Raw genomic sequence first — 57,671 nt, 5'->3', positions numbered from 1 at the left:
ATTCCGCTTAGAAATTAGCAATAAGCTGATTTAATTCTGATAAATGTGTTATTTCATGGTCTGGCGCATACGTTTCATTGTTGGTCTTATGCTCACGGTTAATCCATACGGATTGGATGCCAGATGATAAAGCACCACGAATATCAGTCGTTAACTTGTCTCCAACCATCATGCTCTCTTCGGGTTTAACACCCAGTTTACTCAAAGCATGTTCAAATATCGACGGATCTGGTTTTCCTTTTCCGAAGTTACCCGAGATAATAATCTCATCAAAGAAAGGAGTCAATTCAGGTACACCATCCAACTTTTCTTGTTGCAAAGCAGGACAACCGTTTGTTAACAACAACAGTTTGTACTTTCCTTGTAACTGACGCAAGGTATCCATCGTTTCTTCGTACACATGAGGTCTGGATCTCCGTTCTACTCCAAACTGCGCAGCAAGTTGTTCAGCAAGATCTTCCCGATCTATACCCAACTTCAACAAGCCACGACGCCAGGATTCTTTACGGTAAACTGGAGCAAGCTGTTCCAACTGACGGAACTCAGGTTGATCCCCACCAGTAAAGTTTGCCCATAGGCCTTCAAACGGATTGATTCCAATCATTTTGGTAAAAGGAAAGGTTTCATATGATTCATACAGCCCACGTGCCTCATTACGAACAGCTTCTTCAAGTTCTTCTGGTTTTACCCCAGTCTCTTTCGCTGCGATTAGACAAGTCTCATGAAAAGCTTCTCGAACACTACGCTCATCCCATAATAAAGTATCATCCAGGTCGAACAAAATCGCTTTTAACGCCATTCCGATCATCTACCCCTTTATGCAATAATTACTTTTCGACGGTTTCCACGGTGATCTGGTGTGCTTTTGCAAACTTCAGCAAACGTTCTGCAATCGCATCTGTATCGTAACGGTTCAATAACTTGGTGAACACCCATCTTTTCCCGCGACTGTTATGTTCGATAACAACTGTACCTGGTTCAATTCTGAATTTGACGATATCGTCAACCCCAATTGAACGTTCACGATTACCCTTCGTCGTTATAATCCGATTACTGCTAATCTTGATGTATGGACGACGAAGCATGAAGATGACTGCCAAAAATACGTAAAGCAGCATGGTCACCCAGTCCCAAGTTGTCATTGGAGCTTGCACAAGGAATGTGCTCATGAACAGATACAAAAAGGCGAGACCAATCAAAAATATAGGGAACAAAAGACTGCGTCCCTTAAAGACTTCTTCACCTGGTGTACCTGTGATTGGTTGACCACTTTTTTTGCGTTGCTGATTTAACTGCTTGGAATTTTTCTTAACCGTTCTCTCGAACGAACGCGACATGAGAATCCCCCTTATGTGTCTTTGTATCGGCTTACATAATTGCAAACCAACATTTCCCCCTATAAATTGCACACTCAAAATAACAGGAAGAAACCTAAATATCATAATGATATCATTAGGTTTCGTTAGTGTTTGAGTTTGCCTTGGTGGCCTTTGTCATTCTCATCATCAACAATCTCAATGGTATCCAGTTGTTGTCTGAAATTGCTGCGAATATTACTCAAATAAATCTCTCTTAGCTCGGCACGTTCAGCAAGCTCTTCCTCCGACAATCCAGTGGACTTTTGCTTACGAGCCAATTCGTTAATGCGTGCTACCAGACTATCTATATCCAAGCTTGTCCCCTCCAAAAATACAAAGTCATATTAACTTTGCCATTATAAAGGCTGCTTGTCAAGCTGACACGCGCTAACACTCATTGATGTGCATTTTATTCTGCAAATTGCGGTAGAGCTAGTACTTGTCCCACTTGGATGGAAGTTGTATGAAGTTGATTCACTTTCTTAATTGCTTCTATATATATACGTGTATCCATATTCGTCGGCTTATGTTCCAAAGAAATACTCCATAATGTTTCCCCTTGTGAAACAGCTATCTTTCCTCCTGGCAGAACATCATTCTCATTGCCAGCAAAAACAGTTAAAACGGTGCTGCATCCAATAAATATAATCATAGAGGTAATGGCTACCTTTAACATCCATGAAGAAATCTTGAAACGCGCTAAAACCTTCTTGTAGTTCCCTATGTTAGACTTCACCAGTTCCGAATTGATTGGTTCATAAATGCTTTGATAAGTAGAATATCTCATTAAATACCCGCCTCCAAACGTTTGTTCCTATCTGTTGGAATCAATATAACACGAACACTTGTTTTGTTCAATAGATTTTTAGAACAATTGTTCGCTTCTTTTTTGAAGGAGAAATATCTTATTTCAAGTCCTTTTACAAAACATTTGAAGTATTATGCTCTGACTTTTGGACAATTTCTGTTCTATAAGTTAAAAAACACTGATTTAATGCTATTTTATTTAGAACTTATGTTTGTACGAACGGAGGTTCTATGTTATAATTTTCCCAAACGTTACTAAAATGGGGTTGATACGGTATGTCGAAGATATCCAGCAGGCAGCAGGCTATTCTGGAGTTTATACGAAATGAAGTCCGGTTGAAGGGGTATCCTCCTTCCGTACGGGAAATTGGTGAAGCGGTTGGACTGGCTTCCAGCTCAACAGTACATGGACATTTGGATCGTTTGGAGAAAAAAGGTTTGATCCGACGCGACCCTACCAAGCCAAGAGCCATTGAGCTTTTGAGCCAGGAAGAATCTGAGCATTCTCATCAATTTGCTCATAGCGTTGCACGTATTCCTGTCGTTGGTAAGGTTACAGCCGGGGTTCCAATCACTGCAACCGAGAACATTGAAGACTACTTCCCTCTTCCTACACATTATGTAGGCGAACAGAAAGTGTTTATGCTTTCAGTAGTCGGAGATAGTATGGTGGAAGCTGGAATCGTTAATGGAGATTATGTTATTGTTCGTCAACAGCAAACTGCTGATAACGGTGATATCGTCGTTGCAATGACTGAAGACGATGAAGCTACAGTGAAAACGTTCTATAAAGAGAAAGATCATATTCGCCTTCAACCGGAGAATGCGACCTTCGAACCTTTACGTTTGAAACATGTTAGTATTCTGGGTAAAGTCATTGGCCTTTTCCGAGATATTCATTAATATTTAACTTGAGTAACAAAACTAGATGTAATGAAATACGAAAGAGGTTATCCTGATCAACAGGACAACCTCTTTTTTTCATGTTTATGTTATTTTAGCGGCTAATTATTCACTGCGTTTCAGAACACTCTTGTGATGCGAGAACACATCAAAGCTCTGTTGTCCGTGATATGAGCCCATGCCGCTCTCTCCTACACCACCAAACGGAAGGTAGTGTGATGTCATATGAGAAAGTGTGTCATTAATACATCCCCCACCGAAGGATACTTGATTCAGAACCTGATTCTGCAGTTGCTCATCCTGTGTGAAGAGATATAGCGCCAATGGTTTTGGCCGGCGAACAATCTCATCCAGCATAGGATTCAGGTCACTGTACGTAAATACAGGAAGAATCGGACCGAAGATCTCTTCTTGCATGACAGCTGATTCCCAGTTCACGTCTCCAATTACCGTCGGCTCAATAAGCAACTGCTCACGTACAGAACGCCCACCAATCAGCGTTTTGCCATCTGTGAGGAATTTCGACAACCGATCAAAGTTACGCGAGTTAACAATATGCGGGAAATCAGCGTTCTGTAACACATCATCCCCAAATTTATCTTTGATCTCTGCGCCAATCAGATTGATCAATTCGTCATGAACTTGTTCATGTACAAGCAAATAATCCGGAGCAACGCAAGTTTGGCCTGCATTAAGGAACTTACCACGAACAATACGCTGTGCCACCAGCTTCAGATCTGCATCGTTATGGACAATAGCAGGACTCTTGCCCCCTAGCTCAAGGGTTACAGGAGTCAGATGCTCCGCAGCTGCCTTCATAACAATGCGACCAACACCCGTGCTTCCTGTGAAGAAAATATAATCAAACTTCTCTTTCAACAATGCTGTGCTAGCCTCGACTTCTCCTTCCATAACCGCAATATACTCCTGAGGGAAGATCTCTTGAATCAGATCATACGTCAGACGAGATACGGCTGGTGTTAATTCAGAAGGCTTGATAACTGCACAGTTACCGGCTGCGATTGCTCCAATCAGTGGACCAAAGGCCAGTTGGAAAGGATAGTTCCAAGGTGCAATAATAAGAGCCACTCCGTATGGTTCAGGGTAAATGGTGCTCACACCATCCGGCATAGCCGAATTGGTTGGGACTTGTTTTGGTGCAGCCCATTCCTGCAGGTGTTCTAATGCAAAATCCAGTTCACCCAAAACAATGCGAATCTCGGAACCGTAAGCTTCCGCCTCAGATTTGTTCAGATCTGCCCGAAGTGCATCTTGAATCCGTTGCTGATACTTTTCAATTCCCTTTCTAAGCTGTTGAAGTGCATTAATCCGATACTCGATATTTTTAGTTTGTCCTGTATAAAAAAATGTACGTTGTTCTGTCACAAGTTGTTTAGCCTGATTCATATTAACATCTCCAATTAATTATTTAAAATTAAATTGTTCAAAATTTAATTAAAGTATACCTCTTCTATATGAAACTTTCAACATACAAATGAAACATCCATTTGTATGTATTTGAACGATGGTTGGAATTTTTATAGAGTGAAAGCTAGTATTCCCTCCTATTCGTGGCTATCAGAATTTCTAAGGAAGTTTGATTAAAATCTTTTGATTCAGACAGTTTAATGCACTGTAGAAAGAATTCTAATCTCAGTTTCTCTTTAATAAGTTAGTAAATAAATGACAATCGTTTTGCGCTAAAACAAACATGAAGTGATTCAATTCATCAGATGGAGAGGTTTAGTTACCATATATAAAAAACTCCCCTTTCATTATGAAAAGTGAGTTTTGCGATTATCTAAATCGACGAACAAACGTGTTTTGTTATATAAATGTAATCCTTGGTTACAAATAAACACAGAAATGTGGGCTGGTGAAGAAGAATTCAGGGGACATTTTTGGGCATTTTGTGGGCGCCTTTTTTTCTTATTATAATGAAGAAACTCATTTCAAATACTCATTTTGATTGCATTATTACTCTGACATTAAAAGCAATAAATTATAGCGCTGGTTAAATTAAAAATCTCCTAAACAAAATATTAAACTTATACAAATATTGTAAATTATAAGCTCACAATTCATAAGCGATACAATCCCTTTAATTAACCGAGATAATTTCGGCTAAAGAAATCGAGCGGAACTCACCCTCTAACATCAACTTTATTTCACACCGTACAAAGTCTAATCCCACAACTACTCCTGAAATCGGCTCTTCAAAGAAAGAGTTAAATAATTTCAAATAAACCGTCTACTACTATTATAAGAGCCAACTAGTACCTAACTGGTCCGCTGTGTTTCCTGATCGTCCAAATCAGGGTTGCCGCGGCTCTCTGTGTTCAGCCATAATCAACCTGGATGTCTCACAATCCGTTATCTATCAGTCTGCTACGCATGAAAGCCCCATAATATTAGCCCAAAAATCGATGTTCCCAGAAGTTCGTGTGCGGCCTACCTTAGGACGTTCTCCCCACCCAGCCTTCTAAGATCACTTTGTAGGACATTTCAGACCATCCTCCAAATGTATAGTTTTCCGCTCCCACAAGAGCGTCAAGAGCAGCCATGACGTTCGTCTTATGTTTACCCGTTTCGGCTATAATCTCATGTATAGTAGGAAACCTACGCCGTCCACCTTTGTACTTATCTAAGATCCGGAGGACCTTTCTTTAACAATCCTTTAACATATCAATCACCTCACCAATACTATGTGAGAAAATAAGTTCGTTTTTAACATTAAATTCAGAGATATCTGCAATTATATACAGAAACATTTACCTAGGTCTGATAGACTATGTAATAAGAATATTAATAGGAGGATTATTAGTAATATGAAAATAGTACCAGGAATTTTGCTTATTTCCGCATTTTTAACACTTGCAGCTTGCTCACCTCAACCTAATGCCGATTTAAAAAGTGATGGGGTCGTCGCAAATGAAGTGGAGTCCACTGTGTCGCAAACAGAACCAACAGAAGAGTCAAAAGATGAAATAACAACAGATTCTGTCAATGAGGAACAAGAAATTACTGCAACTACAATTAAAAAAAATGATACAGTAACGATAGACGGGTATGCGGAGCTTTCAGTCTCTAAACAAAAGTTTTCTAAAAAGATTGAACCTTCAAAACCAGGTAATTTCTACACGTACTACGAATCAAAGGAAGAAGATTCTACATATTTTGCACTCACTGTAAAAGCTAAAAATTTATATTCTACTGGCATTGATGCAGATGAAATAGCAAATGTCACCTTGATATATGATAATCAGTATGACTACCCTACATTCAGCACTGTTGAGGAAAAAGGAGGAGAAGACTTTACTTATAGCAACATCACTAGTGTCAATCCTCTAAAAACTACAACGTTATATTATCTAGCCGAGATACCGAACGAAGTCGCTGATAGTGATAAACCGTTAAAAGCTCTGATTAAGGTAAAAGACAATACTTTTGAATATACCATTAGATAATTAAAGGCCCTCCCACATATTTGATGGCAGGGCCATTTTTTCGCATAAATTAGAACGTTCGTTCTTTAATATACAACAAAATTTCCTAGTCATTTGGACCAGGTACATTTATAGTAGCATTCATGGTAGAGAGTAGTAACATCATCCCCAGTTTACTATGAAAATATTCTTAATCAGTTGGAGGAATTTTTGGAAGTTACGTTAGTAGATCTGTAGGGTGTGAAATACAAATCACAACGTGATATATGTCATAATTTTACATTGAATTATATGGTATTTTTAGAAAGTAAAGTTTTATAATTCATTCACAAAAATTTAGGAGGTATTTACATGAAAAAGAAACTAGCCACAATTGGAGCGCTCACTGCTATTGTAGCAAGTATTGCTGTTCCAGCATCACTTGCTTCTGCCTCATCTTCTGTTCAAGGTTCTGTAACTGCACAAAGTGTTACGATTCAGGCGACGCAAAAATATGTGAGATATTCAGATGCTAACAATAAGTATGGAGATGCGAAGTATGTTCCAAAGACATATACTTATGCTGATGGAGTTTGGTATGGAGTACTCAATCTAGCATCTACTACCAACTCAAACGGATTATATTACGGAAACTATGAAGGTTACGTAACGAAAATGGAGTAATTTTGTCATCATAATAAAATTCACGTATATAAATATAACAATAATAAAAGAAGGCTTCTGAATTCAATCAGAAGCCTTCTTTTATTACAGGGACATCTAAATGACCCATCAGAATAACCGTTGGAGAATAACTACCTTTATTATTCACTTACCTCAAACGTCAGAACCCGATCATATAAGATCTGGTCCTTATTGCTCTTGAAAGGCCCTTTCTTATTTTCATGCTTGTCAATTGCATAAGATGTTTTTCCGCTTCCAGCTTGTTTTGCTTCGTACCAATCGATAAAGCTGTTAACTTCTTGCATAATCAGATCGAACTCTTTTTCTAAGCCGGTAGTCATGGTCCCACAAGGATAGCACGGTTCCCTGAAGGTTGTTCAGGTTCAACTGCAGGCCCTTGAGGAGTGGCAGATGCCTCATTGGAAATTCAGATTCAACACTATTAACAATAGCACTCACTCCAAAATAGTATGTAGTTCCATTAGTTAGTCCCGGAATAACGAAATTCCCAAATTGATCTTTTGTAGCTTTTACTTTTTCTGTAACTTGCCCGATTCGATTCAATAATAAATTATGTATTTTTCAACGTTCTGAGGAGCCATGTATGGCCTCCGTTTTTGTGTCCTGAATTCGTACTATTTCGGAAGTATCTACCGCCCATAATCTTAATGGATAACAGGTTATATCCTTTTAATGGAGCGCCATAATCAATGAGTTGCTCAGGATCCACTTGGATTCCTGCAGATGGATACGCGTACCTGAGTCAAGGCTGCTGTGAGGAAGTCTTGAAACTCGTTTCAAATACTCACTTTGATTATATTACTACTCTGACATTGACCGCAAGATATCTAGTCTATATGACGCTGGTTAACTCGAAAATCTCCTAATTAAAATAACATGCTTATACAGATATTATAAAGGTATAAGATCGTAATTCTAAAGCGATACAATCTCATTAATTAACAGAGACAATTTCGGCTAAAGAACCCAGCGGAACTCATCCTCTAACATCAGCTTTATTTCACACCGTGCAGAGTTTAATCCCACAACTATTCCTGAGATCGGCTCTTAGAAGAATGGGTTAAATAATATCAAATCAACCGTACTACTTCTATTATAAGAGTCAACAAGTACTTCACTGATCCGTTGCATTTCCCAATCGTCAAGTTCCGGCTTACCACATCTCTTCTGTTGCTCACACTGAGCCAACCATGCCTCTCTGTGTTCAGGCATAATCATTCTAGATGTCTCATACAATCCGTTATCCTTCCGCCTGCTACGCATGACAAGCCCCCTTAATATTGAGTCCAATAGTCAATGTTCCCAGAGGATGGTGTGTGGTCTACCTTAGGACGTTCACCCTCACGTTCCCAACCCTCAAGGATAACAATATTGGCCGTATCCGACCTGTTATCCCAGTGTATGTATCCCGCAACCACTAGAGCGTCCATAGCAACCATGACGTCTGGTTTATGCTTGCCCGTTTTGACTGTAAGTTCATGGATAGTAGGAAATCTACACCGTCCACCTTTGTAGTTATATAAGATCCTAAGGACCTTTCTTTGATAATCCGTTAACAAGTAAATCAACTCGTGAACACTATATGCGAAGATAAGTTCTTAACGAAACAAGAAAAAAGCCCCATCAGCATAAGTGGACGGAGCATTCCTCATTAGTATTCACTTACCTCACACGTAAGTACAAGATCGAATATGATGTTAGTCCTTGCCGCTCTTGAACGGGCCTTTGTTATTATCTTGCTTGTCAATCGCGTATGATGCATTTCTGCTTACTGCTTATTTTGTTTCATTCCAATCGATGAAACTATTTACTTCTTGCATGCTCAAGTCAAATTCTTTTTCCAGGCCGGTAGTCATAGTTACAACGAGGATCGCACGATTTCCTGTAGGTTGTCCAGGTTCTGGATCAGGAATCGTTGCTGGATTTGTGGGTTCATTTTTATAAATGTAAATTTTTAGGGCTGTCTTCAAAGTACTACTTCCATTAGTACCACCAATAATAAAATATCTCCATTGACAGTTACTGCTACGCTTTGATTTCTTGGGGTAGTTAAATCTTTGAATGATCTAACTTCGTTGGTTTCAGGATTATATACTTCTACTCTTGATTGTGAGTTAGTATTGTTAAGCCCACCTAATACATAAATTTCCCCATTATAAACAGTTGAAGGTGCAGAAGTAGTAGCTGTTTTAAAGCTAATTATTTTTGTCCATGTGTCATTAGCCACAATATACTCGTATATTGCCCTCGACATCCCACTAATGAAACTGGTTCCTTCGCCATAAGCATACATTTTTCAAGTGTATAGAAAAATTTTACATTTATAATGTAAATATATACTATTAAATAGAAACATATTCCAATTATAAGGGTGATACAAATGAAGAAAAAGCTTATGATTGGTCTTTTAACCGTCGTTACATGCTTAACTCTTGGCTCTACATCTTTTGCAGCTAGTGATATGACCAAAACTTCAAACAATACCACAACGGAAAATGTGAAAGTAGCCCCTTATGCTTCGATGGATATTTATAGAGGAATAATCTACAAAAAATCAGATTACCCTGATGGTAACGACATACCAAATAAAAATTATTATTCTGAAGGAGCCTTATCTGGTTGGATAACGCTAGTTGAGATCAAAAGCCTTACAGGTGTAACTTGGATTGCCTACTATCAAGGAACCATTAGCTAACCATAATAAATTTCAGAACTCCCTCCTATATTTGTGAAATTTAGGAGGGAGTTCTGATTCTAGTAATTGTGCTTTATCGACTAATGTACGTCGATTATATTATCAACTCTGCCAATGCATTTGAAGGAGAATACATATGAACGCCAATGGAACCTAATCCCGATCCATTACCGTCAGGTGACCGTGCTATACTTGTAATTACAATGACAACAGGCTTGGAGAAAGAATACGATCTTCCAATGATTGATGTAAATGCATTCCTCAATTGGTATGATGCTCATGATGTAGGAGTTGGTCCGGCCAAAGGATATGTCCATTTACAAATAAATGCGCCATAGGTTTAATATGAACAATCTGGTTTATCGCTTCAAGATTATCTGGATTTTTGGATCAACGATTATAAATAAGGAAGTGTTCGGAAGAATACATTGGGGAAAGATACCACCATGACCTTGATCTGGTTCTATGTAGGGAAGATGGAAACTTCATGCCTAAATCATCATTGTTCAATGCCTTCTCCCGCATCTTACAACGTTGTGATCTCCCATCCCTCCCCATTCACTCTCTCCGACATACCTGCGCTGTTCTTTTACTTGAGTCCGGGGCAGATATGAAATTCGTTCAAGAACAATTAGGTCACGGAAGTATTCAGATCACATCAGATGTATATGCCACATCTCAGGCAAGATCCAGAAAAGCAATATAGATAGATTTGAGAAATTCACTGAAAAAATTTTCGAATAGAAAAATATTTTGTGGGCACTTTGATTTTTCTTTAAATATATATGTACTTGCCCACAAAAAGAAAAAACCCTCAGCGCTAGAGCGCCAAGGGATTGAGCTATTAGTACAAAGTAATATATTGATCGCGTTCCCATTGGTGGACTTGTGTGCGGTTTATGTACGTTAACTTCATATGATTGTATATCTCAATGAAAACGGGCTTTATAGGAATAAATACAGAAACACACGGTCAAAATTGATCATAAGTTTTCATAAGTTGGGGGACGTCCCCCTAATCCTATATGAATCAAGCATACGGCTTTATTCAAAATAGAAATTGCTTATTTGGAACATATATGTAGAAGAAAAAACTGAGTCCCTGGGATAATTGCTTGGGCTCGATCAATTATAAACTTGCCTAAGCGATCTCTTCAAGCTTGATCCAACTATAATCCTCTTCACCTCTGACAAGCTTAATCCTTCTATTTAGCCTATCAATAGGAACTATGCGAATAGGTACTCACATAGTCTAGGCTAGAATAAAAGGCTGGGCAAGATCCAGCTCCTCCTCAACAAACCGTATGTTAGATTTTCCCTTTACGGGTTTCCGATGTTCGTTATTCATGCGCATGCAGATTACAGTAACGTTTTTAATCCATATTGCCTGGCAATATACTTCACCTCGACCTGTGATCGCATCCAGCTTCTGGGTTGTCTATTCTTTATATATACAAACCGATTTAATCGTTGCAGAATTTACCAGTACAGTCTAGCTAACTTCTACTGACTGAAGTTTATATATTAATAGTTTCTCCTTCCCTGAATCTTTGGATCGAGCCACGCTACATGTTCCTAAAATGTTCTTACCCGCATATCCGCCGGTTTGGAAATAGTGCCACCGTACAGGCTGCGGATGGTGGTTACATTTCTTTCAACGCTCGCTCGAAGTCCTTGAGGAAGTTCCGTTCTCCTTGTTCCCCAATCTCTGTCAGCGGTCACTGTATCCACGACTTCTGCCACCCTATACGCTTTCACTCGTTTACACGCCTCGTACAGCACACCCCCGCGGAAGAATTTTTCATACATGACATGCCATTTGTGCTTGTGGTTCTCCTTTGCCGCATGAACTAGCTTTTCAAGTTGTTTAATCATTTTCTTGGTTGTTATGAGCACCTCGGACTCCCTACCTCAGACGTTTCAATTCGTCTTTTTGGAATTATAGATTGTCTCTTTACGGATTCCTAAAAAAACTGTGTGAAGGAGGGTCTGCCATGATCACTGCAGGATTTTTCATTCCATTCTGTTCCCCATTACGCCGAATTGTTATCCACTGCTGCTCCAAGTTCTGCATAGCTTTCTTAGCCTTCGTCCAGTTTCACAATACTCGTCAGCCTCTTTCCTCCCTTGCGAGGCCTTTTGGATAACGTGGCAGGATTTCTTCATGTTGCGGCCTGAATTGTTGCTCGTCCTGTCTCTGACGGGTACTATTGTCGATGTGCTCTTACACACAGACTTCGCCATATGCAAGCATCCTGGCTACCATTGCTCCTTGGTCGGACTTTCACCAACAAGATCATACGTGTATCTGGGCACACTAAAACAAAAAAAGCCGCTATAATAGTAACTTTAATGGGATATTTTCTATCCGACATAAATAGATTTAATATTCGTTCACTGGACCACAACCAAAAGGTTGGCAAGTCTGGATTGTCGATGCTGTTTCAATGAAACCTGTATAATCATGATATTTATAATAGTGATGGTCTGTCATATTGAATTAATGTAGAACCGTCTTTAAAAGTGATGGAATTATCGGTTGTACTTTCGACTAGTTCTAAAAGGCTATTTTCCACTTGAAGTGCTGGTAAAGAATTTGCCTGATCTTGAGCGAATGCTGGAATTGAGATAGATGTAGAAAGCATGACTCCGGCTAAAATGTTTTAGCAATTTTCATTGTTTGTATCATTTTAGTCCTCCATTCAATTCTAATCTTTCTTTTTTCTAAAAAAATCGAATTTGATTACGTAATCAAACAAAGATGTAATCACAATAGCCCCAATTGGAATAAACAAATAAACCCAGAACGGATTATTTGGAGCTTCACCAGGCGGAGAATCTGTTAAAATAAAGTAAAGAACAATGCAATAGATTATAGCCAATACAATACCTGTTATGTTTCTATTTTTCATAGTTGCTCTCACCTCTTGTTCACAGAATCAAGTATTGTATTTCCAACTCAAAAATATTATGACATAAATTTGGTATAATTTCTCTTATATACCTTAAAGTTTTTAAATAATATTTATGATGATAGCTTTAACCAGTATAATTCCCTTTGCTCAACAGCTATTTTCAGTACTATATTTCGTTTTTAATATCTGACTCCCTATCTCAGCGTTTCAGTTGCTATATAATAATATGTAACTTCTCATGCGCTAGGATACTAAATGATATTTTCAGTTAAACGCACAATGATTAGACACATCTCTATTCCGACACTTGGTACAAGGTACAAGTTCTGGTCTCGAACTAAGGACATGAACTATAAAGCTAAAGTATGGTCAAATTCTCTGAAATAGGGTAGAATTATTATAGTTACTTTCTCAGCGATAAAACAAATGTAGTAGACTAAACATAACTTTCGGAGCCAAATATGACTCCTGCACAAACGAGCCTTATATACAAAGGCTCGTTTTTTGATGTATCTTGTAAAATATCTTTTCTGTTACTAATTCGAAGATTTTCCTTTTTACATCTTTCAACAACAACATTTTACTGCTCTGTTCGATACTTTGATTAACTTGCGCTTACACCGCTGTAAGGCGGTTTTACATACACAAAAAAAGGAATAACGTTCTATACAGTACCCGTTCTCTCGAGATGTGCCATCATCTCTTATCAGAAGTTTTCCCATCATTCCTACAGCTACCGCATACGTACTCTCCGTATAGGACGAATGCTTTCCATATAAAAGCTCGATCTTCCATAATGCCTCAACCGTTTTTGGCATCTCGCTGAACTGAACATTCGGCGCAAACCATCAAGCCCCTAGAAAAGAAAAAAAGACGACCCACCAATTCGAGTCGCCTTCATTCCAACTCAATGCCAGTTTAAAAAATCACGAAACGACCCAAACAGCTCCGTCAAAATACACCCCGAAAATGAAGGGGAACTAGAGAAGCTGAAGAACAATTGGATCGGACAAACTTCATGAATAAGCATAAATCTTCATAATAAACAGAAAAGTTTCAGCGCTAAGTACACAAGTAGATCTTATAAAAACTCGAAGTCATAGCTCACGTTTTTAAAACTTGATGATACGAACAAACACTCTAAACAGCGACCTATTGTAAATCATCACCATAAGATATCATTATTTTAGCCCGGTATCGGTTAGTATTAATCCACATTTACAGGCTCGATCACTTCGAATAAAAATGGATTACCATTTAAATATTCTCTTATGTATGCTTGGGCATACTTTTGTTCATCGATTAAACTGGTTGTTTCTCTTGGATCAGAGGAGTGATGGCAGGTGTTCTCGATCATGAACATGACAAAAAAACATTCCAGATCCCGAATATAGTCCGTTTCCAACTTCCTAATACTCTCATAACCTTGGACAAGCATCCATCGATGTTTTGGCCAAAGCTCCAATATGGTACCTGCCATATCATAGAGATAATATCCGTACCCACATCTTCCAAAATCAATCGGATAGGGTTGATTATCTCTAAAAACCATATTACCGGTATGTAAATCAGCATGAATGAGCCCATAGTTATGTTCACTTGGATGCATCGTGGTAAGTTGGGATACAACCTTCTCAGCTGCATCTTGATACAGCTTCCACCCCTCTTCGGATAAAAAACGCTCATAATAACGTTCCAACTTAGCCATTTCACGTTTAAAACTTTCTACTCCCCAAGTAGGTCTTACAAAATCAGAAGGTGGATTGAAATCCTTTGCCGCTGCATGGAGCCTGCTCATCAATACACCCATATTATATGCTTGATTATCTGTAAATTCACCTACTGCTTTTTCACCTTCTATCCACCGCATCATCGTTACATAAGGGCGCCTATATCCTATCTCTGTTTCGATGTCCAATACATAAATACTATCACAATTTGCCATCCCTTCTGGTACAGTTAGATCTTTCGATTTGTTCAGGGCTTGTAACAGTAGGAGCTCCGAACGAATTTCCTCTCTGCTTAATCGGTCCGAATGAATGCGAAGTAAATAATTGTTATCTGTACTGGTTTCAATTTTATAGGTGATCGTATCGGATAGTTGAATAAACTGGATGTTATCCCATTCTAAGTCATACTTTCGAATTGCAGATAAAGCGACTTTCCTTGCTCTGATTAATAACGCCCGCCGTTCTTCATCAGTATCAAATCTAAAAAAATCATTCATTTGTTATCCCCCTACAGTTTTATGAAGTAAACCAACTACTTCTCTTATATGTTATTATAACGATAGTAAAAGCTTGAAAATATGTAGTAAACAATTTAAACCATAATATACACAAAAAAGTCACATTAGGATTTCTTCCAATGCGACTTTTGTTAAGCTATTATTTTGTATAAACGATCTTTTTAATAGTATCGCTTGAAAGGAAAAATCGATCTGAAAGTTTCTCGATAGTGTCACCATCGAGAAACTTTCGCCGGATTTCATCATTTCTAAGATTATAACTTTTCTGCTGCCTGAATTTTCACCCCGATTTTTAACGCAAACCTTTTGATTTTGGGGACGTAAACCAATCCACCGTTCATATACTTTTGTATTTCATTTAATAACTCTTCCAGAAAGATGATGTCGGCATTTACATATCTCATGATAGCCGCTCCTTAAAATAGTTGAATTTTAAGGTAGCAAAGTCTACACTATAACAATTATCACTATCCGGATTTAAGCTGTTACTTATATTATTAGCTCTATACAAACAACCGCCGTTGTTCATAAAATAAACTTTGCATAGAACATATCTCGAACATTGTCATAGTGTCTCTCCTTCCTAAATAACATTCAAACTAAAATATGTCTTCATCGGAAATAGAATGCTATCTCAATAGTAAGATATTACTCCAAGTGGGCGAAGTGTCAACACTATACAATTAAATCGTTTGAGCTAAACTGTCACATCTCATCTATTCCTTACGGACCATCAATATTAGACACTCCACATGTATCGAGTACGTGAATACTTTAAGCTCCTTCCTGCAAACTCAGCGTTGCCGATGCGATATCCAGTTCAATTCTCTGCTTTATCACTAGCGATGATATGGTTCACCTCAGTTAATCTTAAACTAAACTGCCCGCTAGCTTAATGAATTAGAGCAGTGACAAGTAGTTAAATACTTATCTAATCGGTAATCAGATCATTTCCTTGTCCTTTTCGGCAATCGGTACAAGTTCTGGTCTCGAACCAAGGACAAGAACTTTAAAGCTAAAGTATGGTCAAATCCTGTGAAATAGGGTAGAATTGTTTTAGTTACTTTTCCGCAAGAAACCTCTGCACTAATCCAAACATAGTTATTGGAGCCAAATATGACTCCTACACAAACGAGCCTTAGTTACCGAAGGCTCGTTTTTTGATGATTTTTTTAAAATATCTTTTCCGACTTTAATTCGAAGCTCTTTCTCCAACCCAGAACATTTCACTACTCTGCTCAAAATTACGCTTACATCGCCGTGAGGCGGTTTTACATACACAAAAAAGGAACTAACGTTCTATTAGGAGGAATCAGAATGGCAAGTTTTAAGAAATTAAAAAGTGGCTGGAGGTATCGGTTAAAGTACACCGATCCGTTCACTCAACAACAAAAAGAGAAATCTGAGGCTGGTTTTGGAACTAAACCAGAGGCTGAACTAGCTGCTGCTGAATTTTTAAGGCAGCTAAAGCAAGGGTTTGAACAGACAGGCATTCCTTTGGTCGATTACATTCGAAATTGGATAGATAACTCTAAAAAAGGAGTTGTACGAAAGAATACGATCAAACAACATGAGAATAACTTAAACACCATATCCAACCTTATTTTAAGCGTCTGATGCTCAAAGATTTAAAACCAGATATGTATCAAGTCTTTTTGGACTCTCTATTTAAAAAGGGACTCAGTAAACGAACGGTCGAGATCATTAACTCAACAGTATACTCAGCCATAGAGCATGCATTGATTCAAGGGAAAATATTACGCAATCCATGTAAAGGTTCAATTATTAAAGGAGAGCACAAAAAGAAGACGATCCAATTCATTGATTCAGAGGACATTCCCATTTCTTCATACTGCTCGAGGAGATGGGTACATTTATTGGATTTTCTTTAAAGTGCTGATTGAAACGGGGTTACGAAAAGGGGAGGCTGCCGCTCTAAAGTGGTCGGATATCAATTTCAAAGAAAAGATGATCCGTGTTGATGTAACACTCGATTTTCAAGCTGAAGACGAGGACGAACTTTTCGGAGATACAAAAACCGGAATTCTACCCGCACCATTAGTGTAAGTAACGGAATCATAAATGATTTGAGGTATCATGCTTCATGGCAGAATCAAAATAAGATCAATTTAGGGGAGTCCATGTACAGACACGATTTAAATCTCGTCTTGTGCAGGAATGATGGTAGTCCGATGCCTAAATCTAGTCTTTTTAATGCTTCGAAGAGAATTTTGAGAAAAGCGGGTTTAAGTGAGGAATTAACGATCCATTCCTTGAGGCATACCTATGCCGTGATCATGCTTGAAGCTGGGGCTGACATAAAATTTGTACAAGAGCAACTCGAGCATGGCAGTGTGCAAATTACATCAGATGTGTATGCTCATATTTCCAAGAAGTTAGAAAAGCGTAACATTGATAAATATGAAGAGTACACTTCCCGTATTTTTGGATCAGAAAATCAAAAACCGGGGGACGTTTGGGGGGCGCAACCTCAATAGAAGTGCAATCTTCCCAAAACGTCCCCCGGTTCATTTCTTCAAAACCCCGTAGTTACAAGGTTTTTTCGATTAGTACAACGTAATATATTGATCGCGTTCCCATTGGTGGACTTGTGTGCGGTTTATGTTCCATGCTTTCAAAGTGTATCACCCACCATAATAAATCGGCTTAAAACAAGTATTATCAGTGATCAGCTTATCAGAACTAATCATAATTATTCAGACTTTTGTGGGCATTTTGTGGGCGCTTTTGTGGGCGCCCTTTTTTTCTTATTATAATGAAGAAACTCGTTTCAGATACTCACTTTGATTGCATTACTACTCTGACATTCAATGCAATAAATCTAGTCTATATAACGCTGGTTAAATCGAAAATCTCCTAATTAAATAATATGCTTATACAGATATTATAAAGTATAAGCTCTCAATTCCAAAGCGATACAATCTCATTAATTAATAGAGACAATTTCGGCTAAAGAAACCCAGCGGAACTCATCCTCTAACATCAACTTTATTTCACACCTTGCAGAGTTTAATCCCACAACTACTCTGATATCGGCTCCTCGAAGAAAGGGTTAAATAATATCAAATAAACCGTACTACTTCTATTATAAGAGTCAACAAGTACTTCACTGATTCGCTGCATTTCCTGATCGTCCAAATTTGGCTTGCCACGTCTCTTCTGTTGCTCACACTGAGCCAACCATGCCTCTCTGTGTTCAGGCATAATCATCCTGGATGTCTCATACAACCCGTCATCCTTTAGTCTGCTACGCATGACAAGCCCCCTTAATATTGAGTCTAATAGTCAATGTTCCCAGAGGGTGGTGTTTGGTCTACCTTAGGACGTTCTCCCTCACGTTCCCATCCTTCCAGTATCAATATGTTAGCCGTGTCAGACCAACCTTCCCAATGTATGTATTCCGCAGCAATGACATCTGGTTTATGCTTACCCGTTTTGACTGTAAGTTCGTGGATAGTAGGAAACCTACGCCGTCCACCTTTGTAGTTATATAAGATCCGAAGGACCTTCCTTTGATAATCCGTTAACATGTAAATCACCTCTCCATTATCATATAAGAACATACGTTCTTTTATCAATAAAAAGACATTGCCATTTATTTTTATAGTCTAGTCCAGAATTTTATAGTAAAATCGAACTGAAAAAGTAAAAATATGGAGGGGTATTATGGGAGCAAAGAACCAAGTTATTGCTGGTGATTACAAAGGAAAGTATTTAACACTGATGTTCGGATCAGTCAGCTTATCAACCGGATTCTTTTCTTCAATTAATCTAGATAAAACTACTGTTGAAGAATACGAAGTGATGGATGCAACACGAAGTAAAAGTGCTGTGAGTGCTGTTGGAAGAGGTTTTGTTGGAAGTTTAATTCTAGGACCTGTTGGTCTACTTGCTGGGCTTTCAGCAAAAGAAAAAAGCACTCACACAATTGCCTTACAATTTAATGACGGGAAGAAAAGTTTAATTGAAGTTGACGACAATATATATAAAGCCATCATGAAGAAGCTCTTCTAAAGATACAATAGATCTACATAAAATCGGAAACGAGGTGTTTATCCTAGTTAAGATTGAACACTCCAAAGAGATGGAAGATTATTAAATAACTTAGCTAGTGAAATTGAAATCCTTTATAACATACCAGACCTCAAGGGTTCTGTAGCTCAGATTAAATGGGCACGAGATATCAGGATCAAATTTTTAAATCAAGTCCACGACAAAGATGAAAACTTAGAGACTTTGTTGCCACTCCAAAAAAAGACTTCTGCATCGTGGTGGATTAATAACAAAGATTTAACTTTAGAACAGTTAATTAAAAAATCAGCATTACCTTAGGTCAACTACCCCAGCTGGCTAGACAGGCAACAGGACAAATACGCCTGTGTTTCACTATATATCATATGATAAGAAATAACGCAAAAAGGCTCCGCAATTCAACCGCGGTAGCCTTAGTTAACAACTTTTTTAGAATTCGCTTACTTCAAACGTCAAGACACGATCAAATAGGATGTAATCCTTGCGACTTTTGAATGGTCCCTTGTTATTATCGTGCTTGTTAATTGCATAAGATGCCTTTCCACTTCCCGATTGTTTTAATTCGTACCAGTCGATGAAGCCATTAACTTCTTTCATACTCAGATCGAACTCTTTTTCCAAGCCAGTTGTCATTGTTACAACTAAGATCGCGCGATTACCCGCTGGTTCTTGTGGTTCAACTACCTGCGCTTGAGGAGTTGCTGAAGCTTCATTGGAATATTCGGACTCAACTCCATTTACAATAGAATTCACTACAAAATAGTATTTCGTCCCATTAATGAGCCCTGGTACGATAAAATTCCCATATACATCTTTTGTAGCTGTAACAGTTTCAGTGTATTTACCTGGGTCAGTGCCATATCTAATAGTGTATTTATCTGCACCTTCAACTTGCTCCCATGATAGAGCAACCTGACTGTCACCTGGTACAGCTTTCAGGTACAAAGGTTCACTCTCTCCTACTAATCTTCCGTTATCATCAATATCAATGGCATCAAGCGAAAATGTATTACTTGTACTCGTCGTCGTTAACTTCACTTCATGAACACCAAGGGGTAAATTTAAAGATTCAAAAACCAGAGCTTGATATAAATTTACTGAATTATTTGGATTGTATGTAGAAATCTTCCCATCTATTTCAATAGTTACGTTGTTCACTCTGTTGTTCCAGTAGACATCAATAATTCGCAACTTAGTTCCATAAAATTTAAACTTAATTGCGTTTGATGTTGCGCCGGATAATTTATTGAAATGACCTGATCCCCCGTAAGTATTTACATCATCGGTCACATGACTCCATCCAACACCTTCATATTTAATGAACGGGTCCATATCATCATACCTTTTCCAGCCTTCGTCTGGAGATGTTAAACTTTCACCAATTGATGCTGCATTCACATTATGGTTTAAAACTATACCAGTTATAAAAAATAAAACTGCAAACAAAAAACTTATCTTTTTCAAAAACGTTACCTTCATGAATATTCCCCCTGAAATAGTTATCTGAACAGATTAAAAGATACAATGCGCTTCTATATCATGTCTAAACATAAACTTGCTGATCTATAAAAATCATCTAATTTATTGCATTTTTATTTTATATTGGATGCGCATCTCCACAAATTACCCGTTTCTATCCTTAAAGATTTGAGTAAAATTACATAGTATAGAGTCTCAAATGAGGCATTATCCTGTGTGGTAGATTCACAATCTCAGATCCCATAGACGCGATAATGGACAGATAGTATGCATCTATAGCTGATGGCTTTGACTACAAGCCTAATTACAATGCAGCGCCTATGCAAGTACATTCCTACAATTATTGGCAGCATAGACGGTAATCGATTGGGTACTTTCCGATGGGGACTAGTTCCTTCATGGGCCAAAAACGACAAGTTCGGTAATAAGATGATTAATGCCCGGGCTGAGACATTGAATGAAAAGGCATCCTTTGAAAGGTTGATCAGTTCAAAGCGTTGTATCATTCCGACAAATGGATTTTACGAGTGGAAGAAAGAAGAATCGGCAAAGCGTCCAATGCGCATTTTGATGAAGGATGACCGCTTGTTCTCGCTTGCTGGCCTGTACGATACCTGGACAGATCCGGATGGAAACAAATTGAGTACGTACACCATTATTACAACGGAACCAAATAGTCTTATGGAGGATATCCATAATCGTATGCCGATCACCTTGCGATCTGAGGATGAGGCTGAGTGGCTCGGAAGAGATAATGATGATGTTCAGTCACTACTTGGTCTGCTTAAGCCATATCAAGCTTCAGAAATGCGAGCGTACGAGGTGCCGAAGGAAGTCGGCAATGTGCGGAATAACAGTGAAGGGCTGTTAAAAGAGATAGGATAGAAAGTTATCAGCTTTATCGACTTAGAGAGGTCGTTAAAGCTTTTTTTATTATATCTAACACTTACTTGAATATATAGACATAATTGTTTATACATGGTTCTCTCGAAAAAGTATTATCATTTATGCAAATACATTCTGAAGGAGAATAAACATGAAGAAAAAAATAGTTTTACCGATCTTATTATCATTCATTTTAGTTTTAAGTTTTGGGACAAGTGTTTTCGCTGCTAATCTTGGACAGTCTTTAAAGTCTCCAGAAGCTGGATGGAACAGATTCGACGATGACAACAGTAAGTTTATCTACACTGGTGAATGGGAAACTAGCAATAGCGGCAGTGTCGCATGGTATGGTGGCGGAGTAAAATATATTACAAAATCAAGCGACAACGATTCAGTTAGATTTAATTTTCAAGGCACAAAGTTAAGAGTCATTGCACAGACTCATATAAGCAGAACAGATAAGGTTCAAGTGAAAATTGATAATGAAATCATTGATACATATAGTATCAATAATTCAGCTTCTACAGACCAATCTTTAATTTTTGAAAAAGTGGGTCTAACAGACTCAGTGCATAATGTAGAATTAATAAACTTAAATCCACAAGCTGATTTCATTTTTGATGCCATCGACATTGATGGAGAACTTCTAGATCCCACCACATCTACTCCTAATCCAGAACCTCAACCAGCGGGAGACCGCGCTATATTAACAGTATCAATGATAGGTGGTTTAGAAAAAGAATACGACCTTCCAATGAGTGATGTAAATGCATTCCTCAACTGGTACGATGCTCGTGATGTAGGAACTGGCCTAGCTAAATTTGGTATCAACAAATACAGCAACAACAAAGGTCCATTCAGCAAGCGTACAGATTACGTGATATTTGATAAAATTTTGACGTTTGAAGTGAGTGAGTATACAAGCAACTAAAACGAAAGAGCAGTGAGGTTATCCCTCCTGCTCTATTGTTGTAGCCTAAGCCATATTCAATGATGTATCCTTGATCATCTAAATCATGCCAGACGAATACCCGGACCTTAATTAAGGCTGCCGTGAGGTAATCCATATCTGTTTGTAGTACCCGATATCTATTCATTCTTCCACATCCATACATTTTTATAGAAAAATATACCTAGGTCTGATAGACTGTTTTCTTTTGTTAATTATTACTAAATCAGGAGGAAGAAGATTGAAATTAAAGAAGGTCCAGCTCAAAATGTATTTCAGTATATGACTACAGATTACATACGCATCACTAGTTCAGTAAACAAAGTAGACGAATCGTTACGGGATGTAATGATGATTGGACAAGGAAATGGTACTCTGTCCTCTGGAGCAGATATTATTATAAGTATTGGATTGGTTATATTGGCAACCAACGCTGACATACCTACATCAGCCGTAGGCGATATTATGAAAAATTTAGGAGTCATCGATGAAGGTGTAGATTGGACAACAATTGATGAATCCACAGAGGTTAATGGCGTTCGTTATACTCTTACCGGTTCTGATGTTCTTGGAATCATGTTTAGCGCTAGTGACGCAAATGATAAGTAATCTATAAAGGAGACTATTATGAAAAGATTACTAGCTCTACTCCGTGCCATATCAATGTACTGAATATATTTGAATAAACAAAGGTGGCAGGTTATCCCTGTCGCCTTTTCTTTTGTTATTAATAGAGTTCTTAATTACTGAAAATTTCCAATATAGTATTCACAGAACTAATATTTTACATGTTAAGCATTTACAATATTAAATTATATATGGTATATTTAACCATGGTTGGCCAACCGTCATATGTGAGAGGCTATTCGACATCTAAGTTCAAATAATCACACAAACCAGAATCTCTATTTTATTGGTTCTAGTATATTTAGGAGGTTTGAATATGAAAAGATTAAGAAAATTCTCTATTTCTGTTATGGCAACTGCTTGTTTATTAGCATTCGGTTCCGGCTCTGCATTCGCTAAAACTGGTTGGGCTGATTCCTTTGAGACAGCAGAAGTGATGTACTCAAGTGTTAACCAGTCTTCCGGATTTAGCGCAACACAGTATTTAGATAGCATGAGTGATAACGATTATTATGTTGTAGACAACACAAATGGATCTTCTGTTGTCACATTTAGTGTTATTGCTACCCCACCACCTAATTTCGATATTATTATGGGTATTATTAAAAAGGATGCTAGCGGTGCGATACTGTCCATTCAAATGGATAACTGGAATGGACCAGGATACGCTGAGGCAGTTGGTATGAGCGCTAAACCTGGTGAGAAGGTTTACTTCAGAATTATGGATAATGGTATCAACAACTACAACCAACCTTATACAATTCAATTCACTAAAAACTGATAATTAGTTTTATCAAAAAGCTCCCCCGCTTAATCTGCAGGGGAGCCATTTTATTTATAGTACTTTGACGACAGGATGAGTACAATGGGAAGTTTAACCTACGCGTTCCAAAGAGTCTCCACGAATCTGGAGTTCTCTCATTAAGCGACGTACCTTTTTGTGATTCACCTCGAGGCCTTTCTTTTACTGACGCGGTTCGCATACGTTTGTAGCCGAAATAAGGACGAAGCCGATGAATGCCTAAAATATGTGCTTTTAGATCCGCATCCCGATCCGCTCGTTTCTCTCTGAGGATGATATTCTTCTTCCATTTGTAGTAACCCGTACGAGAAATTTCAGCAGTTTTACACAACCAAACCACAGATGCCCACTTACTTATTTCTCGAACGGACTGGCACAGGGCTTCGAAATCCAGCTTCCCTCTCCGTGCAAATTTGGATTGAGCTTTTTTAGATATTCTATCTGCGCTTTCAGATAAGCATTTTCTTCTTCTGCACTGCTAAAATGCTTCTTCGTCCAACGTCCTCGTTAATCCTCAAAACTCTCTCCATTTTGGCTTTTCCGTACCCAAGTAATAATCTGGCCATCACTCTAAATACCAAACTTCTCCATGATCCGACTGTATGTCTAACCCTCTTCCAATCGCAGACGAACAACTTCTTTCTTCGTTTCTTCACTATATTGATTAAAAGTTTGGCTTGCTGGCATAACAAAAATCCCCTCCTGTTTTCAGTGTTGAGTTCATTTTAACATGATCTCTTTTTTCACTGTCTACCTTGAGGGGATAATACCATTGATTCGGAGGACATTGCTATTTTTCTACATGCAGCTAGAGGATATGGATATATCTATTGAATTTTCTTTAAGCTTCTTCTTGAAACAGGTATGAGAAAAGGTGAAGCAGCAGCTTTAAAATGGTCTGATATTAACTTCAAAGAAAAAAAGATACACATTGATGAAACGCTTGATTTTCAGGCAGAAAATGATGATGAGCTATTTGGAGATACCAAACCTTCAGATCCACGCGCACAATTACTGTAAGCGCTAGCTTAATCAATGATTTGAGATATCACGCCACTTAGCAAAACCAAAAAATAAAATTAACCTAGGAGAATTCATGTAAAGGCATGATCAAAATTTAGTGTTGTGTCGAAACGACGGAAACCACATGCCAAAGTCTACCCTCTTCAATGCTTTCCAGAGGATTATAAAGCGTGCAGAGTTAAATGAAGATCTTGAAATCCATTCTCTTCCACACACCTATGCTGTACCCATGCTTGAAGCCGGTGAAGACATAAAATTTGTTCAAGAACAGCTTGGTCATGGAAAAGTGTGCAGATCACCTCTGATATATATGCTCACATCTCCAAAAAGTTAGAGCAACGCAATATTGATCAGTATACCGCCAACATTGTTGGTTCAAAAAAGTCAAAATGGGGGACGTTTGGGGGACGCAACCTCAATAGAAGTGCAATTCCCTCAAAACGTCCCCCGGTTCATTCCTTCAAAACCCCGTTGTTACAAGGTTTTTTCAATTAGTACAACGTAATATATTGATCGCGTTCCCATTGGTGGACTTGTGTTCTATACATATCCCACTCAATTTCTTTCAGCTCATAGAAGTGAGCCAAGGCGTGGTCGCCGAGAGCATCACAGATGACTTCGCTGCGGATCAATTCATTCAATGCTTCTTTCAGGTCAGCTGGCAAGCTTGGAATGCCTTCTTCCACACGCTCTTCTTCTGACATGATGTAGATGTTACGGTCAATTGGAGTTGGTAAGGAAAGCTCACGTTTGATTCCGTCCAGACCTGCTTTTAACAGAACAGACAAAGCCAGGTAAGGGTTAGCAGCCGGATCCGGGTTACGAACCTCAACACGTGTACTCAGACCACGGGAAGCTGGAATACGAATCATTGGGCTACGGTTACTAGCAGACCATGCTACATAACAAGGTGCTTCATAACCTGGTACAAGACGTTTGTATGAGTTCACAGTTGGGTTAGTAATTGCTGCAAACGCACGTGCGTGCTTCAGAGTTCCAGCCATGAAGTGACGAGCAGTTTTGCTCAGACCCAACTCGTCCGACTCATCAACAAATGCGTTCTCATTGCCTTTGAACAAGGATTGGTTACAGTGCATACCGGATCCGTTCATACCAAACAGTGGTTTCGGCATGAATGTAGCATGTAAACCATGCTGACGTGCAATCGTTTTAACAACGAGTTTGAACGTTTGGATCTGGTCAGCAGCTTTCAGAGCATCAGCATATTTGAAGTCGATCTCATGCTGACCTGGAGCTACCTCATGGTGGGAAGCTTCGATCTCAAAGCCCATTTCTTCAAGTGTGATAACGATGTCACGACGACAGTTTTCACCAAGATCCGTAGGCGCAAGGTCGAAATAACCACCTTGGTCATTCAGTTCGTTAGTCGGGTTTCCTTTTTCGTCTGTTTTGAACAAGAAGAACTCGGGTTCAGGACCAACGTTGAAGGAAGTGAATCCCATATCTTGGGCTTCCTTCAGGTTACGTTTCAAGATACCACGTGGATCTCCTGGGAACGGATTACCATCCGGAAGATATACGTCGCAAATCAGACGTGCAACACGGTTCTCTGCAACCCATGGGAAAATAAGCCAAGAATCTAGATCTGGATAGAGGTACATGTCGGACTCTTCAATACGTACATAACCTTCAATGGAAGATCCATCGAACATCATCTTGTTATCCAGAGCCTTAGTCAACTGACTCACAGGAATCTCAACGTTTTTGATAGCTCCAAGCAAATCAGTAAATTGCAATCGAATGAATCGTACGTTTTCTTCTTTCGAAATGCGGAGAATGTCTTCTTTTGTATAACTCACTATAACCTCTCCCTTTCTTATCTGCGTATTTGGCTTGCCTGTTATATTTGTACATTAGAAAGTTCCACGGGTCAAGGAGTCTCACACCAAAAGTGCATGTTTTCCCCTCACTCGCCAAGTTATGCGAATTTAGTTTTTATTAAAGAATCGGGAAAGCTCTCCCTGAATGAGAGATACTTGTCCTGGTCTCTTACCTGATACAAGCTGCTGCTTCAGCAAGCGGTGCAACTGCGTATCGGACAGCTCTCTGCGTTTAACTTCAGTATCTGGCGTGATAACTGTAGCTTCCTCGGATTCTTTTGAAACAGGATTCATCACTTGTTTGATGCCCGCGATGTTAACTCCTTTTTCAATCAAAGCCTTGATCTCTAGCAATCTCTCTACGTCATTAAAAGAGAATAACCGTTGATTACCTGACGTTCTCGCAGGAACGATCAAGCTGTGCTGCTCATAGTAACGAATCTGACGTGCAGACAGATCCGTAAGTTTCATTACAATACCAATTGGGAATAAGGCCATATTTCTGCGGATTTCATCACCCATGTTCATCAACCTTCCAGTCATCTATTCTTCACCCTATTGTACATTTAGTTATTACCAAGTGTCAATGACGTGTTAGATAAACTCACAATAATTTACGATCTTTCATAGTCTGTAACGCCATTAAAACGCCATATTTGACATGAGAGTACGTTAATCCGCCTTGCATATACCCGATATACGGCTCCCGAATAGGCGCGTCGGCTGATAATTCCAGACTTCCACCCTGAATGAACGTACCTGCCGCCATAATGACAGGGTGCTCATAACCAGGCATATCCCACGGTTCAGGAACCACATGGCTATCCACAGCTGCTGCACGCTGAATCCCCTGCACGAAGGCGATCAGATGCTCGGCAGAGCTAAACTTAACAGCTTGGATCAGATCTGTGCGAGCTTCATTCCAGGCGGGTTTGGTTACAAATCCGGATTCAGCAAACATCGCAGCAGCAAACGTACTTCCTTTGATAGCTTGTCCTACAATTGTCGGTGCCATGTAAAGTCCTTGGTAGATGCCACGTGTTGTCCCCAGCATTGCTCCAACCTCTCCCCCAATTCCAGGGGCTGTTAGACGATAAGCTGCCAGCTGTACGTATTGTTCCTTCCCACATATGTATCCACCGGTTTCCGCAATGCCTCCACCAGGATTCTTGATCAGTGATCCGGCCATCAGATCAACTCCGACTTCTGTCGGTTCACGTTCCTCCGTGAATTCACCGTAACAATTGTCTACGAATACGATGACATCTTCCTTAAGCTCTTTAACACGCGTAACCATGTCAGCAATCTCAGCAACACAGAAGGATGAGCGCCAGTCATAACCACGTGAACGTTGAATCCCAATGACTTTTGTAGCCGGTGTAATGCTTTTTTCAACTGCTGCCCAGTCCACTCCACCTTCATCAGTTAAGGCCGTCTCACGGTAACCGATGCCAAAATCGCGTAACGAACCTGTACCATCACCGGGTTTGCCAATAACTTTATGCAATGTGTCGTAAGGCTTACCCGTGATGTACAATAATTCGTCACCTGGACGCAAAACTCCAAAGAGAGCTGTACTAATCGTATGAGTACCTGAAGCAAAATGAGGACGCACCAACGCGGCTTCCGCGCCGAATACATCAGCATATACTTCATCAAGCACTTCACGCCCACGATCGTTATAGGCATAACCTGTTGAACCTGCAAAGTGAAAATCACTTACTTTTCGCTGTTGGAAAGCATTAATCACCTTCCATTGATTGTGATCTGTGATCCGATCAATCTGTTGCAGTTGTCCTTCAATCTGACGCTCCACTTGACGTTGAAGTTCAGATATTTCTGAATCAAAGCTTACCATCTTACTTCATTCCCCTTCATAGCACGAATCTGACGTCGAATATCCATTATCGTGTAACTTATCACATCAATATGTCATGAATATTACAATTCAATGAATTCTTCAAGCATATAACCAAATTTCTCATATTCACCTTTTTGCAATTCAACTTCATAAATCACATCACTCTCTTCAAAGCTGGTATCCACTACATCACCAATTTTATAGAGTACCGACGTAAGATCACCACGTTCTGCCGGAATACGGAAGCGCTTCGTATCACCTGTCAGCTCTGTCTGAATGAATTCACGGATTTTAAGCAGATCCTCCGAGTCTAATGCGCTTACTTTAATATGGTCTTTATCCAATGGAAGCATCTCAAGCTGCTCTGCTGTGCACGCATCTTTTTTGTTATACAGGACTAACTGCGGCTTGTCCCCTGAACCAAGTTCTTGCAGAATCGTATTAACCGTCCGCATCTGATCTTCACGCATAGCTGATGAGGCGTCCACAACATGCAGGATCAGGTCTGCTTCATTCACTTCCTCCAACGTTGCCCGGAATGCTGCAATCAGATCATGCGGTAGATTTTGAATAAATCCAACCGTGTCGGTAAGTACGATTTCTTTTCCACTTGGAAGTTCCATCGTACGTGATGTAGGATCCAATGTTGCGAATAGCTGATCTTGAATATACACATCTGCAGCCGTCAACTGCTTGAGCAAAGTTGATTTGCCAGCATTGGTATAACCAACAAGGGCCACCTGAACAATACCTGTCTTTTTACGGCGTTCACGATGCAACTTACGATGACGTGTCAATTCTTCCAGATGACGTTTCAGATCATCGATACGACCACGAATATGACGGCGGTCTGTCTCCAGTTTGCTTTCACCTGGACCTCTTGTTCCGATTCCGCCCCCGAGTCTGGACAGGTTCTTGCCATGACCCGACAACCGTGGCAGCAAATAGCTATGTTGAGCCAATTCCACTTGAATAATACCTTCTCTAGTGTTTGCCCGTTGTGCAAAGATGTCCAAAATCAATTGGGTACGGTCAATAATTTTGAGATCGAGGGTTTCTTCCAGATTACGAACCTGTGCACCTGACAATTCCTGATCAAATATAGCTGTAGTTGCTCCCAGTTCCTCTGCAATCGCACGGAGCTCTTCCACCTTACCTTTACCAATGAACCATTTGGTATCACGTTTTTCCCTGTTCTGAGAAAGTACACTTAGCACTTCCACTCCAGCTGTCTCGGCAAGTTTCACCAGTTCCTCTAAAGAGTACTCAGGGTTGATACCTGTGCGTTTTACATCATCCGTAACAAGACTCACCAAGACGGCGCGATCTTTTTTGACCATATCTGTATCATGCGTGCCATTTGTCATGTATATGTTCACTCCCTCTAATTACTAAATTAATCCGTTGATATACATTGCCACGAATATGCCATGGCATGCCTTAAGCCGAACCGGTTGGCCCGGCCGGCTGGTGTAAAAACTATATTATCGCTTACTTTCGCTCAAAGTTCAAATCCTCTGTACGGATTGTCATCAGCTCCAGTTTTCCTGGACTGCCTTCCGAGTATTGTTCCAACAAACGAACTGCCTGATGCCTGATCGAACGCTCAATGGCATTACGAACGTATCTGGCGTTACTGAACGCATGCAGCGAATCATTTTTCTCCTGAAGCAAATGCTGCTTTAGCTTGAGTATGGTCTGTGGCATTAGAATATAATCACGCTCTTTGGCCATAATCTCAGAGATTTGAATCAACTGATCAATGCTATAGTCTGGAAACTCCACTTGAATGGGAAAGCGGGAAGGTAATCCGGGATTGGTCTGGAGAAAAAAATCAATTTCTTCCGAATACCCAGCAAGAATCAGTATAAACTGATTTTTGTTATCTTCCATGGACTTAACAAGCGTATCAATAGCTTCCTTGCCAAAATCCTTCTCTCCCCCGCGGGCCAAACTGTAGGCTTCATCAATGAACAATATCCCACCGAGTGCCTTCTTAACCAGATCTCTTGTTTTCTGCGCCGTGTGACCTATATATTCTCCAACCAGATCCGCACGCTCTACTTCAATAAGATGACCTTTACTTAACACACCCATCTTCTGAAAGAGTTTGGCAACGATCCTCGCCACGGTGGTCTTACCGGTTCCCGGATTACCTTTGAAGATCATATGATACACGTGCGCACCACTAATTAAGCCTGCTTCGGTACGCATCTGAGCAATCTGTAGAAAAGCATAGATCTCAAACACCAAGTCTTTGATATTTTCAAGTCCAACCAGTTGCTCCAATTCACCCTGTATCTCCTGGAAGTGCGCATGTTTGGTTATACTCTTGGCTGCCTGTACTGCCGTTGCTTCATCTTTGACCAACATCTGAGGTTCCTGGTTACGCAACACAATATTAATTTGTCTGGATGGTCTGCCTCCTGGTTGCTCTCCTGCAGCCATGACCCGTCCGTTCATTCGCCATCACCTCTATTTTATCGGGCTGAACTCTCCTGATTATTAATGTATTCTATCAGGTGCTCCAATATTAGAAGGATCATGAAGAATTCTACGGATAAGTAGATGACTCAAATCTGAATGTTTTTTCGAAACTCTCCGTTCTCAAACAAACTTGGCCTATGCTTCAGTGATAACTGAAAGTATGGGAATACATGTGCATCAATGGCATGCAGCAGTTCCTTTGCCGTCTTGTTAGCCAAGTCATAATCACCCGTTGTAATATGTTTTCGTGACAGTGCATCTTCAAGCTCATCTTCATCCAGCAAAAATACTTCCCCATCTTTCAATACAACGACATCCAGATACAGGTCATCAAACCAAGGAACACCCTGATCGGTTATCCCCTGACTACGACATGTATCAATGTACCACTCTACAATCCGTTCCTGATCGTCAAACATCGCTGTAACTACAAAGTGCTCTCCCTTCGGATAGTATTGCAACCAGGAATAACCTTTATCTGCGATACAGAAGGTACTGCCTCCATAAGTTTTCCACAGAGGTTCTTTCAAATCCTGTATGGTGTACAACGTAATATAACCTGTGAAAATTTTGGATTGAACGAACCGGCATGTGAATTGTCGGTTCGTAATCCGGCGCCAGTTCGCGCGATCCCCGAATTTCCGTTTCATACGAACCCCTCTTTGCCGACTACAGGTCCGTGACCTGCTCTGATGTTATTGGTGAACAATGTAATAACGTCCGCCTGATGGATTCCAGCGCTCTGGGCCCGCCCTTGCACAACGTATTACGAATAGTTACAGCTTACCATATTTAAGGTTTACACTCAAAATCAAGCTTTGTCCCACCTATTCATCAAATCAGCTTCCATTACAGTTGGTTATGTATAACACAAAAAACTGCTTCACCGGTTTCCGGGAAGCAGTTTTTTCAATATAGCTATTTAGTGATCCATTGGCTTAGCCGCCGGTTCCAGCTTGGGAATCTGCAGGTGCATCTGTCCCTCCAGTATCCCCACTTGTTCCGCTGTCCGGAGTTACAACTTCGCCCGGCGTTGTTACGCCCCCATCATCGGAACCTTCACCATTTCCGCCAGGATCTGTTGTGCCCTGACCAGGTGGGGTCGTATTTCCTTCCCCAGGTTGACCGTTTCCGCCGTTATTACCACCGTTGCCATTGTTTCCGTTATTACCATTACCATTTCCGTTGTTGCCATTTTCATTTCCATTACCGTTATTACCGTTCGAGTTGCCATTATCGGGTGTACCATTGTCCGGATTCTCCGTACCTGGCTGCTCAGGATCTATCTCTGTTCCAGGGTCTATACCAGGATCAGGTTCCTCTGGCGGCACTTCCTGCGCTTCAATCATCAAGGAGATGGTGTTGGAAGGATCCGTCTCAAGTCCTGATGCCAAGTCGTAAGCTGTCACATAGTACTCATAGGTTAGACCAGGCAACGCACTTAAATCTTGTGCATTGGTCGCTCCTATTGCATCAATGAGATGAGTGAACTGGGCTTCAGATGTTTCTTTCCGATAAATTCGATATTGCGTACTCGCGTCACCCGTTCCAGTCCAACTCAGGGAGACGGTTTGTGCATTTGGATCGTATGATCCACTCAGCCCACTAACGGACAGAGCCGGCTTTTCTGGTTCTTCTACTGGCGGAGGTGCCTGCCCTCCAGCTGGTGCTTTGAATTGCTTCACTGGAACGCCTTTTAAAGCATCTCCCATGACTTTGGCAAAGAAAGCTGCCGACAGCTTACTGCTGTTCTTAAGCATATGATTGGCATCCGGATTGTCATAGCCCATCCAGACTGCGGCAGTCCATTCCGGTGTGTATCCAACAAACCATACATCACGGTTGGCACTGTTGCCAGAGATTCCACTTTGAACAGTTCCTGTTTTACCCGCTACCGGACGATCCAGACGCGCTGAACGCCCTGTACCGTCATTAACAACGTTCTGCAGCATCTGTGTAAGCTGATACGCATTTTGCTCACTCATGACACGCGTTGTGTCCGAGTTATCGTGTTTGTACGTGGTTTTGCCTGCGCTATCCTTGATTTCTTTAATCGCATAGGCTTGTCGGTATTCTCCGAGGTTGGCAAATGCACTATAGGCTTGCGCCATTTCCAGTGTATTTGTACCTTTGCTTAGACCACCGAGGGCAATCGCCAGGTTTTTGTCTTCATCTGTCAGCTGTATACCTACACTCTTGGCAAAATTAATGCCTGTGTTAACGCCTATTTTATCAAGCAGCCAAACCGCAGGAATATTTTCCGACTTCGTAATGGCTTCCGTCATACTGATCGTTGAAGAATATCCATGCAAGTTACCAGGACAGTAGTTACCAAAACATTGCTTCGCATTACTCAGCGACGAGTTGGCACTGTAATTTCCTGATTCAAGCGCCGGTGCATAAGACACAATCGGTTTAAAAGCTGAACCTGGTTGTCTTCGACTCTGCGTTACCCGGCTATAACCTTTAGTCTGATAATCCCGTCCACCCAAGAGGGCAACGAGGCCACCATTCTCATGGTTCATGATAACCATGGAGCCTTGGACCTGTTGATCATCTTTGCTTGCCTCGAACAGACTGTCATCTGTGAAGGCCGTTTCCATGGCTGTTTGAGCCTGAGCATCCATGGTCGTATAGATTTTGTATCCGCCGATATTCAAATCATCTTCCGTTTTACCTGTTACTCGTTCAGCTTCACGGAGCACATAATCTATAAAACCTTGATACTTCCTGTCTTTCTCTGGTCGCTTGTAGTTATAGTTAATCTCTTTTGCTTCGTCCATCTCCGCCTTGGTAATGTAGCCTTGTTCATACATCAACTGCAATACCACACCTCGACGTGCTTTTGAGTCGTTTGGATTGCTCACCGGATTATAGGCAGAAGGCCCTTTCGGCATAGCCGCCAATGTAGCAATTTGCCACAACTTCAACTGACTCAGATCTTTTTGTCCAAAGTAAAATTCAGATGCCGCTTTAATCCCGTAACGCTGATGACCGAAGAAAATACGGTTCAGATACATCGTCAGAATTTCGTCTTTTGTGTACTTGCGCTCTAATGCCATGGCAATCGATACTTCCGTTGCTTTACGGAAGAACGTTTTGTCACGGGACAAGAACATGTTCTTGGCAAGCTGTTGGGTTAGTGTACTACCACCTTCCACCATGGAACGAGCCATGACATCCTTAACCGCTGCACGCCCAATGGACCAGATATCCACGCCTTGGTGATCGTAGAATCGCTTATCCTCCGTTGCAACAAAGGCTTGCTTCACAAGCTCAGGAATATCATCTTCTTTGACAGGTTCCAGCTTCTGAATGGATAGTTCCCCCATTAATTGGCCATTGCGATCATATACTTTTGAAGTTTCATTAATTGTGGTTTTGTCCTTATTGGCTTTGAGCAGATTTTCACCACTCACCATAATAAATAAATATCCGCCAAGTGCACAGAATATGGCGATTGCCATTGTGAAAAACAGTGTCCATCCAACGCGTTTACCCGTAATTTTTTTCTTTTTAGAGGTCTTTGGCTTCGCTTTTTTGGGTGACTTGTTATTGTTGTTGCGATTGTTAGACCTCGACAACGGATCGTTTGGCATGTTACCTCCTGACTCCCTTTCGGTTGCATAATTTCTAATCGTCTGTAGGCTCAGGCATATATTAAACATATTTTGCCCGGAATGAAAAGAACAACCCTTTATTCAGGTTGCTCTGTTTCAATACCTATACTTGTAGACGAAATGGTTGGTGAAAAGGTTTCGTAATTTTTTTAAGCTTCGCCGCTGTTATCTTGCTGCATCAGCGATACGCTGCGTTGCGGCGTGAACGTGGAGATGGCATGCTTGTAGACCATTTGCTGGCGTCCGTCGCTGTCAATGACGATCGTAAAATTGTCAAATGCCTTGATCGTCCCGCGGATTTGGAAGCCGTTGGTCAGATAGACCGTAGCAGGAATATTTTCTTTCCGCAGTTGGTTCAAGAACGTATCTTGGATGTTGATGGACTTGTTCATTAGCCGTACCCCCATTGGTTCATTTGAATTCGTGTTCAAGTAATATTCAATATCGCTGAGTAGCTTTCGTGCTATTATATCATGAACAGTTTCATATAATCCACAAAAACCCCTTGTCTGCTATTTTACCCCCATTCTTAGCGAGGTGAACAAATAGAAGACTTATCCATTATACACCGCTTGTCTGTTTTGCAAAAGAGGGACAAATTCTTCATTTTAAAGCACATTTATTCGTTGTTTGGCGAATGTTTAATCTCTACCATCTGTTCTAGTGATAAGTAAAAACCTCTATCCTTTTGATGACCAGAAGGTAGAGGTTTACATATCTTGACCTAATCGATGCCTGTCAGAAGAATACTAATATTCGCTTAAATCAATCAAATTTTTGTGTAATCAATTCACTTATCTGCTTGTATTTCCCTTCAAAATCCCGGGTATCCGTCATGTCCACCCATTCTATATCCTTCATATGGCGGAACCAGGAAAGCTGCCGTTTGGCAAACCGACGTGTATCCCTCTTCAACCACTCAACCGCAGCTTCCCAACTCACTTCCCCTTGCAGGAACGCTGCAATCTCCTTATACCCCAGCCCTTGCATGGAAATATGACCTCTGGCCACTCCGCGTTCCAACAGGGACTTCACTTCATCCACCAGACCTTGTTCGATCATCAGATCAATCCGCTCTTCTACCCGGGCGTACAACTTCTGCCGATCCATTGTCAAACCAACAATAAGAAGGTCATAAGGCGACTCTTTCTTCTGTACTGCCAGCTGATCAGACCACTTCTCGCCTGTGAGATGATGGATCTCAAGCGCACGTACAATTCGCCGTTGATCATTCGGATGCAGACGATCCGCACTAACGGGATCAACTTCCCTCAATCGATCATGAAGGGCTTGAGCTCCATTTAACTCCGCATAGCTGAATTGTTGCTCCCTGAACGCTTCGTCCGAACCACTATCGGAAAATTGAAAGCCGTAACATACCGATTCCACATACAGACCGGTGCCCCCTACAATAAAAGGCATTTTACCGCGTTCGTGGATTTCACTAATCAATCGTGTGCAACTCTCCTGAAACTCGGCCACAGAATACGGATACTCCGGTTCATGGATATCAATGAGATGATGGGGTACACCCTTCATTTCTTCAGAGGTAATCTTGGCAGTTCCGATATCCATTTCACGATATACCTGCATCGAATCTCCTGAGATAATCTCACAATTGAAAGCTTGGGCAAGCTCGATGCTCATTCTTGTTTTGCCTACTGCTGTTGGTCCAACCAACACAAGCAGTTTAGGTTTTGGTTTAACTTCCACTTTCAACATTAATCACTCCGTACAGGGTTTTTGCATTCGCCCGATCAAGTATTTCAAATCCGAGCCTGTCAAACTCCGCGCTGCCGCGCTTTTCTTTCATGACTACCCGTTTACGGGCAACCCGTTTCGCTTCCATAATGCTCTGTTCATCCAGCGCGTGAGCATTTGCATAATCTCGCAAGGGCTGTATAGCACTTGAATCCATCATCGGTTCACGGAACATGGGGTCAAAATATACGGTATCACAGCTTCGATCCGGCATGGAACGCAGCAAATCGAGATGATTCGCATGACGCAGCTCAATACGCCGGAAAGCTTCATTTACCGCTGGCTTGATCGTCTCATATTGAGACATCCCCTCCACTAATAGTGTATATAGCGGAAGAGAGCTCTCACATGCAATCACCCGTCCACTTTTGCCCACTGCAACCGAGAACACCAGTGCATCCGTGCCCAGTCCGGCTGTACAATCGATGATGGTATCCCCTTCATTCACCGCCCCCGCCTCCAGCAGTGGATCAGGTTCTCCTCGCAATATACGTTTGGCACGAACAAATCCCATGCTGGGGTGGAACTCCAGCAACGGTGAATCCTTCCGAAATAGACGCACTTTACCCTGGAGTACAACCAGAACCTCCTCCGCCTCATAGTGTTCAATCATCATGGGCAGAGACATTTTATTACGGCGCACGTAAGTACCCCCTGTTGTTTCAGCAAGGTTTCGGGCCCGCTCCACAAGTAAAGCCGCTTCCTTTTCACCGGTTGTAATATACATAGATTCCTCCTAAATAGCTACATAACACGTTTGAACAATTTTTCCAGATCATATGTTGAAAATGAAATCACAATCGGCCGCCCATGAGGACAAGTGTAGGGCTGACGACATGAACCCAGACGCTGAATTAGCACTTCTGCTTCCTGATCCGTCAGCTTTTGGTTCGCTTTAATGGACGCTTTGCAGGAGCACATAATGGATGCAGCTTCTCGCATCTTGGCTACATCTATGCTGCGTTCACTAAGAACCCATTCGGACATTTCTTCGATAATGTCTTTCTCGTCCCCTTTGGGGAACCAGAACGGATGGGAGCGCACACGGAACGTCTGTCCACCGAAATGCTCCAAATATACACCCGCCTGTTCGAACCAGGCCAGCCTTGTTTTCAGCTTTTCCGTCTCCGAAGGTGTAAATTCGAGCGTAATAGGCAGCAGTAACTCTTGTGAGGCCTGGGCAGGGTTACCAAATTTCTCGTAATAGTACTCATAATTCACGCGTTCATGAGCGGCATGCTGATCAATCAAATATAAACCTTGGTCATTTTGCGCAATCAAATACGTACCATGATGCTGTCCGATCAGACTCAGCTCCGGAAATTCAGGCATGGATGCATCTGATTTAATGGCAGCAGCAAGTTTAGTGGCATCAGGCAGACCTGAGGTTTTCCACGTCCGTTCCCCTCTTGCAATCGAAGAAGGGTTGTAGGTTGACCGAGCTTCCCTAACCGGTGAATTTACGGATTCGGAGCGATACGTAGCTGGTTTACCTTCAGCTAACGGTTTTGCTGTTGCTCCACGATCCCCACCATCTTGAGAAGAGAGATCAGATTTGGGAACAGTTTCGGTAGAACTTGTATTTGAACTTGTACTTACATCCTTAGTGCCTTCTTGCACGTCAGCGGATGTCTGCCCCTCGCCATGACTAGCAATCTTCTGCAAAATATCCCCGTTCCAACTTTCTAACTGCTCCGGGGGCTGTGTAACCTCAGGTGGAGCTTCGGGCAACGGCACTGAGTGACCCTGTTCAGATACCAACTGTGCTGTAGACACATCCGCCGGAGCATCCAAATCCAGATCATCATCTTCTGTAGTTAACTTCAGTGGTGCAGCAGTAGGTTTCCCTAGTGGACCCTGTTGACCATATCCTTCTGCATCAGATGCATCTTTCAGCGGACCACGCGGAAAGAGGAATTGCTCCTGAATAAAGGAGTTATCGTCTCCACGTCGAATCTGCTGTTTTTTGACCTGTGGAATTAATACCTCCTGCCGGAGTATACCCCGCAACGTCGTCTCTATAAATTCATACAGTTCTGGTTCCTTGCTAAAGCGAACCTCCAACTTCGCCGGATGCACGTTCACATCCACAAGAGAGGGGTGCATCTCCAACTGCACCACGACAAGTGGGAAGCGATTGATCGGCAGCAAGGTATGGTAGGCTTTGAGAATCGCCTGATTGAGACCGTAATTGCGAACAAATCTCCCATTAACAATCGTTGACATACCATTACGATTCGCTCGTGTCCATTCTGGCAGGCTGATCAGCCCGCTCACCCGGTAATCCAGACTTTCTCCCTGGATGGGAAGCATCGCTTTGGCAGCACTTGTCCCATAGATCGCTGCAACCACTTGTAGCAGATCGCCGTTGCCCAACGTCTGAAGCAACACATTCTCATTATGGCGCAGTCGGAACGAAATGTTTGGATGAGACATCGCCATCCGGTAAAGGACATCTGATATATGTCCCAGTTCCGTCTGGATCGTTTTCATATATTTGAGTCTGGCAGGTGTATTGTAAAATAGTTCTCTCACTGCAAAATCTGTACCTTGGGGTGAGGTTGCGTCTTCATGAGTGCGAAGGTTCCCGCCTTCAATCACGATGCGGCGCCCCCGCCCGTCACTATCACTTGCGGATAATACCTCTACCTTGGACACGGCGGCAATACTCGCCAAGGCTTCTCCGCGGAATCCAAGACTTGTGATCTGGAACAGATCTCGGCCATGGGCTATTTTGCTGGTCGCATGACGATAAAAGGCGGTTTCCATGTCCTCTGGCTCAATACCTGTACCATTGTCTTTGACACGAATACTGAGGAGTCCGCCCTCTTCCACCGTCACTTCAATCTTGGTGGCGCCTGCATCCACCGAGTTTTCGAGCAGCTCTTTGACAACTGAAGCAGGCCGTTCGACCACTTCACCCGCCGCGATCTGGTTGGCAATATGTTCATCAAGCACATGTATTTTCGCCACAGGTTTTCCCCTCCCTTATACTCAGGATAATTGCTGTGCCTTCAATTTGAGATCATTCAATATCTGCATCGCCTGAAGAGGCGTCATATTCATGACATCGATATCTTTCATCGTACGGATGAATTCTCGCGCTGGTTTATCCACCGCAACTACATCCGGTTTCGTTGCCACATTCGGCTCATCATCTCCAAAGATGGACAGTTGAACCACATCCGAATGGTTTGCGCTGGACTGTCCTTTGCTGTTTGATTTCTTGGCATGTTGCTTCCCAACCGAATCTTCAATGGAAGGTGTGTACTCTGCACTCTCCTCAATCTCGTGTTCCCGGATCAATGGTGCTGAATCCGTGTGCTGGAATTTTCCACCTTTTAATTTCAAGCCTTCTTCCTGCTTCTCGTTTCCGATATATTCACTGCCCACTGCTACCTGAGCAGCCGCATGTTCAAACCCATGCAACAGTCCATTCGCCCGCTCAATAATGCTATCAGGCAGACCTGCAAGACGTGCACAATAGATACCATAACTGCTGCTGGCTGCCCCGGCAATCAATTTGCGCAGGAAATTAACTTTGTCACCACTCTCCTGTACCGCCATCGAGTAGTTGGCCAGCTTGTCCAGACTCTCCTCCAGATGAGCAAGCTCATGGAAATGAGTTGATACAAGGGCTTTACAGCCGATAATATCATGTACATATTCAATAACAGACTGAGCAATCGCCATACCTTCACTGGTCGACGTTCCCCGTCCCAATTCATCTATAATAATCAGACTACGTGGTGTGGCTTTGTCCGTCATGACCTGAATGTCGGCCATCTCCACCATGAATGTGCTTTGTCCACCAATGAGATCATCCGCGGCACCGATCCGTGTGAAAATGCGATCCATAATCGGCACTTCCGCCTGACCCGCAGGTACAAAACAACCTACTTGCGCCAAAATGGAGATTAAAGCGACCTGTCGCATATACGTACTCTTACCAGCCATATTTGGTCCAGTAATCAGCAGAATACGTGCCTCTTCCTTGGTCATTGCCGTGTGATTGGCAATAAATGCGCCATCTCGCATGACCGCCTCAACGACCGGATGGCGTCCTTCTTCCACAACCAGATCATAACCGTCGGTCAACGTGGGCCGTACAAAGTTGCGCTCAGCACTGATCACCGCAAAAGATTGATACACATCAATTTCCGCTACCTGTTCAGCCAGCTTCTGCAATCTTGCAATCTCTTTGTTCAGCCGCTCGCGCAGCTCTGCGAACAGCCCATACTCAATATCAACCATTTTGTCCTGAGCTTCGAGAATCAGCGTCTCTTTTTCCTTCAACTCCGGCGTAATGTAACGTTCTGCATTGGCAAGTGTCTGTTTACGTTCATAACGTCCTTCTGGCAACGCGGACAGATTGGACTTGGTGATCTCGATATAATAACCAAATACTTTGTTATATCCAATCTTCAGCGATCGAATGCCTGTCGCCTCACGCTCTCGCGCTTCCAGCTCCGCAATCCACTGTTTCCCGTTAACTGAAGCCTCACGCAATTCATCCAGACGTTCATGGTACCCTTCACGAATCAGACCTCCGTCCCTTACCGATACCGGCGGCTCGTCCACAATGGCTTGCCCGATAGCTTCACGCAGATCATTGCAATCATCCATCGTTTCGGCAATATGCTGCAATGTTGCGGAAGATGATCCTGCGCAATGCTGACGAAGTCCTGGAATTTTCTCCAGCGATGACTTGAGCGCATTCAGGTCACGACCATTCGCATTACCAAACGCAATCCGGCCTACCAAACGCTCCAGATCATAGATGTCTTTGAGTTCTGCCCGCAGGTCTTCACGCAATATAAACTGGTTGTACAGCGTATCTACCGCTTCCAGACGCTCATTGATCTTCCCTTTTTGTAACAATGGCTTATCGACCCAGCGACGCAGCATTCTTGCACCCATGGACGTCTCGGTCCGATCAAGCAACCAGAGTAATGAACCTTTTTTGGAGCGTTCACGCACGGTTTCCACCAATTCCAGGTTCCGGCGGGTAAACGGGTCCAAGATCATATAATGATCTGGCTCATACGTTGAGATTTGTGTTAATTGTCCCAAAGAACGTTTCTGTGTCTCGCTCAGGTAGGAGAAAAGACGTGCAATACACGCTTGACGTTCAGGCTCTAATCTTGCCCAGACAGCCTCGCCAAACTGCTGACGGACCAAATCCTCCTTATTTTTTGTCCACGACGTGTAGACCACAGGGCGACCGATTGGAGATGCCTCGGCTTCTACCGTTTCAAGCAGCGCTACATCCCCCACCAGCTCCGATGGTTCGTAGATGCCGATTTCATCCTTGAGCCATTCCTTGGAATAGGGTACGGATGTCACATACAACTCACCCGTTGAGAGATCACAGGCCGCGAGCGCCAGCGTATTTTGATTACCTGTAAGACACACCATGTAGTTGTTGGACTTGTCACCGAGTGTCTTGCCTTCCATTACCGTTCCCGGTGTAACCACACGTACAATTTCACGTCGTACCATGCCTTTGGTTACACTTGCATCTTCCATCTGCTCACAAATTGCAACTTTATATCCTTTTTCAATCAGACGCTGTATGTAATTGTCAGCCGAATGATAAGGTACACCGCACATCGGAATTTTGTCATCCGTGCCTCCGTTGCGTGCGGTCAGCGTGATCTCAAGTTCACGGGAAGCATTAATCGCATCCTCGAAGAACAATTCATAGAAGTCACCCAGTCTAAAAAATAGAAAAGCATCTTGTGCTTCGGCCTTCACTTGCAAATATTGTTGAATCATTGGCGTATACTGAGCCATGATGAATATCCTCCATCCCGTTCCTATAATGTCAGGAAGAAACGCGTCCTGGAAGGACAATAAGACGGTCAGGCACTGTGTTTGCGCCTCCGCCTTATGTGTTGGCTAATCGCCACTTCCTTCAAAGGTTGCTGCTCCATATCTTCCGTAGTAGCTTATTACTCATAAAAGACTTGTTTCTTATTATATCAAAAAAACGTCCGTACTTCATGAACCTGCCCGAATATTCCAGAGTTTGCGAATATCGCGGCTCTCATCCCAAGTTCTTCCCAGTTTTAATTGAAGGATTAACGGAGACGCATACCGTTCATAACGTGCATATCCATCCAACCTCTTCAGATCATCTACGAGTGCTGGGATGTGATCCTTAATCACTTCGCGCTTTCCTTCATAAAAAGCCGTATGGACCTCAGCTTTCGCTAACGGACGCTGCCGTAATTGAGTATACCCGCTCGCGATCAGACCTGCCAAGGCCACAACACCTTTTGCAACAAGGGGCGATACAAGAAAGCTGGGTAACGTACGATACTCAAACCCACCATAGGATTTCAGGCGAAAATCACCAAGTGCTCCATAACGGGGTCGTCTTCCCGATCCACGTGGGTCTTGCAGAAATGCCAGTGGCAATGCCAGATAATTGTCCAGTGCACGAAGCAGTTCCCCGGTAAGATTCATCCCGCTAAAATGAATATGACCGCCTAGAGGTAACCCACGCTGTGGCATCCCGCCTGCCTGCCAGATGAGTGAGTGATCACTAATGCTGCGGGAAGCGGCTGCGAATGCCCTCATCAGATGAGCCAGCAGTTCTCGTGGTTCGGAGCTGGGAGCCGGTCGCAGTTCGGCAACCGGATATATGCGCCGTCCACCAATCGTGACGGAATCACAGCCTGCCATTCCTGTACGTTCAAGAAATCTGGAGGCGGGTACGATTTTGGATTCCGGCATCTGCACCAGAAGAAACTCCGGGTCCATGCCGAGTATTGGAATAGGTCTGTGACTTACTTCCTCATCCAGCAGTTCCTGATGCTGCTTCCAGCTTTCCCTATAGGTAGCAGCAAGGTTGGTCACCCCTTTCCAGGGACACGGGTCGATCGAAATCACTGCACAGCCGCCATTCCCTGAGGATTCCATTCGAACAGCTCCATGATCCAGCCCTAGCGTATACAGCGTTTTGATCGCAAGTCGTTCTATGCGCTTGAACAAGGTTGAACTCGCTTCACGCTCCAACAGAGTTTCCTGTGCCCCTCCCATGCCACTAGTATCCTTGCGTTTGATCCGGATCGCCTGCAGACAGCTTATCTCTACGTCATAGCGTACACGCAAGCCTGGTTCACGTTTGCGCCGATCGTGCAGTGACAATACTTCAATACCTGCCTGTTTCAACCGTTCTGCACGTTCTCCAGAAGTCATCCTTTCATATCGGCGCAGCGCTTCCTCCGCTTGTTCCATCACATTCATTACGTCCCCCCTCCCGGATCATGCAACTAAAATAAAAATAACCCCGCAATGCGGAGCCTTCCCGTGAAAGGTATTCCAGGCACATTGCGAGGCTCGTTACCACACATTTTTTAATATTTAAGAAGAAAGAGGGCTTACGCCCTCTTCACCGCGCCTTCTGGCGCATATGATACCTTAGGTTATCAAATACAGGCGTCAAACTCACAGCTCATCGTCGAGCAGATCGGGATCGAGATCGTCATAATCTCCATCGGCACTGCCAAAGTCATAGTCCTTGTCTTCGTAGTCACCGCAACCATCTGTGCAGACCTTCACACAAACTTTGGTTTCGGCAACGAGTTCCACAGCGAATTCCCGTTCTACCCGGATAATTACACTGCTTCCACCTGCTGATACTGTGGCTTCCACACAGCTAGGTTCCTGCGTTGCATCCGCAGATACCTCCACTGTGGAAGTCCGGTGTTTCGGGTCCAGATAGGACAAAGGCACATGTTCTACATACGAGACCGTTTCTTTGGCTACATCCGTCTGAGAGTTCTTGTCGTAGGAATACCAAATGTTGATATCGTAAGTACCAATAACTTCAATTCCGTCACCCGCTGATACGGCTTCATATTGGTGGTTGATAATCCAAGCCCCCAAAATACTTGTCGGACCATTTGGCGGAGTCACGGTATGTGTTACGGTAGAGAACTTACGACCTTTGCCGCAGATCGCCTTCGTGATAATCTCTCTACATTGATGTTTATGACTCAATGACATCTTTAAACCTCCTCCATACAATCATTCACTACAAGTGTATGCAGGGCATTCGTCTAGGGTGACAACTATTTTCTATTATTCGTTTGTAGATTGGGACCGGTCCGAGATTGGGGACGGTGCTTTGTCCTTCTTCGCGACTTTCAGATACAGCGCGAGTTCGCGGCACAGCTGGAGAATTGCAGAACGAATCTCGAATTCTTCCCTTGTATCCGGCAGCTCCATACGTTTGAATTCTTCTTGCACATCTGCAAGAAGTTTTTCAGTTCGTCCCGTGTAGGATTCAGTGAGTACGTCCTGACTAAGCTGATCGAACAGCTCCGATACCATCTCCGCATGTGGCATCTTCTGATAGATCTGGGACACGAGATGCATCATGTGCTGGATGGAGTCCAACTGCGTTTTGCGCATATAGAAGTAGACGCTCCATTCCTCATTCGGATGAATCACCTGATTCTCCAGAGAACGTTTGGCAGCATCAATACCGCCAAGTATCGCTTTATCTGCTTCAATCAGCTCTCTCCCCGCCCATGCTTCATTGGGATTACGCAGCGTGGCCGCAAATTCCTTGAAAATCTTCGAGAAGAGTTCATCGATTCGTTTGCGAATGCGCAGCATCTGTGGATCTGCTGCCGGCATATAGGCCAGGTTAACCGCCATTGCGGAACCAAGACCAATTAACAACAAAGCAATTTGTACGAGGACGACATGCACGTCCATCTCCCCGCCGCCGAACACCCGAAACACCACAACAGAACCTGTAACAATGCCTTCTTTAAATCCTACCCGGACAATAGCCGGGAATGCGATCAATATGTATACCGCCAGCACCCAATAATGGAAGCCTAGAAAGTGAAAAAGTACACTTGCAAATAAAAGTCCAACTACGGAAGCAAAGAACCGCGCCGATATGGTGCGAATACTTCGTTTTCTCGTTACATCCACACCAAGAATGGCAAGCAATCCCGCTGATGTTGGTCCCGGCAAGCGACACCAGTCTGCAATCAATACAGCCATTAATGCGGCGATTGCAGTTTTAATTACCCTAAAACCCATTTAACATTCCATCTCCTCTAAGCTGCAAAAAAATTCTTAGCCAGCTCGTCGCCTCATTCATTTATCATGACTAGTATGTCTCATCCAAAAGTAAACTAGACGACATCAACCGACATGCGCATGCATGCCGGTCACAGCAACACGCCCCGAATGAGGGACGCTGGCAAGTTAGATCGTTGCGACAGAACCTCAAGGCCCTCTTCTCCAATCATCGCATTCATTCCGGATCTGCGCGGAATAATCATACTAAATATGGTACTTGATTTTACGGTATCGGGCAACGTGACACCCCTTGTGAAATTGTATACATATCATACCCGGTCACATTACGAGTAAAACACTTCAGAATCACCTGCGGCCAGCCAGCATTTTGCGTTCTGCATAGACAACAAGTTGGTACATGGCTGTTGCAACTGCAGCAATAATTAACAGACTTGATAATACAAGTGTGAAGTTGAATACCTGGAATCCGTAGATAATGAGATAACCGAGCCCTTGTTTGGCGACAAGAAACTCACCCACAATTACACCCACCCAAGCCATGCCAACGTTCACTTTCAAAGTGGATACAATCGCCGGAAAAGAAGCAGGTAATACAACTTTTGTAAAAATCTCGGAACGGTCTCCACCAAACGTACGAATGACTTTAATATAATTGGGATCCACTTCATTGAAGCTGTTATACACCACCAGTGTCGTGATAATGACCGTGATAGACAATGTGGTCATAACAATCGCTGTAAAACCCGCGCCGAACATCACAATAAAGATCGGGCCAAGTGCTACCTTTGGCATACTGTTGAACACAACCATATAGGGGTCCAACACTTTTGACAAAAAAGGAGACCACCAAATTAAAACCGCAAGCAAGGTTCCCACCAGTGTTCCCAGTAAAAAACCAACCGCCGTTTCCCCTACGGTTACCCCAACATGTGCCCACAACTCGCCACTAGCGATGTCCTTGCCAATCTGGGCAAAAACCTTACTCGGATAACTGAATAACAGTACATCAATCCAACGGAGTCTGCCTGCCACTTCCCATAGCAAAAACATACATACTAGCATAGATAACTGTACGGCAAGCACTTGGTGTCGCCATCTGGCCACCTGCTGAATATGATTCCGATGCAGCTGCCCCATCCATTCGTCACGCTTTTCCTGCTTCGGATTCATTGGATTCACGCGTCTTCCTCACCTCCCCCGGACTGATCCAGTTCACTCCACAATGCCTGAAACAACGCATTAAATCCTTCTTGCTCCCTGGCATGAAACGGCTGAGATTTACGAATTCCATCGGGAATGATAAATTCACGACGGATGCGGCCCGGATTGCGATCCAGTACAATGACGCGGTCACTGACCGCAATGGCTTCAGACAAATCATGGGTGACGAGAACAGATGTTTTGCCAAACTGTTTTAACGTGTCCGAGACCAGATCCTCCAATTGCAGCTTGGTTTGATAATCAAGTGCTGAGAATGGTTCATCCAACAATAAAATCCCCGGATCGGTTGCCAGCGTGCGCACCAGGGCTACTCGCTGTCTCATGCCTCCTGAAAGCTCTGAAGGGTACTGATTCTCCGTTCCGGCCAATCCCATACTTACCAGCAGTTCCCGTACACGCTCACGGCTCCGTTCATCCAGTCTGCCTGTCAGTTCAAGACCGATTAATGCATTATCCAGAATGGTCCGCCACGGAAACAGATAGTCCTGTTGAAGCATATAACCAATCTGTGCTGAGGGGCCGCCAACGAGTTTACCTTTAACCTTAACCTCTCCTCGGGTGGGTGTGAGCAGCCCGGCGATGATCGACAACAATGTCGTTTTACCGCATCCACTCGGTCCAACCAGACTGACGAACTCTCCTTTTTGGATCTCCAGACTCAAGTCCTCAAGCACCAAGGAAGCTTCCCGCTCGCTGACGTATACTTGAGAGATCCCCTCCAGTCGGATCACACTTTCGGATTCAGGCATTCTGCTCACTTCCTTTCCTGAATACCCCATTACTTTGATTTCGTAGCTTCTTCCGCATAGGCATTATCCACAATGGCATTCAAATCCACACGTTCTTTCAACTCTCCGGCGGCACTCATGACATCAAGCAGATTGTTCCACTCTTCCTCATCAATGATCGGATCCGTTGCATAGCTGCCCTGTTCCTTATAACGGTTCACACTACTTACCAAAATGGCTGGATCGATGTCTTTGAAAAAAGGAGAAATGACTTCAGCAATCTCTTCAGCCGTATGGGAATCCACCCATGCCTGCGCTTTGTGTAGACCATTCGTAAACTTCTGTACGATATCCTTATTGTCGTTAAGATAACTCTGTTTCGTCATGAAGACGGTGTAAGGCAGAAGACCACCTTCTGTGCCAAACGATGCAACAACCTTACCCCGATCTTCTTGTTCAAAGATGGATGCCTGGGGTTCAAACAGTTGAACATAATCTCCCGTGCCTGAAGCGAAAGCAGACGCAATGTTGGCAAAGTCCACATTTTGAATCAGCTCCAGATCACTTTGCGGATCAATGCCATGTTTGTTCAGTGCGAACTCCCCTGCCATTTGCGGCATGCCGCCTTTGCGTTGACCGAGAAATGTGGAATCCCTCAGTTGCTCCCAATCGAAGCTACCTTCTGTGTTACGAGCGAACAGAAATGTACCATCCGTCTGGGTGAGCTGGGCAAAGTTAATGACCGGATCTTCCGCTCCCTGCTGGAAGACATATATGGACGTCTCCGCCCCTACCAGTGCGATATCCACCGAACCTGCGAGTAATGCCGCCATCGTTTTGTCACCACCAGCAGTCGTTTGAATATCCACCTCAAGTCCCTGCTCTTCAAAAAAACCTTGAGCCACAGCCACATACTCCGGTGCGTAAAATACCGAACGAGTCACTTCGCCAATCGTAATCTTGGCTTCATTCTCTTCCTTATTACAGCTGGTGAGCGCCACAATGATAATCAGCAGAATAACGATGCCCCGGACGAACCATGGCGTGTATTTCATGTTGTTTCCCTCCTTCACTGGTTTCAGCAGTTTCTCTCTATTATGGATATGCCGATGCCCAACAAAAGGTTAAGAACTTAAATGCAAAAAAGAGCCGGGCAATGTTGCCCGACTCTTCAGCTCTTCGAAATATTATTCAGTATGTTATTTACGGGGATACCTACAGTTTGTAAATCTCGGCATATTTGGCTTCCAGATAATCAGCCAGATAATCCGGGTTCAATTCTTCACCCGTTATGGCAACAATTAATTCGGAAGGTGTGCGACTTCTACCATACCGGTAGATCTTGTCTGTAAGCCATTCCTTAATTGGAATCAGATTACCTTCGGCAATGAGGGTATCAAACTCCGGCATTTCCTTGCGCAATGTATGTAGAATTTGAGCTGCATACATATTACCCAGAGAATACGAAGCAAAGTAACCAAAGTCACCACCAGACCAGTGAACATCCTGAAGAACACCGTCTCCATCATTCGTTGGCATAATACCTAGGTATTCCTTGTATTTTGCATTCCAGGTCTCTGGCAGGTCTTTCACTTCCAGACCATCGTTGAATAACATTTTCTCGATCTCATATCGGATAATAATATGCAGGTTATAGGTCAGTTCATCCGCTTCAATCCGAATGAGTGAACTCTCTACCCGGTTGATTGCACGATAAAAATCTTCCAGTTCAACCTCGCTCAGTTGCGGGAAATGCTGTTGCAAATCTTTGTAATAGCGTGTCCAGAATGGCAGGCTGCGACCAATCATGTTTTCCCAAAGACGGGACTGGGACTCATGAATCCCCATGGACGTTCCTTCGGCAAGAAGGGTACCCGCCAGACTGTCATCAATATTTTGCTCGTACAGGGCATGTCCGCCCTCATGCAGTGAACTGAAGACTGCGCTTGCTACATCATCTTGCAGATAATGTGTTGTGATCCGCACATCACCCGGGTTAAGACCCGTTGCAAAAGGATGAACACTCTCGTCCAATCGTCCAGCTTCAAAGTCATAGCCCATTTGTTCCAGGATGAACAGACTGAATTTTTCCTGCTGTTTGGTGTCAAACAACTGATTCAGGAACTCTGTATTTGGCTTGTTTTCTGAAGCATTAATCTTCTCTTGCAAAGGCACCAAACGTGCTTTGAGGCGGGCGAACACAGCGTCCACTTTCTCAACCGTCAGATCCGGTTCATACATATCAAGCAGCGTATCATAACGTGTATCCTTCACACCCCAATAATCAATAAACTCCTGTTTGAGCTTAACGATATCTGTGAGATAAGGTGAGAATCCTGCAAAATCACTATTATGCTTGGCATCTTCCCATGCCGTTTCCGACTTGGCTGTTAGCACGGTATAAGCTTGTACTTTCTCAGGTGGTACGGATTGACTGCGATCATATTCTTTCTTGCAATCTTCAACCAGACGACGATCTATATCTTCGAGCTGTTCCAATACTGCTGGAGTCGTTAATGCATCCAGGTAAGTCTTCATGTCAGCCGAGGTTTGCAGCTTGAATGCTTCGGTGGACAACATACCCAGCGTCTCCGAACGAGTCGGAACGCCTTTTTTCGGCGCACCTGTGCGCAGATCCCAGTGAAGCAAACCAATGGCTTCATGATAGCTCTTAATTTTACGAGCCAGATTACGGAAGGATTCCAAATGTTCCTGTGTTTGTTTATCCATTGTTATCGTTCACCTCTTCAAAAAAAATGTTATACCCTATTGATGATACTTTTTGCATTGCGTATAATCAACTTTTAACAGATGAAAATTGCATTGTTCTCCTAAAGATACGTGTTCAAAAAGTCTGGTTTTCATTACCGAGAAGATAGAAATGGCGTTCAGCTTCGATGCTGATGATGCCCTCAGGCATGATTTGTAATCAAAAGTGGACTTTTTGAACAACCTCTAAAGGGTTGGAGTAATGCCATCTGCTGACCGTGAAATACTATTAAAGCAAAGGCGTGTAGGACAAGCTGCATCATATGCAAGTGGCCGTGCTCGTCGTATTGGATAACAGGAGGCAATGGACATGAACAACATTCAAGAGATTTTGACTTACAACAAATCATTTGTCGAGACCAAAGAATACGAAAAGTATACGGCTGGCAAGTTTCCAACCAGAAAGATGGTTATCATCACTTGTATGGATACACGTCTGGTGGAATTGCTGCCCAAGGCCATGAACCTGAAAAACGGTGATGTGAAAATCATCAAAAACGCAGGCGCAATTATCTCGCAGCCTTTCGGGAGTGTAATGCGTAGTGTACTTGTCGCCATCTATGAACTGGGTGCAGATGAAGTCCTGGTAGTGGGGCATACGGAATGTGGTATGGCTTCCCTTCACGCTGAGACCATGATTGGACATATGGTAGAGCGTGGCGTATCGGAAGAAGTCATGACTACTCTGGAGAACTCTGGCATCCGTTTGCAAAAATGGTTGCGCGGGTTTGACAGCGTCGAAGAAGGGGTAAAACATACTGTGGAAGTGATCAAGAAACATCCTTTACTTCCTCCCAATGTACCCGTCCACGGCATGGTTATCGATTCTGCTACAGGTGAACTTGATCTTGTCGCTGAGGGGTATGGACAACAGGCATCTCTCTAAATGGTTTGGAGTGCGGACCTTATGGTTCGCACTTTTTTTGTCTAAATTAAGGCAGTTGTTCTGTCAGGTTGTCAAACCATACAGTTTCAGTGTACACTTTTTATGAAAGCGGTCAAAGAAAGTAAAAACGATTGTTCTCTCTGACCTAGCCCTAATATTAAGGAGACATGTGCATGAACATACTTTCCTACGGATTACTCGGGCTGCTTACCCGCGAGGAGTCATCGGGCTATGATCTGATGCTGAAAATCCAGCCACATTGGCAGGCGAAACACAGCCAGATCTATCCACTCCTGTCCAAGATGGAAAACGATGAGTTATTGGCCTCCCGCTGGGTACAACAGTCTGACAAACCGGACAAGAAAATGTACGCAGTTACGGAAAAAGGCATTGAAAAGCTCTTGGAATGGATGATTACTCCTGTTACCGCACCGGTTACACGCGATGAATTTAATTTGCGTATTTTGTGTGTTGGCATAGCGGAAGACGGAAGCATGAGACGCATTCTTAACGAGCGTAAAAGCTGGTTTATGGAACGCATACGTTATTTCGAGGATCTGAAGTCACGTATACCTCAGGATAATCTTCGTGTAGGCAACCGAGATTTTGGAAGCTACATCCTGGTACAAAAAGGGTTAATGCACGCACAAACAGGCCTGGAATGGTGTCATTGGGTTACCCAATTGCTTGATGGCCAAGCTGCAATTCAAGACCCAAGTCCAAGCGTTTCAGAAATTTAATAAAATTTGAAACGTTCCTGCAAGTTGACCGTATTACATGAGTAAGGCCCATTTTTGGGCGATTCAAACAAATTAATCGGGGGGTTACGATCTTTACAATGAAGAAAAAATTCGGAGTTAAACATCTAATGATGGTATTTATGGCCTTTACATTATTGTTCGCAACAGTGGGAGTAACGAATCCGGATTCTGCAGATGCAAGACGTGGTGGCGGATTCAAGTCCGGTACAAAAAGTTATAGCAATACACCTAAGAAATCCGACAGCAATGTAAGCAAATCGAATACGAATAACAATTCCAGCAATGGAGCAGCTACAACGAACCGTGGCGGATTCTTCGGCGGTGGCGGCGGATTCATGAAAGGCATGATGCTTGGTGGTCTTGCTGGTATGATGTTTGGCGGATTGTTCGGTGGCATGGGCGCTCTGGGTAACATCCTTGGATTGCTCGTGAACGTTGCAGCAATTATGTTGATTGTTATGCTGGCTATGGCACTCTTCAGAGCCATCTCCAATCGTCGCAAACCTGCAGCGGATGGTCGTTATGACCGTCGCAATGATCGTGATGATGACCGTAACAGAAACGGACGGTACTAATCTCTATGGTTCTGAGCATGGATGAAATTGTGAATGCAATCTGTATTCATATGGCAGAACGTAAGGGTGTACGTCCAACCGATGTGAATGTAGAACTGAGCTGGGAAGAAGATACAGGTTATTCCGCTGAAGTTTGGATCCAAGGACGCAGTCAATATCTGGTCGAGTCCAATATGATTGAAGCGATTCTTCGTTACCTGCACAGTGAATACAACATCCGGGCGTACCGTGAAAATGTGCGACTTGATCTGGATGAAGAAATCACAGCGATCGTTAATCAATAAGATAGGTCAATCACTGGCCTGATATACGAAAGACCGCCTCCCCTCTGTCGCCTGACAGAGATGGAAGGCGGTCTTTTTGTTTCTGTATTTGTAGCTCTATTTGTGCGTCTATTGTAGTCTCTATACGTCTCTGTGTTACGTTCTAATTCTTGGAAACTACGATTGAAGTTTAACCAGGCTGTAGTTCTTCTTACCTTTACGGATAATAATGAATTTACCGCCAATGCCATGCTCTGCCGACACTGTGAATTCAAGCTCCGTGATTTTCTCACCGTTCATGGAGATAGCGCCTTTAGTGACATCCTCACGCGCCTGGCGTTTGGATGGCTCCAACCCCAGATCTACGAGCCAGTCGACGATATTTTTCGCTTCCCCGTCCGTTTCGAATGTTGGCATTTCCTTGAAACCCTGCTCGATTTCATCTGCTGTCAGGGAACGGATATCACCACTGAACAGCGCCGCTGTAATACGTTTAGCCTGTTCGAGCATTTCTTCGCCGTGAACGAATTTTGTCATTTCTTCCGCGAGTGCTTTCTGTGCTTCACGTCTGTGCGGCTCTGTCTCTACCTTTTCAGCCAAAGCTTCGATTTGTTCTTTGCTGAGGAAAGTAAAGTATTTCAAGTATTTAATGACATCACGGTCATCTGTATTCGCCCAGAACTGGTAGAATTCAAATGGTGTCGTTTTGTTCGGATCAAGCCAGATTGCGCCGCCAGCTGTTTTACCGAATTTGGTTCCGTCCGATTTGAGCATGAGCGGAATGGTCAGACCATACGCCTTCGCTTCAGATCCTTCTTTTTTACGAATCAGATCAAGACCACTCGTGATATTCCCCCATTGATCCGAACCGCCAATTTGAAGCTGTACATCTTCGTTTTGGAACAGGTGCAGGTAGTCGAGTGATTGAAGGATCTGGTATGAAAACTCGGTGAACGAGATTCCGCCTTCCAGTCTGCTCGCAACTACATCCTTAGCTAACATTGTGTTAAGGTTAAAGTTTTTGCCGTAGTCACGCAAGAATTCAATCACATTGATTTTGTGTGTCCAATCGTAGTTGTTCACCATGCGAACCTGATTATCACCGTCTGTTACGAACAGCTTCTTCATCTGCGCTGTCAGTGCATCCACATTCTCCTGCACTTGCTCCATCGTTTGCAAAGAACGTTCTGCCTGTCGACCACTTGGATCACCAATCGTTCCTGTAGCTCCACCAATCAAAATAACCGGACGGTGTCCTGCCAGTTGAAAACGTTTCAGCATCATGAATGGAATGAGATGTCCGATATGCATGCTATCCCCCGTAGGGTCAACGCCGCAGTACAGTGAGATTGATTTGGTTTCAGTCAACTCACGCAGTCCCTCTGCATCTGTCTGCTGGTTAATGGCGTCACGCCACTGTAGTTCATCAATAATATTCATGTGTATAACCCCTTTTCTATCCTCAAGATTCAGTCATGATCTACGTTAAATTACGAAATTACACGCTGGAACGGCTTTTTTGGACACAAAAAAATCGCCTCCTTGTCTTCATTAGACACAGGGACGATTATCATAACCGTGGTACCACCCAAATTGCATGGACAACACGTGACCTTAACACGTTATCCATACCACTTTTGGCAATATATCGTTTGCCCATCCGCTTGGCATTACCCAAGTACTCCAGAGTGTAATTCGCAGCCCTTGTATGTATCAGGTTCCATCAACCCCTGACTTTCTGTAACAGGGACAAAGCCGCTACTGCGCTCTATCAACGTGATTCATGTATTCAATTTATAGCAAGTATAGCCGAACGTTTCAGTCATTGCAAGACCAAGTATTAATCTTCGAACAGAACAACGGATGCATAGTTGAAACCAGATTATATAATCATCATGTTCAATTTTCCGTGATAATAACCATAAGCTTTCTCCGCGATCTGATCCTCATTGTTCCAAAACTGCTGATCCAGCGCATCTAACTGCTGCTCTTGTTCCTTTGTCAGGAATTTAGGAATATCCCACAGTTCGGTAAGCCTTTCATCCTCTTTCAAGTGCTCAATGTAGCCGTATGCTGACGTTATAATCTCCACGACTTGAGTCGCACCAATGATATGTAATGCCCGCAACGCGTAACGGTATACCTCTTCCCCCCAGTTGCAGAAAAACTGTATAAAACCGCCATTAAAGACATCCGCCTCTAACAGCCATAAAGCAGCAATGTCCTGCTCATTCGAAGTCAACGATGCCCAGCCCTGTTCAGATTCATTCTTTTTTTCGACAAATAACACAGCATAGTCATACCATACGTCATTAATATCTTGCTCGCTCATGTAACACACCTCACTTTTCTTTATGCCATGCCCTCTAAGTCCTGACGTTTGCCCGTCTGATGCCAATGTAAATAAGGATTACCGATCTGCTGGAAGGCTTCCAGGACACCCCTGTTCAGGTCCTTCATCACTTCATTTGTATAGTTCAAATGCGTCTCTTTATTATCCACGCCATGTCTTTCCAACAACCCTACATGCGTCGCGGTGAAAATAATATCTTCCAGCAACCAATAGATGACTTCATCCGGCTGTTTCACCTGTTTCTCCAATGAGACGTGACCACGTTCGTATATTCGTACGATATACGTATCTTCTCCAGTCTCTACATAAGGCACCCCATCCCATTTAAAGGTCTCAAACAAGCGGTTAACATAGTTCTGCATCTGTTCCCTGGGAAAAGATGTACGCTCTAAAAGCTGTAAAAGGATGTCTGCCAATTGTTGTTTGCTTAACATGTTGGACATGAATGCACCTGCCTCTATAAAGTAACGTCGATGACAGAATAAAAAAATGAAAAAGCTGCCCAAGGCAGCCTCTTCATATTTATTCCTACTGTTCAATCAGGTCCCACAAAAAGTCTGATACGAAGTATTACATTGTGCAGGTAGTTCGGCATATTCAGCCTGTTCAGGTGAGTGTGCAAACGGATCTGAAAGAACTGCCAAAAGCTTCTCCATCACGCTAAGGTCTCCGTGATTCTCCGCTTGCTCAAGGGCTTCCTCGACCCGATGATTTCGGGGAATGACGGCTGGATTGCTTGTTCTCATCAACTGTCGAGAGACTTCCTTCTCCTCTTGCTGTCTGTCCAATCTTGCTTGCCACCGCTCATGCCATTCAGCAAATTCTGTCGTGCCAAACAAAGCTGTCCCTTCCAATGTATCAAAGGTCAATGCCAGAAACGTATTGGTGTAATCTGCACTATGCTTCTCCATAAGTTCAAGAAGCTCCTTGATCAGCGCTTCATCTTCGGCCTCTTCATCCAACAAGCCCAGTTTGGCACGCATTCCCTTGAGCCAATGATGATGGTACAATTCAGAAAATTGTGCGATAGCATCCTGAGCAAGTTGCACGGCCTGTTCTTCATCTTCATGCAACAACGGCAGAAGCGTCTCGGCAAAACGAGCCAAATTCCACCCGGCAATATACGGTTGATTACCATAAGCATAGCGACCTTGCCTGTCAATGGAGCTGAATACGGTCGAAGGATTGTAAGCATCCATAAAGGCACACGGACCATAATCGATGGTCTCACCACTGATCGCCATGTTATCCGTGTTCATCACGCCATGAATGAAACCAACACGCTGCCACTGGGCAACGAGTGCCGCCTGCCGCTTAATCACTTCTTGAAGGAACAAAAGATAGCGATTTTCGGCTTGGGCAACCTTAGGGAAATGTCGATTCAACGTGTAATCAGCCAACGCCCGAAGATCGTCGATAGACCCCCATCTGGCTGCATACTGGAAGGTTGCTACCCGGATATGACTGGAAGCCACACGCGTTAAAATGGCACCTGGCCGCTCTGTTTCGCGGATAATGTTTTCTCCTGTTGATACCACAGCCAGACTGCGTGTCGTTGGGATCCCCAGTGCATACATCGCTTCACTAATAATATACTCTCGCAACATGGGCCCTACAGCAGCACGTCCATCTCCTCCACGAGAGTACGGTGTTCTCCCTGAACCTTTCAGCTGGATATCCACTCGCTCGCCCTGTGGCGTAATCTGTTCACCCAACAGCAAAGCTCGTCCATCTCCAAGCATGTTAAAATTGCCGAATTGATGCCCTGCGTAGGCTTGAGCTAAAGGCTCGGCCCCTTCCGGAATCAGGTTACCTGCAAAAATTTCCGCTCCTTCCTCACTGTCAAGAGACTCCACATCCAGACCCAAGCTGGATGCAAGCAGTCTATTGAAAATAATCAGCTTTGGTGATTCAACAGGCACTGCGCCCTGACTTGTAAAAAAGGGTTGCGGCAACTGCGCATAACTATTCTCCAAGTTCCACCCTTTGTTCAACGTTTCTTGTTGCATGGTGATCACAACTCCTTTTCTGCACCAGGGATATCCCTTGGTTATATTGTAGCCTTGTGAACCAATGCTCATTTATGTAGTCGCATGGAAATTCAATTCAAGAGGTTGTTGACTTAAACGAACATCTAAAATGTTCTTGATGAAACTTTAGCATATTTGCATGTCTTTTGCATTCCTCATGAATCGTAAGCACCAAAAAATCCAAGAGGTTTCTTTGCCAAGTGGAATCATTGTCTTACATTCCACTTCCCAGAAAACCATCTTGGATCTATTCCACTTACTACCAGATGACACGTCTGTTATTACAAGGATTACGTATGTGCTTCTTGAGCCTGTACAGGCTGTATTGGCAATTTCTCTTTTTTCAAAGCAAGGTTAAAGAAGACATTAAGCAGGATGGCTGACAGGCTTCCCGTAATAATACCATCGCTAACAATAATCCGAATACTTTGAGGAAGCTGGGCAAACAGATCGGGTACAGCAGTAACACCGAGCCCAAGTGAAACGGAGCAAGCCACGATCAATAGATTCGATTGTTTGCCAAAGTCGACGTTTTGCAGCATTTTGATCCCGGATGAGACGACCATTCC

Annotated in this window: 54 protein-coding genes, 6 pseudogenes and 1 other annotated feature (1 of these 61 running past the window's edge); of the genes and pseudogenes, 19 read left to right on the top strand and 41 right to left on the bottom strand. The window is 42.8% G+C overall.

All coding sequences use genetic code 11. The annotated features are described in order from the left end of the window. Positions 1 to 7 precede the first annotated feature (7 nt). The 4 genes from CXK86_RS10470 to CXK86_RS10455 all read right to left on the bottom strand — a co-directional run bounded on the left by CXK86_RS10470 (position 8) and on the right by CXK86_RS10455 (position 2,145). Complete coding sequence (locus tag CXK86_RS10470; protein WP_101313670.1) at positions 8 to 799, bottom strand: HAD family hydrolase; 792 nt, start codon at positions 797 to 799, stop codon at positions 8 to 10. Positions 800 to 827: 28 nt separating this feature from the next. Then, positions 828 to 1,337 (bottom strand): hypothetical protein, encoded by a 510-nt coding sequence (locus CXK86_RS10465; RefSeq protein ID WP_017688037.1) that lies wholly within the window; start codon positions 1,335 to 1,337, stop codon positions 828 to 830. A gap of 125 nt (positions 1,338 to 1,462) precedes the next feature. Continuing rightward, positions 1,463 to 1,672, bottom strand: a complete 210-nt coding sequence (locus CXK86_RS10460; protein WP_017688036.1) for a DUF896 domain-containing protein — start codon at positions 1,670 to 1,672, stop codon at positions 1,463 to 1,465. 95 nt (positions 1,673 to 1,767) lie between these two features. Then, the gene (locus CXK86_RS10455) at positions 1,768 to 2,145 is read right to left on the bottom strand and encodes a LysM peptidoglycan-binding domain-containing protein (protein ID WP_036673870.1); all 378 of its coding nucleotides are present in this window, start codon (positions 2,143 to 2,145) and stop codon (positions 1,768 to 1,770) included. A gap of 296 nt (positions 2,146 to 2,441) precedes the next feature. Between CXK86_RS10455 and lexA the strand changes: the two genes are divergently transcribed. Then, positions 2,442 to 3,068: a transcriptional repressor LexA gene (gene lexA / locus CXK86_RS10450; protein WP_017688034.1), complete on the top strand. Its 627-nt coding sequence runs from the start codon at positions 2,442 to 2,444 to the stop codon at positions 3,066 to 3,068. A 105-nt stretch (positions 3,069 to 3,173) separates the two neighbouring features. Here the strand turns inward: lexA and CXK86_RS10445 are convergent, their stop codons facing one another. Then, positions 3,174 to 4,475: an aldehyde dehydrogenase gene (locus CXK86_RS10445; RefSeq protein WP_101313669.1), complete on the bottom strand. Its 1,302-nt coding sequence runs from the start codon at positions 4,473 to 4,475 to the stop codon at positions 3,174 to 3,176. A 1,421-nt stretch (positions 4,476 to 5,896) separates the two neighbouring features. On the opposite strand from CXK86_RS10445, the gene CXK86_RS10440 reads away from it, so the two are divergent. Both CXK86_RS10440 and CXK86_RS10435 read left to right on the top strand, forming a co-directional pair. Continuing rightward, the gene (locus CXK86_RS10440) at positions 5,897 to 6,535 is read left to right on the top strand and encodes a hypothetical protein (protein ID WP_076250195.1); all 639 of its coding nucleotides are present in this window, start codon (positions 5,897 to 5,899) and stop codon (positions 6,533 to 6,535) included. 330 nt (positions 6,536 to 6,865) lie between these two features. After that, positions 6,866 to 7,177, top strand: a complete 312-nt coding sequence (locus tag CXK86_RS10435) for a hypothetical protein (protein ID WP_076250193.1) — start codon at positions 6,866 to 6,868, stop codon at positions 7,175 to 7,177. Between the two features lie 140 nt (positions 7,178 to 7,317). Here the strand turns inward: CXK86_RS10435 and CXK86_RS33120 are convergent. The 4 genes and pseudogenes from CXK86_RS33120 to CXK86_RS10410 all read right to left on the bottom strand — a co-directional run. Continuing rightward, positions 7,318 to 7,562 (bottom strand): annotated as a pseudogene (locus CXK86_RS33120) (fibronectin type III domain-containing protein); the annotation flags it as partial. Positions 7,563 to 8,245: 683 nt separating this feature from the next. Further along, entirely contained in the window at positions 8,246 to 8,461 is a 216-nt protein-coding gene (locus tag CXK86_RS10425) for a YolD-like family protein (RefSeq protein WP_083684330.1), read from the bottom strand. Between the two features lie 388 nt (positions 8,462 to 8,849). Next, positions 8,850 to 9,096: pseudogene (locus CXK86_RS33115) on the bottom strand (fibronectin type III domain-containing protein); the annotation flags it as partial. A 68-nt stretch (positions 9,097 to 9,164) separates the two neighbouring features. Further along, positions 9,165 to 9,425, bottom strand: coding sequence for a Kelch repeat-containing protein (locus tag CXK86_RS10410; RefSeq protein ID WP_179087841.1), 261 nt, complete (start codon positions 9,423 to 9,425; stop codon positions 9,165 to 9,167). Between the two features lie 153 nt (positions 9,426 to 9,578). Here CXK86_RS10410 and CXK86_RS10405 point away from each other — a divergent pair, with 153 nt between their 5' ends. From CXK86_RS10405 to CXK86_RS10395, 3 genes are all read left to right on the top strand, one after another. Continuing rightward, positions 9,579 to 9,893 (top strand): hypothetical protein, encoded by a 315-nt coding sequence (locus tag CXK86_RS10405; protein ID WP_076250185.1) that lies wholly within the window; start codon positions 9,579 to 9,581, stop codon positions 9,891 to 9,893. A 146-nt stretch (positions 9,894 to 10,039) separates the two neighbouring features. After that, on the top strand, positions 10,040 to 10,231 hold the full coding sequence (locus CXK86_RS32990) for a hypothetical protein (RefSeq protein ID WP_076250183.1): 192 nt from the start codon (positions 10,040 to 10,042) through the stop codon (positions 10,229 to 10,231). A 65-nt stretch (positions 10,232 to 10,296) separates the two neighbouring features. Beyond that, positions 10,297 to 10,599: a tyrosine-type recombinase/integrase gene (locus CXK86_RS10395; protein ID WP_306068490.1), complete on the top strand. Its 303-nt coding sequence runs from the start codon at positions 10,297 to 10,299 to the stop codon at positions 10,597 to 10,599. Positions 10,600 to 11,468: 869 nt separating this feature from the next. On the opposite strand, the gene CXK86_RS10390 is transcribed toward CXK86_RS10395, so the two are convergent. From CXK86_RS10390 to CXK86_RS32635, 4 genes are all read right to left on the bottom strand, one after another. Beyond that, positions 11,469 to 11,702, bottom strand: coding sequence for a hypothetical protein (locus tag CXK86_RS10390; RefSeq protein WP_180361742.1), 234 nt, complete (start codon positions 11,700 to 11,702; stop codon positions 11,469 to 11,471). A gap of 899 nt (positions 11,703 to 12,601) precedes the next feature. After that, on the bottom strand, positions 12,602 to 12,805 hold the full coding sequence (locus CXK86_RS10380) for a hypothetical protein (protein ID WP_017688028.1): 204 nt from the start codon (positions 12,803 to 12,805) through the stop codon (positions 12,602 to 12,604). 1,210 nt (positions 12,806 to 14,015) lie between these two features. Continuing rightward, positions 14,016 to 15,035 (bottom strand): phosphotransferase enzyme family protein, encoded by a 1,020-nt coding sequence (locus CXK86_RS10375; protein ID WP_036613574.1) that lies wholly within the window; start codon positions 15,033 to 15,035, stop codon positions 14,016 to 14,018. Positions 15,036 to 15,310: 275 nt separating this feature from the next. Continuing rightward, entirely contained in the window at positions 15,311 to 15,460 is a 150-nt protein-coding gene (locus tag CXK86_RS32635) for a hypothetical protein (RefSeq protein ID WP_256719987.1), read from the bottom strand. 913 nt (positions 15,461 to 16,373) lie between these two features. On the opposite strand from CXK86_RS32635, the pseudogene CXK86_RS10365 reads away from it, so the two are divergent. Continuing rightward, a pseudogene (locus tag CXK86_RS10365) lies at positions 16,374 to 17,554 on the top strand (tyrosine-type recombinase/integrase). Positions 17,555 to 18,098: 544 nt separating this feature from the next. Here CXK86_RS10365 and CXK86_RS10360 read toward each other — a convergent pair. After that, positions 18,099 to 18,332 (bottom strand): YolD-like family protein, encoded by a 234-nt coding sequence (locus CXK86_RS10360; RefSeq protein ID WP_083684324.1) that lies wholly within the window; start codon positions 18,330 to 18,332, stop codon positions 18,099 to 18,101. A 411-nt stretch (positions 18,333 to 18,743) separates the two neighbouring features. On the opposite strand from CXK86_RS10360, the gene CXK86_RS10350 reads away from it, so the two are divergent. After that, positions 18,744 to 19,091 (top strand): hypothetical protein, encoded by a 348-nt coding sequence (locus tag CXK86_RS10350; RefSeq protein WP_076250176.1) that lies wholly within the window; start codon positions 18,744 to 18,746, stop codon positions 19,089 to 19,091. A 447-nt stretch (positions 19,092 to 19,538) separates the two neighbouring features. Here the strand turns inward: CXK86_RS10350 and CXK86_RS10345 are convergent, their stop codons facing one another. Further along, positions 19,539 to 20,588 carry a fibronectin type III domain-containing protein gene (locus CXK86_RS10345; protein WP_076250174.1) on the bottom strand — a complete coding sequence of 350 codons (1,050 nt, stop codon included), beginning with the start codon at positions 20,586 to 20,588 and terminating at the stop codon, positions 19,539 to 19,541. 212 nt (positions 20,589 to 20,800) lie between these two features. On the opposite strand from CXK86_RS10345, the pseudogene CXK86_RS10340 reads away from it, so the two are divergent. The 5 genes and pseudogenes from CXK86_RS10340 to CXK86_RS32985 all read left to right on the top strand — a co-directional run. Then, a pseudogene (locus tag CXK86_RS10340) lies at positions 20,801 to 21,473 on the top strand (SOS response-associated peptidase). A gap of 151 nt (positions 21,474 to 21,624) precedes the next feature. Next, positions 21,625 to 22,404, top strand: coding sequence for a hypothetical protein (locus CXK86_RS10335; protein WP_076250172.1), 780 nt, complete (start codon positions 21,625 to 21,627; stop codon positions 22,402 to 22,404). A gap of 300 nt (positions 22,405 to 22,704) precedes the next feature. Continuing rightward, the gene (locus CXK86_RS10330) at positions 22,705 to 23,031 is read left to right on the top strand and encodes a hypothetical protein (protein WP_179087839.1); all 327 of its coding nucleotides are present in this window, start codon (positions 22,705 to 22,707) and stop codon (positions 23,029 to 23,031) included. Between the two features lie 334 nt (positions 23,032 to 23,365). Beyond that, entirely contained in the window at positions 23,366 to 23,830 is a 465-nt protein-coding gene (locus tag CXK86_RS10325; RefSeq protein WP_047843417.1) for a hypothetical protein, read from the top strand. Positions 23,831 to 23,907: 77 nt separating this feature from the next. Beyond that, positions 23,908 to 23,955 (top strand): annotated as a pseudogene (locus tag CXK86_RS32985) (toxin-antitoxin system HicB family antitoxin); the annotation flags it as partial. Here CXK86_RS32985 and CXK86_RS32980 read toward each other — a convergent pair. Beyond that, a pseudogene (locus CXK86_RS32980) lies at positions 23,951 to 24,004 on the bottom strand (hypothetical protein); the annotation flags it as partial. The pseudogenes CXK86_RS32985 and CXK86_RS32980 sit on opposite strands and share 5 nt — an antisense overlap. Positions 24,005 to 24,715: 711 nt before the next feature. Here CXK86_RS32980 and CXK86_RS32630 point away from each other — a divergent pair. Both CXK86_RS32630 and CXK86_RS32625 read left to right on the top strand, forming a co-directional pair. Beyond that, a complete protein-coding gene (locus tag CXK86_RS32630) occupies positions 24,716 to 24,871 on the top strand; it encodes a site-specific integrase (RefSeq protein ID WP_256719985.1) in 156 nt (51 codons plus the stop codon). Positions 24,872 to 24,998: 127 nt separating this feature from the next. Continuing rightward, a complete protein-coding gene (locus CXK86_RS32625; protein WP_256719984.1) occupies positions 24,999 to 25,208 on the top strand; it encodes a tyrosine-type recombinase/integrase in 210 nt (69 codons plus the stop codon). Between the two features lie 157 nt (positions 25,209 to 25,365). Here CXK86_RS32625 and glnA read toward each other — a convergent pair whose 3' ends face one another. From glnA to CXK86_RS10220, 20 genes are all read right to left on the bottom strand, one after another. Continuing rightward, on the bottom strand, positions 25,366 to 26,694 hold the full coding sequence (gene glnA, locus CXK86_RS10310) for a type I glutamate--ammonia ligase (RefSeq protein WP_036613569.1): 1,329 nt from the start codon (positions 26,692 to 26,694) through the stop codon (positions 25,366 to 25,368). A 129-nt stretch (positions 26,695 to 26,823) separates the two neighbouring features. Further along, complete coding sequence (locus CXK86_RS10305; protein ID WP_017687924.1) at positions 26,824 to 27,237, bottom strand: MerR family transcriptional regulator; 414 nt, start codon at positions 27,235 to 27,237, stop codon at positions 26,824 to 26,826. 82 nt (positions 27,238 to 27,319) lie between these two features. Further along, complete coding sequence (locus tag CXK86_RS10300; protein WP_076250168.1) at positions 27,320 to 28,573, bottom strand: methionine gamma-lyase family protein; 1,254 nt, start codon at positions 28,571 to 28,573, stop codon at positions 27,320 to 27,322. Between the two features lie 83 nt (positions 28,574 to 28,656). Beyond that, positions 28,657 to 29,943, bottom strand: coding sequence for a GTPase HflX (gene hflX / locus CXK86_RS10295; RefSeq protein ID WP_076250166.1), 1,287 nt, complete (start codon positions 29,941 to 29,943; stop codon positions 28,657 to 28,659). 124 nt (positions 29,944 to 30,067) lie between these two features. Continuing rightward, entirely contained in the window at positions 30,068 to 31,039 is a 972-nt protein-coding gene (locus tag CXK86_RS10290) for an AAA family ATPase (protein WP_076250164.1), read from the bottom strand. A gap of 110 nt (positions 31,040 to 31,149) precedes the next feature. Next, positions 31,150 to 31,713 (bottom strand): ribonuclease FAU-1 family protein, encoded by a 564-nt coding sequence (locus tag CXK86_RS10285; RefSeq protein ID WP_036672757.1) that lies wholly within the window; start codon positions 31,711 to 31,713, stop codon positions 31,150 to 31,152. A 288-nt stretch (positions 31,714 to 32,001) separates the two neighbouring features. Next, the gene (locus CXK86_RS10280) at positions 32,002 to 34,662 is read right to left on the bottom strand and encodes a PBP1A family penicillin-binding protein (RefSeq protein ID WP_076250162.1); all 2,661 of its coding nucleotides are present in this window, start codon (positions 34,660 to 34,662) and stop codon (positions 32,002 to 32,004) included. A gap of 170 nt (positions 34,663 to 34,832) precedes the next feature. Beyond that, the gene (hfq, locus tag CXK86_RS10275) at positions 34,833 to 35,075 is read right to left on the bottom strand and encodes an RNA chaperone Hfq (protein ID WP_017687918.1); all 243 of its coding nucleotides are present in this window, start codon (positions 35,073 to 35,075) and stop codon (positions 34,833 to 34,835) included. 373 nt (positions 35,076 to 35,448) lie between these two features. Further along, positions 35,449 to 36,405 carry a tRNA (adenosine(37)-N6)-dimethylallyltransferase MiaA gene (gene miaA / locus CXK86_RS10270; protein ID WP_076250160.1) on the bottom strand — a complete coding sequence of 319 codons (957 nt, stop codon included), beginning with the start codon at positions 36,403 to 36,405 and terminating at the stop codon, positions 35,449 to 35,451. Then, entirely contained in the window at positions 36,386 to 37,171 is a 786-nt protein-coding gene (locus CXK86_RS10265; protein ID WP_076250158.1) for a class I SAM-dependent methyltransferase, read from the bottom strand. Before CXK86_RS10265 ends, miaA begins: the two co-directional genes overlap by 20 nt. 17 nt (positions 37,172 to 37,188) lie before the next feature. Continuing rightward, positions 37,189 to 39,417 (bottom strand): DNA mismatch repair endonuclease MutL, encoded by a 2,229-nt coding sequence (gene mutL / locus CXK86_RS10260; protein WP_076250156.1) that lies wholly within the window; start codon positions 39,415 to 39,417, stop codon positions 37,189 to 37,191. A gap of 21 nt (positions 39,418 to 39,438) precedes the next feature. Next, positions 39,439 to 42,240 carry a DNA mismatch repair protein MutS gene (mutS, locus tag CXK86_RS10255; RefSeq protein WP_076250155.1) on the bottom strand — a complete coding sequence of 934 codons (2,802 nt, stop codon included), beginning with the start codon at positions 42,238 to 42,240 and terminating at the stop codon, positions 39,439 to 39,441. A 207-nt stretch (positions 42,241 to 42,447) separates the two neighbouring features. Further along, positions 42,448 to 43,698: a putative amidoligase domain-containing protein gene (locus CXK86_RS10250; RefSeq protein ID WP_256719983.1), complete on the bottom strand. Its 1,251-nt coding sequence runs from the start codon at positions 43,696 to 43,698 to the stop codon at positions 42,448 to 42,450. Positions 43,699 to 43,899: 201 nt separating this feature from the next. Further along, positions 43,900 to 44,460, bottom strand: coding sequence for an outer spore coat protein CotE (locus CXK86_RS10245; RefSeq protein ID WP_017687912.1), 561 nt, complete (start codon positions 44,458 to 44,460; stop codon positions 43,900 to 43,902). A 75-nt stretch (positions 44,461 to 44,535) separates the two neighbouring features. Then, the gene (locus CXK86_RS10240; RefSeq protein WP_036613548.1) at positions 44,536 to 45,513 is read right to left on the bottom strand and encodes an aromatic acid exporter family protein; all 978 of its coding nucleotides are present in this window, start codon (positions 45,511 to 45,513) and stop codon (positions 44,536 to 44,538) included. A gap of 131 nt (positions 45,514 to 45,644) precedes the next feature. Then, positions 45,645 to 45,794 (bottom strand): hypothetical protein, encoded by a 150-nt coding sequence (locus CXK86_RS32025; RefSeq protein ID WP_167544411.1) that lies wholly within the window; start codon positions 45,792 to 45,794, stop codon positions 45,645 to 45,647. A 67-nt stretch (positions 45,795 to 45,861) separates the two neighbouring features. Next, the gene (locus tag CXK86_RS10235; RefSeq protein WP_370511416.1) at positions 45,862 to 46,653 is read right to left on the bottom strand and encodes an ABC transporter permease; all 792 of its coding nucleotides are present in this window, start codon (positions 46,651 to 46,653) and stop codon (positions 45,862 to 45,864) included. A gap of 38 nt (positions 46,654 to 46,691) precedes the next feature. Continuing rightward, a complete protein-coding gene (locus CXK86_RS10230) occupies positions 46,692 to 47,486 on the bottom strand; it encodes an ABC transporter ATP-binding protein (RefSeq protein ID WP_047843426.1) in 795 nt (264 codons plus the stop codon). 29 nt (positions 47,487 to 47,515) lie between these two features. Next, a complete protein-coding gene (locus CXK86_RS10225; protein WP_101313668.1) occupies positions 47,516 to 48,520 on the bottom strand; it encodes an ABC transporter substrate-binding protein in 1,005 nt (334 codons plus the stop codon). A 160-nt stretch (positions 48,521 to 48,680) separates the two neighbouring features. Then, complete coding sequence (locus tag CXK86_RS10220) at positions 48,681 to 50,195, bottom strand: carboxypeptidase M32 (RefSeq protein ID WP_101313667.1); 1,515 nt, start codon at positions 50,193 to 50,195, stop codon at positions 48,681 to 48,683. A gap of 349 nt (positions 50,196 to 50,544) precedes the next feature. On the opposite strand from CXK86_RS10220, the gene CXK86_RS10215 reads away from it, so the two are divergent. From CXK86_RS10215 to CXK86_RS10200, 4 genes are all read left to right on the top strand, one after another. After that, positions 50,545 to 51,120, top strand: coding sequence for a beta-class carbonic anhydrase (locus CXK86_RS10215; protein WP_036672768.1), 576 nt, complete (start codon positions 50,545 to 50,547; stop codon positions 51,118 to 51,120). A 173-nt stretch (positions 51,121 to 51,293) separates the two neighbouring features. Then, entirely contained in the window at positions 51,294 to 51,860 is a 567-nt protein-coding gene (locus tag CXK86_RS10210; protein WP_036613540.1) for a PadR family transcriptional regulator, read from the top strand. A 98-nt stretch (positions 51,861 to 51,958) separates the two neighbouring features. Then, positions 51,959 to 52,456, top strand: a complete 498-nt coding sequence (locus tag CXK86_RS10205; RefSeq protein WP_036613538.1) for a hypothetical protein — start codon at positions 51,959 to 51,961, stop codon at positions 52,454 to 52,456. A gap of 5 nt (positions 52,457 to 52,461) precedes the next feature. After that, complete coding sequence (locus CXK86_RS10200; protein WP_017687903.1) at positions 52,462 to 52,740, top strand: YxcD family protein; 279 nt, start codon at positions 52,462 to 52,464, stop codon at positions 52,738 to 52,740. A 156-nt stretch (positions 52,741 to 52,896) separates the two neighbouring features. Here CXK86_RS10200 and tyrS read toward each other — a convergent pair whose 3' ends face one another. From tyrS to CXK86_RS10175, 5 genes are all read right to left on the bottom strand, one after another. Continuing rightward, the gene (gene tyrS / locus CXK86_RS10195; RefSeq protein WP_076250151.1) at positions 52,897 to 54,159 is read right to left on the bottom strand and encodes a tyrosine--tRNA ligase; all 1,263 of its coding nucleotides are present in this window, start codon (positions 54,157 to 54,159) and stop codon (positions 52,897 to 52,899) included. A 116-nt stretch (positions 54,160 to 54,275) separates the two neighbouring features. Further along, positions 54,276 to 54,503 (bottom strand) — a binding site (T-box leader). Positions 54,504 to 54,601: 98 nt separating this feature from the next. Continuing rightward, positions 54,602 to 55,051 (bottom strand): DMP19 family protein, encoded by a 450-nt coding sequence (locus CXK86_RS10190; protein ID WP_076250149.1) that lies wholly within the window; start codon positions 55,049 to 55,051, stop codon positions 54,602 to 54,604. Positions 55,052 to 55,071: 20 nt separating this feature from the next. Continuing rightward, a complete protein-coding gene (locus CXK86_RS10185) occupies positions 55,072 to 55,515 on the bottom strand; it encodes an Imm63 family immunity protein (protein WP_076250147.1) in 444 nt (147 codons plus the stop codon). A gap of 96 nt (positions 55,516 to 55,611) precedes the next feature. Further along, positions 55,612 to 57,081 (bottom strand): protein adenylyltransferase SelO, encoded by a 1,470-nt coding sequence (locus CXK86_RS10180; RefSeq protein ID WP_076250145.1) that lies wholly within the window; start codon positions 57,079 to 57,081, stop codon positions 55,612 to 55,614. A 311-nt stretch (positions 57,082 to 57,392) separates the two neighbouring features. After that, on the bottom strand, positions 57,393 to 57,671 hold the final stretch of the coding sequence (locus CXK86_RS10175; RefSeq protein WP_076250143.1) for a nucleobase:cation symporter-2 family protein. Its footprint extends 1,038 nt past the window's final position; 279 of the gene's 1,317 nt are visible here — the last part of the coding sequence; its start codon lies off the right edge, out of view — the gene reads right to left on this strand; it ends in the stop codon at positions 57,393 to 57,395.

This window comes from Paenibacillus sp. BGI2013 (genome assembly GCF_002843485.1).
GTDB classification, from domain to species: Bacteria; Bacillota; Bacilli; order Paenibacillales; family Paenibacillaceae; genus Paenibacillus; species Paenibacillus amylolyticus.
The sequence above is the reverse complement of the archived record's forward strand: the minus strand, read 5'-3'. Positions and strand labels throughout refer to the sequence as shown.

Bases quoted from the DNA above. Each gene is read 5' to 3' on its own strand.
- CXK86_RS10230 (WP_047843426.1), bottom strand. From the start codon at position 47,486: ATGCCTGAATCCGAAAGTGTGATCCGACTGGAGGGGATCTCTCAAGTA.
- CXK86_RS10185 (WP_076250147.1), bottom strand. From the start codon at position 55,515: ATGTCCAACATGTTAAGCAAACAACAATTGGCAGACATCCTTTTACAG.
- CXK86_RS10190 (WP_076250149.1), bottom strand. From the start codon at position 55,051: ATGAGCGAGCAAGATATTAATGACGTATGGTATGACTATGCTGTGTTA.
- CXK86_RS10210 (WP_036613540.1), top strand. From the start codon at position 51,294: ATGAACATACTTTCCTACGGATTACTCGGGCTGCTTACCCGCGAGGAG.
- CXK86_RS10220 (WP_101313667.1), bottom strand. From the start codon at position 50,195: ATGGATAAACAAACACAGGAACATTTGGAATCCTTCCGTAATCTGGCT.
- hflX (WP_076250166.1), bottom strand. From the start codon at position 29,943: ATGACAAATGGCACGCATGATACAGATATGGTCAAAAAAGATCGCGCC.
- CXK86_RS10465 (WP_017688037.1), bottom strand. From the start codon at position 1,337: ATGTCGCGTTCGTTCGAGAGAACGGTTAAGAAAAATTCCAAGCAGTTA.
- CXK86_RS10425 (WP_083684330.1), bottom strand. From the start codon at position 8,461: ATGCGTAGCAGGCGGAAGGATAACGGATTGTATGAGACATCTAGAATG.
- CXK86_RS10265 (WP_076250158.1), bottom strand. From the start codon at position 37,171: ATGTATATTACAACCGGTGAAAAGGAAGCGGCTTTACTTGTGGAGCGG.
- CXK86_RS10205 (WP_036613538.1), top strand. From the start codon at position 51,959: ATGAAGAAAAAATTCGGAGTTAAACATCTAATGATGGTATTTATGGCC.
- CXK86_RS10280 (WP_076250162.1), bottom strand. From the start codon at position 34,662: ATGCCAAACGATCCGTTGTCGAGGTCTAACAATCGCAACAACAATAAC.
- miaA (WP_076250160.1), bottom strand. From the start codon at position 36,405: ATGTTGAAAGTGGAAGTTAAACCAAAACCTAAACTGCTTGTGTTGGTT.
- CXK86_RS10440 (WP_076250195.1), top strand. From the start codon at position 5,897: ATGAAAATAGTACCAGGAATTTTGCTTATTTCCGCATTTTTAACACTT.
- CXK86_RS10470 (WP_101313670.1), bottom strand. From the start codon at position 799: ATGGCGTTAAAAGCGATTTTGTTCGACCTGGATGATACTTTATTATGG.
- CXK86_RS32990 (WP_076250183.1), top strand. From the start codon at position 10,040: ATGGAACCTAATCCCGATCCATTACCGTCAGGTGACCGTGCTATACTT.
- lexA (WP_017688034.1), top strand. From the start codon at position 2,442: ATGTCGAAGATATCCAGCAGGCAGCAGGCTATTCTGGAGTTTATACGA.
- CXK86_RS10390 (WP_180361742.1), bottom strand. From the start codon at position 11,702: ATGTATGAAAAATTCTTCCGCGGGGGTGTGCTGTACGAGGCGTGTAAA.
- CXK86_RS10300 (WP_076250168.1), bottom strand. From the start codon at position 28,573: ATGGTAAGCTTTGATTCAGAAATATCTGAACTTCAACGTCAAGTGGAG.
- CXK86_RS10235 (WP_370511416.1), bottom strand. From the start codon at position 46,653: ATGGGGCAGCTGCATCGGAATCATATTCAGCAGGTGGCCAGATGGCGA.
- CXK86_RS10435 (WP_076250193.1), top strand. From the start codon at position 6,866: ATGAAAAAGAAACTAGCCACAATTGGAGCGCTCACTGCTATTGTAGCA.
- CXK86_RS10240 (WP_036613548.1), bottom strand. From the start codon at position 45,513: ATGGGTTTTAGGGTAATTAAAACTGCAATCGCCGCATTAATGGCTGTA.
- CXK86_RS10455 (WP_036673870.1), bottom strand. From the start codon at position 2,145: ATGAGATATTCTACTTATCAAAGCATTTATGAACCAATCAATTCGGAA.
- CXK86_RS10180 (WP_076250145.1), bottom strand. From the start codon at position 57,081: ATGCAACAAGAAACGTTGAACAAAGGGTGGAACTTGGAGAATAGTTAT.
- CXK86_RS10250 (WP_256719983.1), bottom strand. From the start codon at position 43,698: ATGAATGTGATGGAACAAGCGGAGGAAGCGCTGCGCCGATATGAAAGG.
- CXK86_RS10215 (WP_036672768.1), top strand. From the start codon at position 50,545: ATGAACAACATTCAAGAGATTTTGACTTACAACAAATCATTTGTCGAG.
- CXK86_RS10405 (WP_076250185.1), top strand. From the start codon at position 9,579: ATGAAGAAAAAGCTTATGATTGGTCTTTTAACCGTCGTTACATGCTTA.
- CXK86_RS10445 (WP_101313669.1), bottom strand. From the start codon at position 4,475: ATGAATCAGGCTAAACAACTTGTGACAGAACAACGTACATTTTTTTAT.
- CXK86_RS10245 (WP_017687912.1), bottom strand. From the start codon at position 44,460: ATGTCATTGAGTCATAAACATCAATGTAGAGAGATTATCACGAAGGCG.
- CXK86_RS10200 (WP_017687903.1), top strand. From the start codon at position 52,462: ATGGTTCTGAGCATGGATGAAATTGTGAATGCAATCTGTATTCATATG.
- mutS (WP_076250155.1), bottom strand. From the start codon at position 42,240: ATGGCTCAGTATACGCCAATGATTCAACAATATTTGCAAGTGAAGGCC.
- tyrS (WP_076250151.1), bottom strand. From the start codon at position 54,159: ATGAATATTATTGATGAACTACAGTGGCGTGACGCCATTAACCAGCAG.
- CXK86_RS10305 (WP_017687924.1), bottom strand. From the start codon at position 27,237: ATGGGTGATGAAATCCGCAGAAATATGGCCTTATTCCCAATTGGTATT.
- hfq (WP_017687918.1), bottom strand. From the start codon at position 35,075: ATGAACAAGTCCATCAACATCCAAGATACGTTCTTGAACCAACTGCGG.
- CXK86_RS10325 (WP_047843417.1), top strand. From the start codon at position 23,366: ATGAAAAGATTAAGAAAATTCTCTATTTCTGTTATGGCAACTGCTTGT.
- CXK86_RS32625 (WP_256719984.1), top strand. From the start codon at position 24,999: ATGCCAAAGTCTACCCTCTTCAATGCTTTCCAGAGGATTATAAAGCGT.
- CXK86_RS10345 (WP_076250174.1), bottom strand. From the start codon at position 20,588: ATGAAGGTAACGTTTTTGAAAAAGATAAGTTTTTTGTTTGCAGTTTTA.
- CXK86_RS10360 (WP_083684324.1), bottom strand. From the start codon at position 18,332: ATGCGTAGCAGACTAAAGGATGACGGGTTGTATGAGACATCCAGGATG.
- CXK86_RS32630 (WP_256719985.1), top strand. From the start codon at position 24,716: ATGAGAAAAGGTGAAGCAGCAGCTTTAAAATGGTCTGATATTAACTTC.
- CXK86_RS10290 (WP_076250164.1), bottom strand. From the start codon at position 31,039: ATGAACGGACGGGTCATGGCTGCAGGAGAGCAACCAGGAGGCAGACCA.
- CXK86_RS10350 (WP_076250176.1), top strand. From the start codon at position 18,744: ATGGGAGCAAAGAACCAAGTTATTGCTGGTGATTACAAAGGAAAGTAT.
- CXK86_RS10375 (WP_036613574.1), bottom strand. From the start codon at position 15,035: ATGAATGATTTTTTTAGATTTGATACTGATGAAGAACGGCGGGCGTTA.
- CXK86_RS10330 (WP_179087839.1), top strand. From the start codon at position 22,705: ATGACTACAGATTACATACGCATCACTAGTTCAGTAAACAAAGTAGAC.
- CXK86_RS10225 (WP_101313668.1), bottom strand. From the start codon at position 48,520: ATGAAATACACGCCATGGTTCGTCCGGGGCATCGTTATTCTGCTGATT.
- CXK86_RS10380 (WP_017688028.1), bottom strand. From the start codon at position 12,805: ATGAAAAATAGAAACATAACAGGTATTGTATTGGCTATAATCTATTGC.
- CXK86_RS10335 (WP_076250172.1), top strand. From the start codon at position 21,625: ATGAAGAAAAAAATAGTTTTACCGATCTTATTATCATTCATTTTAGTT.
- CXK86_RS32635 (WP_256719987.1), bottom strand. From the start codon at position 15,460: ATGAGATATGTAAATGCCGACATCATCTTTCTGGAAGAGTTATTAAAT.
- CXK86_RS10285 (WP_036672757.1), bottom strand. From the start codon at position 31,713: ATGAAACGGAAATTCGGGGATCGCGCGAACTGGCGCCGGATTACGAAC.